Here is a 56,633-nt window from a genome sequence, read left to right on the forward strand (position 1 = left end):
GTGGCCCGTTCGTCTAGCGGTTAGGACGCGGCCCTTTCACGGCTGAAACACGGGTTCGATTCCCGTACGGGTCACCACTTCTTGCATGACAATTTGATCACTGCACTAGCGCGGCACGCGTCGCCTCGCTAAGCGCGTTTGCGCAATGAGCGAGCGCCCCTTCCCCTGGCACGGTTTTGCCCTGGCGATCGCGACGGCCATCGGCCTCATGGTCCTTGGCATGCCGGTATTGCCGATTCTCCTCATGTTGCTGGTCTGGGCGGGCTCCCTGTGGCTCGTCGGCGCTCCACCGCCGCCACCAGCAGAGAAGAACGGCAACGGTGTCATCTCGCGCGACACGATGGGCGACCTGTTCGAGCATTCGGAGGCCCCCGTCATTGTAACCGATGCGGGACGCGTGATCATCGCCAACCTTGCCGCGCGCCGCCTTCTGGGCGCGCATATCCTCGGACAGGACGTCAGGATGGCGCTGCGCCAGCCTGAGGCCGTGCGTCTCCTCGAAAGCGGTGAGGATGGTGTCGCGGTCATCCGCGGAATTGCCCGGCGCCGCGATATCTGGCGGATCGCGCGCAAGAAGATGGACGGCGGGCTCGCCATTATCGAATTCGTCAACCGTACCGCTGAAGCCGACATCAGCCGCGCTCACACCGATTTCGTCGCCAATGCGAGTCACGAGCTGCGAACGCCGCTCGCATCGATCCTCGGCTACGTCGAGACGCTGCGCGAAGACGTGGATGATCTCGATCCCAAGATGGCCGACAAGTTCCTCGGGACGATCCAGAAGGAAGGACAGCGGCTGCAGCAGCTGATCAGCGACCTCATGTCGCTGTCGCGCATCGAGGCCGAGAAGCACGACCTTCCCGACGAGACGATCGACCTCTCCAAGCTGGTCGACCGTGCGGCGCGCGATGCGGCGGGAGACCGCGCGGATCGCCTGGACATCGAATCGCACGGCGATTTCTCGGTCACGGGCGATGCCCAGCAACTGGAGCAGCTGGTTCGCAACCTCGTCGACAACGGCCTCAAATACGGGGCGGCCGACCAGCAGGTGACAATCCGTCTACAGCCGCAGGGAAGCAAGCGTGTCCAGCTGTCGGTGCAGGATCGGGGTGACGGAATTCCGCCCGAACACCTGCCCCACCTGACCCGTCGCTTTTATCGCACCGATCCCGGTCGCAGCCGCGCCTCGGGCGGCACGGGCCTCGGCCTCGCCATCGTGAAACACATCGTCGAGCGCCATCGCGGCAGGCTGGCGATCGAAAGCACGGTGGGCGAAGGAACGAGGGTCAAGGTCACGCTCCCGCTCGCCGACCAGGCTGAGTAATTTTATTATACAGTCGTGAAATCAGCGCGTTGGCAGTGCGCAACGTAATTCCGTCGCAATGCGTCACATAGCTGTAACAGAGCCGTCATATCCGCGTCTCCGGATCGTAACTCTGTAAAGGATTCGACACATGAAATCCGCATTCCGGCTCTCCGTCGTCGCAGCGGCTCTGAGCTGCACCATCGCTACTCCTGTTTTCGCGCAGGATTCTGCTCCTACCGCCGAGGAAGAGCTCGCGGAAATGCGCGCCCAGCTCCAGGCTCTCGTCTCGCGTATCGACCAGCTCGAAGGCGAACTCGCCGCTACCAAGGCTGAGAACGAGGCGCAGGACACAGTCATCGCCGCCAACACCGAAGCGGCTGCAAAGCCCGCACCGGAACCGGCACCTGCGGCCGAGCTCGAGAAAAAGGATGGCTGGAGCTTCAAGCCCCGTGGCCGCTTGATGTTCGATGCAGGCACGATCGGCGCCCCCGAATCGACCGGCGCTGACGACGGTTTCGGCAATGAAGTCCGCCGCGCGCGTCTCGGCGCCTCGGGCGACCTGCCGGGGGGCTTCGGCTACAAGTTCGAACTCGATTTCGCGGGCAATGAAGTCGAGGCGGCCGACGCCATCCTGACTTACGAAACCGGCGACGCGGAAATCGCAGTCGGTCATCACAACAACTTCCAGTCGCTCGAAGAGCTGACCAGCTCGCTGCACACCAGCTTCATCGAACGCGCCGCCTTTACCGATGCCTTCGGTTTCGAGCGCCGGATCGGTGCTTCGGTCAGCTTCAACAGCGGCATCGTCCTCGCGCAGGCGGGCGTCTTCACCGACAATTTCGACGATACCGGCACGGACAACCGCGGTTTCGACGGTCGTCTCGTTGTCATGCCGAAGATGGGCGATACCCAGTTCCACCTCGGTGGCTCGCTGCACTTCAACGAGCTCGGCGAGGACGACGCCACGGTTCGCTATCGCCAGCGTCCCTTCGTCCACTTCACCTCGACCCGCTTCGTGAACACCGGCAACCTCGATGCCGACAGCGAATTCGGTGCAGGCGTCGAAGCAGCCGTGATCTCGGGACCGTTCCACGCAGCAGCTGAAGGCTACTGGCAGAACGTCGACATGCCGCTTGCAATGGAAAACCCGACCTTCTTCGGCGGCTATGTCGAAGCCGGCTACTTCCTCACCAAAGGTGACAGCCGCGGCTACAAGGGCGGCAAGTTCGACCGCGTGAAGCCGGAAAATCCGCTGGGTAACGGCGGCATCGGTTCGGTGCAGTTCAACCTGCGCTACGACCATCTCGACCTGAACGATGCCGGCATTCTCGGCGGCGTGCAGAACGGCTACCAGGCCTCGCTGATCTGGAAGCCTGCATCGAACACCCTGTTCGGCATCAACTACGGCCGGATGGACTACACGGACGCCGTCCTGCCGACGGCTAGCGGCGACACCGATTACGGCGTCGACGCCTTCGGAATTCGCGCACAGGTCGATTTCTGATCACAATGCCGTTATGGGGCCGCCAGAAGATTCGTGCGGCCCCATAGCGAAAGTCACACTCTTGTCGTCAACACGTAACAATTTCGCGCTTCTGCGCGGCTAGTGGACACCTAAGGGGTACTTACTCATGACCAAGACTTTCAAATTCGCAATCGCCACCGCTTCGGCCCTGGCTCTCGCCGCTTGTGGCGGCAACGATGCTGGCGGCGGCGCTGCCCGCGACCAGATCAAGGCCGTCGGCTCGTCGACCGTCTATCCGTTCGCCAAGGCGGTTTCGGAAACCTTCGCCCGCTCGAACCCCGACTTCAAGTCGCCGATCATCGAATCGACCGGCACGGGCGGCGGCATGAAGCTGTTCTGCGCCGGCATCGGCCCCGAAACCCCCGACATCTCGGGCGCGTCGCGCCGCATGAAGGCCAGCGAATTCGCTGACTGCCAGGCAAACGGCGTCACCGACATCATCGAGATCCAGGTCGGCCTCGACGGCATCGCACTCGCTTCGGCGCAGGGCGGCATCACCATGAACCTGACGCCCAAGATGGTCTACGAAGCGCTTGCCGCTTCGCCCTACGGCGGCGAGCAGACCAACGAGACCTGGTCGGACGTCGATCCTTCGCTCCCGAACCAGCCGATCCTCGTCTACGGTCCGCCGAGCACCTCGGGTACGCGCGACGCTCTCAAGGAACTGATCCTCGAAGCCGGTTGCAAGTCCAACGAAGACATGAGCGCGCTCAAGGAAAGCGACGAAGACCGCTACGACCAGATCTGCACCGAAGTGCGCAGCGACGGCCGCTATGTCGACCAGGGCGAGCAGGACAACCTCATCGTCCAGAAGATCGAAGGCAATCCCAATGCTGTGGGTATCTTTGGCTATTCCTATCTTGAGGAAAATGCCGACAAGGTGCAGGGCCTCAACATGAACGGCGTTGCCCCGACCTACGAGAACATCGCCAGCTTCGAATATCCGGGCGCCCGTCCGCTCTTCATCTACGTCAAGAAGGCCCACCTCGATGCCATCCCCGGCCTCAAGGAATTCCTCGGCCAGTGGACGCAGATGTGGGACCGTGACGGCGAGCTCGCCAAGATCGGCCTCGTTGCCAACCCCGAGGACGTAAGGGAGCGCGCACTTTCGGCCGCAACCAACTACGACACCCTCGACGGTTCCGAGCTCTAATAGGGAATACATGCACTCACGATGTCGCTGACCATTCTGCTCCTCCTGGCCCTCGGGCTCGGGCTCGCCGGATGGTTGGCGGCTCGTGCGCGTGCATGGACCTTCCGGCGCGCGAGCCCCGACGGGCGGCTCGCGAGCCTTCCCACCTACCACGCGTGGTATGTCGCGCTGTGGATCGTTCTGCCCGTCCTCATTTTCATCGCGGCCTGGGGCGCAATTGCGCCCGGCCTCGTCACGCAGTCGGTGCTCTCCAGCCCGGCTGCCGACCAGCTTCCCGCCTTCGGCTTCCAGCGTCAGACGATCCTCAACGAGGCCCGCGCTGTCGCAACGGGCGCGGCACAGGGCGTGTTCAACCCGCTCGCGAGGGAGTTCGTCGAACCCTATCGCGAGGCCATCAGCCGCTATAACTGGATCGGCATCATCACGACGCTGCTGATCGCCTTCCTCAGCGGCGTGTATTCCTTCCTGCGATTGAAGCCCGATTTCGCGGCGCGCAACCGCGTGGAAAAGATCGTCATGGCGATCCTGCTGGCTGCCTCGCTGGTCGCGATCCTGACCACGCTGGGCATCTTCGTCAGCCTCGTCTTCGAGACGATCCGCTTCTTCGGCATGGTTTCGCCCATCGACTTCCTGTTCGGCACCCACTGGGGTCCGGACCCGATGGCCAACCCGGACAATCCCGATGCCAGCCGCTACGGCGCGGTGCCGCTGTTCTGGGGCACGCTGTTCATCGGCGCGATCATCGCGATGATCGTTGCGATCCCGCTCGGATTGATGAGTGCGGTGTACCTCACGCAGTACGCAAACCCGCGCGTTCGCGCCTGGGTGAAGCCTGCGCTCGAAATCCTCGCCGGTGTCCCGACCGTGGTTTACGGCTATTTCGCCGCCCTCACGATTGCTCCCGCGATCCGCGATTTCGCCATTTCGATCGGCATCTCGAACGCCTCGAGCGAAAGCGCGCTTGCCGCGGGCCTCATTATGGGCGTGATGATCATCCCGTTCGTCTCCTCGATGGCCGATGACAGCATTGCCGCCGTCCCGCAGGCGATGCGCGACGGCAGCCTCGCCATGGGTGCGACCACCAACGAGACCATCCGCCGCGTCCTCATCCCGGCCGCACTTCCCGGCATCGTCGCGGGCATCATGCTCGCAATCAGCCGCGCAATCGGCGAAACGATGATCGTGGTGATGGCCGCCTCGACTGCGGCAAACCTGAGCGCCAACCCGCTCGACCGAATGACCACGGTGACGGTCCAGATCGTCAAGATGCTGACCGGTGAAGGCAGCTTCGACCATCCCGCAACGCTGAGCGCGTTTGCGCTGGGCTTCGTGCTGTTCCTCGTCACCCTCGGCCTCAACTTCATCGCCCTGCGCGTCGTGAAAAGGTTCCGCGAAGCTTATGAGTGAGCACATCGCCCCCACGCGCACGCCCGCTTTCGAAGCGCGGCTCAAGAAGCGTTACGCAGCCGAGAAGCGGTTCAAGGCTATCGGCCTGAGCGCCATCGTGTTCTCGATCGCCGTGCTCATCTATCTGCTCGGGTCGATGACGCTCAACGGCATCGGCGGCTTCCAGCGCGCCGAAGTCGAAGTCCAGATCGACTTCACGCAGGCCGGTCTCTCCGCCGATCCAGCGCTGATGGGCACGCAAGAAGGCGTTCGCTCGCTCGAATCGCAGGGGCTTCCGGACGTCGTCGACTATTTTGCCACGGAATCGCTCGGTGACGAGGGCGCCGAGGAAATCAGCGGCCAGGCGTGGCGCCAGGTCGCGGCAGAGATCGCGGCAGATCCGGGCATTCTCGAGCGGCAGGCGACATTCTGGCTTCCCGCAAGCGCAGACCTCGCCTCCGGCTATGCTGGCGAGGGATCGCAGGACATGCGCGAACTCGCAGCGCAACTCGCCTCTGAAGGAAAGCTAGAGAAAAATTTCGACGCCGGATTCTTTTCCCGTGCTGACGCTACCAATCCCCAGGAAGTCGGTATCTGGGGTGCGCTCATGGGCTCGATCCTGACGATGATCGTGACGCTGGCACTGGCGTTCCCGATCGGCGTGCTGGCCGCGCTCTACCTCGAAGAGTATGCGCCCAAGAACAAGTGGACCGACCTGATCGAGCTATCGATCAACAACCTTGCGGCCGTGCCTTCGATCATCTTCGGCCTTCTCGGCCTAGCGGTCTTCCTGACGATCTTCCCGAGCTACCGTTCTGCTCCGCTGATCGGCGGTATGACGCTGGCGCTCATGACAATGCCGGTCATCGTCATCGCGGGTCGCAATGCGATCAAGGCCGTTCCCCCCAGCATCCGCGACGGTGCCCTCGCCATCGGCGCGAGCCCTGTGCAGGTGGTCTTCCACCACGTGCTGCCGCTCGCCCTGCCCGGCATCCTGACCGGTACCATCATCGGCATGGCCCGCGCGCTGGGTGAAACCGCTCCGCTGCTCATGATCGGTATGCGCGCCTTCGTCGCCTCGCCGCCCGACAGCTTTACCGCACCGGCTACCGTGCTCCCGATGCAAATCTTTCTCTGGTCGGACGAAATCGACCGCGGCTTCGTCGAACGTACGAGCGCTGCTATCATCGTCCTCCTGCTGTTCCTCCTGCTGATGAACGGCCTCGCCATTTACCTGCGCAACAAGTTCGAGAAAACGTGGTGACTGTAGTTCACGAAAACCTTGAGAACACCGACGCCAAGATGAGCGCACGGGACGTTTCCGTATTCTACGGAGACAAGAAGGCGATCGACAACGTGTCGATCGATATCCCGACCGAATACGTCACGGCATTCATCGGCCCCTCGGGCTGCGGCAAGTCGACCTTCCTGCGTTCGCTGAACCGCATGAACGACACGATCCCCTCGGCCCGCGTCGAAGGCACGATCATGCTCGACGGCGAAGACATTCACAGCCCGAGCCTCGATGTCGTGCAGCTTCGCGCACGCGTCGGCATGGTGTTCCAGAAGCCCAACCCCTTCCCGAAGTCGATCTATGAAAACATCGCCTACGGTCCGAAGATCCACGGCCTCGCAGAGGGTAAGGACGAGCTCGATGCGGTGGTCGAGAAGTCGCTTCGTCGCGCCGGCCTGTGGGAAGAGGTCAAGGATCGCCTCCAGGACAGCGGCACCGCGCTGTCGGGCGGCCAGCAGCAGCGCCTGTGCATCGCACGCGCCATCGCGGTCGATCCGGAAGTGATCCTCATGGACGAGCCGTGCTCGGCTCTCGACCCCATCGCGACCGCGAAGATCGAGGAATTGATCGACGAACTCAACGGTCGCTATGCGATCGTCATCGTCACCCACTCGATGCAGCAGGCTGCACGCGTCAGCCAGCGCACCGCGTTCTTCCACCTCGGAAAGATGGTGGAATATGGTCGCACATCTGACATATTTACCAATCCGATCGAACAGCGGACCCAGGACTACATTACTGGTCGCTACGGATAAGGCTTTGAGAACATGAACGAACATACCGTAAAAGCCTTCGACGAAGACATCACCCGCCTGCGCGGCCTGATCGCGGAAATGGGCGGGCTCGCCGAGGTGGCCATCCAGGAATCGCTCGACGCCCTCGTGAAGGGTGACGACGCGCTCGCCAAGAAAGTGGTCAAGGGCGACAAGAAGATCGATGCGCTCGAAAGCGAGATCGACAAGCTTGCCGTGCGCATCATCGCGCTGCGCGCTCCCATGGCCGACGACCTTCGCGAAGTCATCGCGGCGCTCAAGATCGCAGGCGTGGTCGAGCGTATCGGCGACTATTCGAAGAATATCGCCAAGGCGAGCCGCGAGATCGGCGACAACCGCAAGCAATTCGAACCGCTCACGCTTCTGCCCGCCATGGCCGAAGTTGCCAGCGAGATGGTCCACGACGTGCTGACCGCTTACGCTGCACGCGATCCCGAACTGGCAAAGGAAGTCATCGCGGCCGACGAGAAGGTCGATGCCTTCTACAACTCGATCTTCCGCAACCTCGTCAGCCACATGGTCGAAAGCCCTGCGACGATCTCCAGCGCTGCCCAGCTGCTCTTCGTGGCGCGCAACCTCGAACGCATCGGCGACCATGCGACCAATGTTGCCGAAATGGTGCACTTCGCCGCGACGGGCACATATCCGCCCGACGAGGACGGCTGACACATAACTGTAGCCTGAGGGTCATACTGCCGTGGCGAACACAAAGCAGGAAGGCGCGAAAGTGCAGGCAGGCAAGCTACTTCTGGTGGAGGATGATCCCTCCCTCTCCGAGCTTCTCGAGTACCGTTTCACCAACGAGGGCTATGACGTCCGCGCGACAGCGGATGGCGACGAGGCACTGCTCCTCGCCTCGGAGGAAGTGCCCGATCTCGTCATTCTCGACTGGATGATCGAGGGCACCAGCGGCATCGAAGTCTGTCGCCGCCTCCGCCGCGAAAAGTCGACTGCGCATGTCCCGATCATCATGCTGACCGCCCGCGAGGCGGAGGACGATCGCATTCGCGGTCTCGAGACCGGCGCGGACGATTACCTAACCAAGCCGTTCTCGCCGCGCGAACTGCTCGCACGAGTTGCCGCGGTGATGCGCCGTATCCGCCCGGTTCTCGCCGGTGAAGCGATTGAGGTCGGCGACCTCAAGCTCGACCCCGTCGCGCACAAGGTGACGCGCCGCGGCCAGCCGATGAAGCTGGGGCCGACCGAGTACCGCCTCCTCAAGTTCCTCATGGAAAGCCCCGGCCGCGTCTTCAGCCGCAACCAGCTGCTCGACGGCGTCTGGGGTACCGAGAGCGACATCGAACTGCGCACCGTCGACGTGCACATCCGCCGCCTGCGCAAGGCAATCGAGCTGGAAGGTGCCAAGGATCCCGTACGCACCGTGCGCAGCGCAGGGTATTCACTCGAAGCGGCCTGACCGATGGCCACAAACATAGTAATACTGATAGCAATTCTCGCTGTCTTTCTGGTGGTCATGAATCTGGCCGGGAATGCGTTGAGCAAGCGTGGTCAGGGTCGGCATCAACCGCGAGATGTCGTCCTCGGAGACCGGTTCACTCTCCGCTCGCGTGGGTGGTCCAAGTCGGATTTGACCAAGATATTCGCAGATTTTGCCAAGATGTATGATGTTGCGGAACCACACATCGTCGAAAGATCAGGCCGCATCTTCTCCATCGACTGGCCCGATGGCCTTGAGGAGGCGCATGTCCTCTTCGCGGTGAATTATCTGCATTATCCGCGGGATTTCGATCTCGACAGTCGCTCGGTCGTTGGTGCGGCACGTGTTCGCCCCGGTAACCTCACCGGAATTGCAGATGACCAGTCTGCCTTCGTGTTCGTCCCAGAGAATGACACCCACTACGACCGAGTTCACGCTGTCGACGATAACGGACAGGCCTATCTCGGTGATTTCGGCAGCGCCTCTTTCGTTCCAATCGACGATGCCCGGATGCCTCGCGACGTGGAGAATCTCTTCCGCTGATCAGCGACAGACGCTGGTCCAGCGATCGTCCATATCGAAGTGGAAATGGTCAGCGTGCGCGGCGTTGTAGTTAGGTGAAAGCACGGTTGCGAAGACCGTGCATGCCCCGTCCCTCACTTCGCGCAGGAAGCGCTGCTTCTCGCCCTCGCCCGGCCAGTCGCCCAGCACGGAAATTCTCGTGCCGTCTTCGAGGACGAAGCCGCCGATATCGAGCGCATTGGCAGTCGCATGCTCGCTCCATGGCCCCTCGTCGCGGCCGTACATTCGGCGGCAGGAATAGGCGCCCATATGCTCGATCCGCTCGACACGGCTTCCGAAGACTTCTTCCGCGACCGGGTCGAGGCTGTCGCGCTTCCACAGCTCCATCGCCACTGCGACCGGACAGGTCGTGGCGGGCGTGTCTGGGCTTAGGGGGTAGCCTGCAAGCTGTGTGCGGTCGTCCCGCCTGCATTCGCCCTCGCCGACCGGATCCAAAGCGTTGAAAGCAACATCGCTGCGCTCGAGCACGGCGCGGCACGCAGGGACATCGTTGCGCAGGGCGAGCAACTTACGCTCCGTCGCCCAGCCGCTCGGGTGATCAAGATCCAGTGGCGCCCAGGGATTATGCTCGGGATGATCGGCAAGCCAGCTACGCCCCGCGACCAGCAATCCCAGCAGGACAAGCAGCGCCACCACCCGCCGGTCGAAGACGAACTTGCCGATCCGGCGCGATATGGTGAGGTTCACAGCTGCGTCCCGTAGAGATCGATCGCGATAAACAGGGCGATCAGGATGAATACGAAGCCGATGCCCCGATCGATCCAGCGCCGTGTCGCGGCACGCTCCATGGCCCGCGCCATCTGCTTGCCCGCCCCGATGTAGAGCCAGCCGATCAGCAGGTCGATGACGAGCGCGATGACGGCGAGCAAAGTGATCTGCCACCCTATCGAACCGGCCGGATCGACGAATGGCGGGATGATCGCGACGACGTAGATCAGCGATTTGGGATTACCGATCGCGACGGCAATCCCGTCTCGAAACGCGTTTGTCGAAAGCTTGCGCTGGGGCTCGCCTGTATCGTCCTCGCCCGCATGGAATGAATGCCGGATCGCCTGCACGCCCAGCCATGCAAGATAGAGCACGCCTGCCACTGCGAGCGCCTTGAAGGCTACGGGATAGGCCGAGGCCAGCGTCGCAAGGCCGAGGGCAGCGGCGATCCACCAGACGATGTACCCGATCTGCATGCCCATCAGCGCCGCCCAGCCTGCTCGGGGTCCGCGCCAGATCGCCTGCCCCATGGCGAACATCATGGAGGGGCCCGGCACGATGCTGGTGAGCGCGGTTACCCAGGCAAATGCAATGAGACGTTCCGGATCGAACATGGCCGCGCCCTAACGCGGGTCTCAGTGGAAGTCGCGCGATTTCGGGATGATGCGTACGTCGCGCGGATGGCCCTGATGCCAGCCGCATTCACGATTGCCCGGCGGCGGCTCCTGCCACGGCTCGACGGGCTGGTACGGATCGTCCGTTCCCTCGCGCAAATTGTCGCGCGGATTGAACTTGTCGGGGAGCGGATTGCTGACATGGTCGGCGCGCGCGAGCGGGGCGTTGAGCATGTCGTCGGAGAGCTTGTGCAACTCGCCTGTCGCATCGGTCATGTGCTGCGCGATCACGTGGATCACCTCGTCGTCATATTCGACGCGTCCCCTCACCTCCATCAGTCGCGAACCCATGACCACGCGGCGTTGTTTCTCCTTGAGGTCGGGCCAGACGACGAGGTTGATGACACCGGTCTCGTCCTCCAGCGTGATGAAGCACACGCCCTTGGCGCTGCCCGGCCGCTGGCGGATCAGCACCACGCCCGCGACATGGACCATACTGCGAAATTTCTTCGCGCGCAGGTCGCAGGCGCGCACGAAGCCACGCTCGGCAAGGCTGGCGCGCAGGAAGGCCATCGGATGCGCCTTCAGGCTGAGACGCGTGGTCTGGTAGTCGGCCACCACTTCCTCGGAGAGCGGCATCTGCGGCAGCTGCGTGACCTGCTTCTCCGCCCCCTCGTCACGCGCGGCAGCGGCGGCAAAGAGCGGCAGGTCAGGCCCGCCGACAAGGCTGCGCGCATCCCACAGCGCCTGCCTGCGGGTGAGCCGCATCGACCCGAAAGCATCGGCGCTGGCGAGCCGCTCGACATGCGCGGGCCCGATCCGCGCACGGTCGCGCAGGGCGCGCACGTCCTCGTAAGCGCCGTTTCCCTCTCGCTCGGCGATCAGCTGCGCAGCAACCGCCTCGGGCAGCCCGTCGATCTGGCGCAGGCCGAGCCGCAAGGCGATATGCTTGTCGAGACGCCCGCTTTCGCCATGAGCCGCCCCGCCCTTGCCGATCTCCTCCAGCGTGCAGTCCCATTGCGAGAGGTTCACATCCGCCGGCAGCACGCGCACCCCGTGCTCGGCCGCATCGCGCACGATCTGGGCGGGCGCATAGAAACCCATGGGCTGCGAATTGAGCAGCGCGCAGGCGAAGGCGGCGGGAAAGTGGCACTTGAGCCAGCTCGACACGTAGACGAGATGCGCGAAGCTGGCCGCGTGGCTCTCGGGAAAGCCGTATTCGCCGAAGCCGCGGATCTGGTTGAAACAGCGCTGCGCGAAGTCGCGGTCGTAGCCGCGCGTGACCATGCGCTCCACCATCATGTCCTGAAGCTCATCCACCATGCCGCGACTGCGGAAGGTGGCCATGGCCTTCCTGAGCCGGTTCGCCTCCTTGGACGAGAACTTCGCCGCATCGAGCGCGATCTTCATCGCCTGCTCCTGGAAGATCGGAACGCCCAGCGTGCGCTCGAGAATGCTCGACAGCTCGTCCGGCGGGCCATGCTGCGGCGATGGTGCGGGTATCACCACCGGCTCCGCCCCGCGGCGACGCTTGAGATAGGGATGCACCATGTCGCCCTGGATCGGCCCCGGTCGCACGATGGCGACCTGGATAACGAGATCGTAGAACTCGCGCGGGCGCAGGCGCGGGAGCATGTTCATCTGCGCGCGGCTTTCGACCTGGAAGACACCCAGCGAATCGCCGGCGCGCAGCATGGCATAGGTTTCCGGGTCCTCGCGCGGGACCGATGCGAGGCTCAGCGTGCGGCCGTGATGGTCGTCGAGCAGGTCGAGGCACTTCTTGATGCAGGTCAGCATGCCCAGCGCCAGCACATCGACCTTGAGGATGCCGAGCGCCTCGATATCGTCCTTGTCCCACTCGATGAAACTGCGATCGGGCATGGCGCCATTGCCCACCGGAACCGTCTCGGTCAGTGCGCCTTCGGTGAGGATGAACCCGCCCACATGCTGCGACAAATGGCGCGGCATTCCAATCATTTGTTCGGTCAGCCTGAGAACACGCCTGAGGTGAGGATCGCTCACGTCCATCCCCGTTTCCTGCGCATGCTTCTCGCTGATCTCTCGGCCCCACCCGCCCCACACCGTCTTGGCGAGTGCGGCGGTGACGTCCTCGGTCAGCCCCATCGCCTTGCCCACCTCGCGGATCGCCATGCGCGGGCGATAGTGGATCACCGTGGCGCATAGCCCGGCACGGTGTCGGCCATACTTGCGGTAGAGATACTGGATCACCTCCTCGCGCCGCTCGTGCTCGAAATCGACGTCGATATCAGGCGGCTCCTTGCGGTCTTCGGAGATGAAGCGGTCGAACAGAAGCTGGTGCTGCGCCGGGTCGACGTTTGTGATGCCCAGGCAATAGCAGACGGCCGAGTTGGCCGCGCTGCCGCGCCCCTGGCACAGGATCGGTGGATCGACCTTCTGCCTCGCGAAATCGACGATGTCCTTGATGGTCAGGAAATAACGCGCGAGCTCCATCTTGCCGATCAGCGCCAGTTCCTTGTGCAGCGTCTCGCGCACGCTGTCGGGAATGCCTGCGGGGTAACGCCACTCGGCCCCCTTCCAGGTCTCGCTTTCGAGATAGTCCTGCGGCTCGGCCCCGCCGGGATAGAGTTCTTCCGGGTACTCGTATTTCAGCTCGTCGAGGCTGAAGTCGCAGGCATCGGCCACCTCGCGCGCGGCGGAAATGGCATGCGGCCAGCGTTCGAACAGGCGGCACACGGTCTCGGGCGGCTTCAGATAGCGCTCGGCATTGCCGTGGAGCAGGTGCCCTGCCCGCGCCACGGTGGTCTTGTGGCGGATCGCGGTCATCACATCCTGTAGCGGACGCCTGTCGGGCGTCGCGTAATGGACATCGTTGGTGGCGAGGATCGAGAGACCGTTCGCGCGTGCCAGCGCATCGAGCCGCTCGATCCGCGCGACGTCGCTATCGGTGTAGAGGAAGGCCGCGGCGATATGGCGCAAGGTCGGCAGGCCCGCGGCGAGGTGCGGCACGATATCCTCGAAAGGTGCTGCGACCAGCTCCTGCACCTTCTCGCCGCCGAGCCCCACGACATTACTCGCCCATGCCGGGACCGTGAATTCGCGCGCGAGGTCGCGCGGCGGGAGGAGGATCAGCTGCACGCCCTCGCTATGCCGCGCGAGCATGGGAAGCGAGATGTCGCACTCGCCCTTCTCCTGCCACTCGCCAGACAGCGTGCGCATCCGCCCCGCCGAAATCAGGCGGCAGAGGCGGCCATAGGCCTTGCGGCTCTTGGGATAGGCGAGGAAGGCCAGCCCCTCGACCGTCTCGATCCGGCAGCCGATGCAGGGCTTCAATTTGAGCGTCTTCGCCTCGGTATGCACGCGCACCACGCCCGCCATGGTGTTCGCATCGGCGATCCCGATCGCGTCATAGCCCAGCGCGCGCGCCTGCAGCACGAGGTCCACCGCATCCGACGCACCGCGAAGGAAGCTGAAACAGGAAACGAGGCCGAGTTCGACGAAGGGTGCGCGCGGCGGGGCTTCTATGCCGGCGGGATCGAGCTCGATGGTGCGCTTGGGGATCTGGAGGTCGTTCTCGGGCATGTCACGCGAGGTCCTCCAGCCGCTCCCTCACCGCGGCGAGATCGGCATCGAACAGCCGCGCCTGCTCCTCGCGCGCGGGGCCATCGAGACGGAGGAGATAGGATGGATGCGCGGTGACCCAGAGCTCGCTGCCGTCCTCGAGCGGAATGGGGCTCCCTCGAACCTTGGAAATGCTCACCGTCTTGCCGAGCAGCCCTCGCGCCGCGCTCGCGCCCATGGCGAGCACCAGCTTGGGCTTTACGATCGCGCGCTCGCTCTCGATCCACCAGCGGCAGGTGTCGATCTCCTTCGCGCCCGGGTTCTGGTGGAGCCGCCGCTTGCCCCGCTGGACATATTTGAAATGCTTCACTGCATTGGTGACGTAAGCGGCGCGCCGGTCGATCCCGGCTTTCTCGAGATGCACGTCCAGCAGTTGTCCGGCAGGCCCGACGAATGGACGGCCCGCCTGGTCCTCTTGGTCGCCCGGCTGTTCGCCGACGATCATCAGGGAGGCATCCTGCGGCCCCTCGCCCATCACGGCGTGGTTATCGAGGGCGCCGATCGGGCACTTGCGGCAGGCGTGGATCGCCTTGTCGATCGCCTCGAGCGTATCGGGGCGTTCTTCGAATTCCAGCGCGCCTTTCTCGACCATCTTCGCCTCGCGCCCCTGCGCGCCCGCGACCAGCTCGGGAATGAGCGAAGCCTCTGGCATGTTCTTCCAGTACTTCTTCGGCATCTCCTTGAGCATCGCTCCGATCTTGAGGCGCGCGGGGTTGAAGATGGAGGCGTAGTACTTGCGCCATAGGTCCTCCATCGGATCTCCGCCGGGCGCATCGCTGCGCTCTGCCGGAGGGCCTTCGGACATGGTCTCAGTGTCCCAGTGCAGGCTTCCGCGCGGGGTCAGGATCGACCAGCGCATGTTGGAAAAGCGCCGCATGAAGAAGCCCGCATTGGCGCGCAGGATATGGTGGTCGGGTTCGAACCAGGCGACGTAGTGCTCGCCTACTTCCTCGTCCTCGCTCTCGACCAGCCGGAAGCGGACGAAGGCGTGCATCTTGTGGCTGTCGCGCCGCACGTTCTTGTCGAGCTCTTCCACCCGGCGAACGTCGGGGTCGGCCTTGTCCTCCATGATGCGCGGGTTCGACTGGAGCTTCCACAAGAGCAGGTAGAGCTGTGCGAACCGCTGCGGATCGGAATGGAGGATGGCATTCTTGGCAAGCGCGATGAAACGCCGGTTGGCGCGCACCGGCCCCGCATCGGCGGGCGGCACGGGCATGCGCCGTTCCCCGTGAGCAAACAGGTCGCCGCTGCCGCCCGGTTCTACCCAGGCGATGCGGTCGGGCGGGACATCGCACTGGACGAGCGCACGTGCGCGCTCGCGCCAGAAGTCGAAATCATCCGGCTCCGGCATGTGCACCACGTAATAGGTGCCGAGCTTGACGTGCTGGAGCGCGGTCATGCGGCAAACAGCTCCAGCTGCTCTGCCTTGGGCGCGAGCAGGCTGCGCAAGTCGGCACGGTCGGTCAGCGTGACCGGCCGCCAGTCGACGGCGCAGATGAAGGGTCGCACCTTGGTGATCGACTGGGTGAGCCGAGCCACATCGTCGAGCCGCAGCGCGCGGTGGCGGCGGCTGGCTAAGATCTTGCCCACTGCCTTCACACCGAGGCCGGGCACGCGCAGCAACTGCTCCTTGCTCGCGCGGTTCACATCGACCGGAAAGGCCTCGCGAAACTTCAATGCCCAGGCGAGCTTGGGATCGATATCGAGCGGCAGGTTTCCGTCCGCCTCGGTCGCCTGCATGACGTCGCTGGGCTTGTAGCCATAGAAGCGCATCAACCAGTCGGACTGGTAGAGCCGGTGTTCGCGGATGAGCGGCGGGCGCTTCAGCGGCAGCACCGCGCTGGCATCGGGGATCGGCGAGAAGGCGCTGTAATAGACGCGGCGCAGGCGAAAATTGTCGTAGAGCCGGCTCGCCTTGCCCACGATGTCCGCATCGGTCGCGGCATCGGCGCCGACGATCATCTGCGTCGACTGGCCCGCGGGCGCGAAACGCGGGGCATGCTTGAACCGCTTCCTCGCATCCTTCGCCTCGACGAGGTCGGCCTTCACCTTGCCCATCGCGCCTTCGATCTGGCGCGCGTCCTTGTCGGGCGCGAGGCGTGTGAGGCCGCTATCGGTCGGCAGTTCGACATTGATCGACACGCGGTCGGCATAGAGCCCCGCCTGGTAGACGATTTCGGGATCCGCCTCGGGGATGGTCTTGAGGTGGATGTAGCCGCGAAAGTCGTGCTCCTCGCGCAGGATGCGCGCGACTTCGACGATCTGCTCCATCGTGTGATTCGAGCTCTTCACGATGCCTGAGGACAGGAACAGCCCCTCGATATAATTGCGCCGGTAGAAGGCGAGCGTGAGGTCCACCACCTCCTGCGGCGTGAAGCGCGCCCGCGCCACGTTCGAGCTCTTGCGATTGACGCAGTAATGGCAGTCGAAAATGCAGTGGTTGGTCAGCAGGATCTTGAGCAGCGAGATACATCGGCCATCGGGCGCATAGGCGTGGCAGATACCCATTCCCTCGGTCGAGCCGATGCCCTTCCCGCCTAGACTGTTCTTCTTCGCCGTGCCGGACGACGCGCAGGAAGCATCGTATTTCGCCGCATCGGCGAGGATTTCGAGCTTCTGGAGGACAGTCTGCGCGGCCATTTGTTCACTATACGTTCTCACGTAGGATTCGCCAATATCAAAAGGTATATTCGGGCGGGAACCTTCCCTTTCCTACTGCGTATTCAGCGCACGGACCGGGCCCCTCTGGCGGATGCTCATTTGCATTCGTGATGTCGGACGTATCGTCGCCCCCGGCCCGTCACTCCACAAGACACCGGGGCATAGATCACGCAGCATGCGTGGGCCCGACCCGATGTTCGCGCGCCTGCTGCATGCTCACGGTTGGAGTAGAACATGAAGTCTTTCGCTTATCTCGCCCTTGTCAGCCTCGCGGCCACCCCTGCCATGGCGCAGGACAAGGACTGGAACTTCGGTGACGGCACCGCGCCCGAACGCTGGTCGACCATCAACACCGACTATGCCATTTGCGACGCAGGACTGAACCAGTCGCCGATCGATCTCGGCGCAGCCAACGCACGCGGCGACGTCGAGCTAACTACCAATTTCGGCAACAGCACCGGAACGATCGATCTCGGCACCGAGAAGGTGCAGGTGAACTTCCCCGCCGGCTTGGGAATGAATTCGGGCGGCAAGGAATTCAACCTGATCCAGGTTCACTTCCACACGCCGTCAGAGCACGCAATCTCGGGCAAGCGCTATCCGCTCGTCGCCCACTTCGTCCACGCGACCGATGAAGGCGAACTCGGCGTGCTCGGTGTGATGTACGAAGAAGGAGACGCAAACCCCGCGCTTGCCGAAATCGTCGAAGGTGTCGGCGAAGGCAAAGGCGCGGCCGTTGAATTCGACATCAACGAGATGGTGCCCGACGATCTCGACGTCTTCCGCTACATGGGCTCGCTCACCACGCCGCCCTGCAGCGAAGGCGTGAACTGGCACGTGGCCGACACCGTGCTGACTGCCAGCGCCGAACAGATCGCCGCGATGGAAGCCAATCTCGGCCCGTCCGCACGCTCTCTACAGCCGCTCGGCTCGCGCCTGCTCGTGGCGCCTTCCGACTAATCGTACATTCCCAGGGGGACCGGCGGTATTGGCCGGTCCCCGTGGTTAAAATCCCGCTAAGGCTGCTTGGAAGTCGAGCCTTAACCAAAGCGGGTGAATGTGGGCGCGACAACAACAGGGGTTTGTTCGTGGCGCTTTTCCAGAAACTTCCGAGTTCCCAGCCCGACCGGCGTTCAGCCCAGCGCTACAAGGTCGATTGTCCCGCCAGGCTCAAGATGCTTGGCGGCGACCGCGAGGGTCGCCTGTCGGACCTTTCGGAAGCTGGCGCGCGCTTCGATACCGACAACCCGCCCAGCGAAGGCGTATCGGGCCTTCTTTCCTGGAATGGCTACGAATTCTTTGGGAAGATCGTCTGGGCGAACGAGAACAGCTGCGGCCTCGTTTTCGAACGCAACATCCCCATCAGCGTGGTCGACGACACCGCGCAGGCCATTGAAGTCCAGAACGGCCCGGTCGCGAATTTCGGCAATATCCCTGTCGCGAGGCGCGGACGCCGGGCCTCGCTGGTTTCGGGCTCCGAGTAATCACCGCGTCAGGCGCATAATCCCTGCAGGTACCAATCGGGCGCACCGCCGCGCCCGTCCCCGACAATACCGAGCCGGTAGATCCAGTAGCGTCGGCCGCGCTGGTCCTCGATCCGGTAGTAGTCGCGTAGCCGCGTCGCCCCGCGCTCGCGCCACCACTCGGGTGCGATACGCTCAGGTCCCTCGACCCGCACGACCTCGTGCACCTCGCCACGCCAGCGGAAGCGCTGGGGATAGCCGTCGGGCGTTGCGTAGAGCACCGCGATCCTCTCGGCCTTGTCGAGCAGCTTGAGCGGGCGCTTGTGGAAGGCCAGCTGGCCTTGGCTCGCGGCCTCGGGCTCCAGCGGTTTCTGCCAGCGCTGCGCCCGCTCCGGGATGTGGCTGGCGAAGGGAACGGGGCGACTGACTGCACCCTCCCCCAAACGCACGCTCAGCCGGTCGACCAGTGCCGAAAGCGCGATGCCGTGGTTCTCCGCCGCAGCCTCGATATCGCCCTGGTCGAGCGCGAGCGGTTCGGCCCAGCTGGCGCGCAGCCGCAGCATCTCGATCCCGAAGCCCGCGTCGATATCGTCGAGCTTGGCCGCGAAGAGCCGCACGATATGCCCTGCCTCGCGCGTGGCGGCAGCCAGTTCGAGGCGGCGCACCGCAACCTCGCCATCGACGCGCCACAACCCCAGTTCGAGCCTGCGAGCCCCCTCCCCCCTGCTTTCGAGTTCGCGGGCCATGTCATCGGCAAGATCCTCCACAACCTGGTCGAGCAATTGCCGGTGGCGGATGGGCTCCAGCAGGCGGCGCTGGACGAGCGGCATTTGCTGCGGGACCACGGGAAGCAAAGGTTCGGGCACGCGGCCGAGCAGCTGGTCGAGGCGGATCAGCGGATTGGCTGCGGGCGACTTGCGATTGCGGAAACGCCGCTGGATCGCGTCGCGGCCAATCGTGGTGAGTTCGCCCAGCTTCTTGAGGCCGAGGCGGCGCAGCACGGTGATGACATCCTGGTCGAGCCTCAGCGCAGCGACGGGAAGCTCGCCCAGCCGTGCTTCGGCATCTTCGTCGCCGCCAAGGATCGTACCCGGGGCCGCATAGTGCGACAGCGCCCATGCTGCGCCTGCCGTCGGCGCGATGGCACAGCGCACATTGAGCTCGCGCCGTGCAAAGGCAGCGGCGACATCGGCGACCAGCCCCTGCTCGCCGCCGAAGAGGTGCGGCACGGCCGTGACATCGACCAGTAAGCCGTCGGGCGCATCCATCGCCGACCACGGCCCCCAGCGCTGCGCCCAGACGGCAAGCTTTTCGAGAAAGGCCAGGTCGCCGGCGGGATCGTATGGCGCGGTCGCGATCTCGGGGCACAGCGTGCGCGCATCGGCCAGCATCATGCCCTTGCGCGCGCCTGCCGTAGCGCCTGCGCGATTGGTCGCCTCGATCCGCGGCCCATGCGCGGTGTCGGCGATCAGGACGAGCGGCATCTCGTCGAGCTTGCGACGTTCAGGTGCGCCCTGTCGCCAGCGGTCCATCGCCATGGCGGGCAGCCAGATCGAGAGGATACGGCGGAACTGAGACGGCGGCGGCCGGGAAAGGTCCGCCGCATGCGCGGTCACGCGCGGCGGGGCGTGCGGCGATGCTGCAGCCCCGCTGTCCAATTCGCCACTGCCCGGTCCGCATCCCCGCGCGCCTTGCTCGCGGCAAGCTCTCCGCCTTTCTCCGACAAGAGCCATTCTCCCGGGGCGTGGCTGCGTGCACGGAAGAGCTCTGCCTTCCACACCGGATTGCCCGGTGCCTGCGCATTCCATTCGGGAGCGGCGGAAGGCGCCGAGGTGACATCCCAGCGCATCCGCGCCGAGGACAGGTCGCGCGCGGCATCCACCCGCACCATGAACAGCGGCACGCCATGCTTCTGCGCGGTGAGCGTCAGCCGTCGCGAGGCGGTAAAGTCGAGCGCCTTGGCGTTGCCTGCCACTTCACCGATGACGAATGCCAGTTCGCGGCAGCGCAGCCCCTCCTCGAGCGCGAAGAGCGCATCTTCCACCTTCTCTGCCAGCACATGGATCACGCGCGCCTGCAGCTCTGCAGGAAGTCCGGCGCGATAGGGCCTGCCCGTGAGCCTTGCCGCATCGCGTGTCTGCACCCACAGGATGCTGCGCCGGTCCTCGCTCTCCTGCCCTTCTCCGCGCGGGGTGTTACGCCAGTCGTCGAGCGCCAGGGCAAGCGCAGCACCCGCACCTGCCGCCTCGCGCGAGGCCGCGAAAACCTCGCTATGGAGCGCCTTGCCCTGCACCTTCGCCAGCCCCGGGTGCCAGCGCGCACTGCGCCGCGCGGACAGCGTGGCGACATCTTCGAAGGCCGTGGTCGGCAGGGTGGAGAGATCGGTGTGGGACATGCAGGAACGACTCGCTTGTTCCTATTATGTTCCAATCTGCAGGGATTCGCAATTCATCCTTTCGCAGCCTCGCTCCGGCGCAAGGAGCGGAACGCGTGCGCCCTCCAAGCCGTTGAACGGGCAAACGCAATTCGAAAGAGGCACCCTCATGAAATATGCCGATGGCAACCCCGACGCGCTCAAGAAGAAGTTCTGGCTGGCGCTTTCCGATTCGCCCTATCTCTTCCTCGAACTGAAGGGCCAGTCGGACACCGCCGTGCCGATGACCGCTCAGCTCGACAAGGACGCGGACAGCTCGATCTGGTTCTTCACGCACAAGAAATCGACCTTCGCCAAGCTCGGCGAAGTCACGGCGAGCTTCGCCGGCAAGGACCATGACATGTTCGCCCGTTTCAACGGCCGGTTGTCAGTCGAAAACAGCAAGGAGCGTTTCGACCAGTTCTGGAACAACTTCGTCGAGGCGTGGTACGATGGCGGAAAGGACGATCCCGACATCCTCTTCCTGCGCATGGACCTCGGCGATGCAGAAATCTGGAGCGGCGATCTTGGCGTGCTGAACACTGCCAAGATGGCGCTCGGAATGAATGTCCACGACGAAGCGGAAGAACGCCACGTGGAATCGGTCGATCTCTAAGACGACCCCATAACGACAATAAGAGTCGCGAAGGGCCGCTCCTCACAGGAGCGGCCCTTTTACGTTCAGTCCTTCGGAGGATGGATCGGGATCATCGTTTCCTCACCCGCGACATCGTCGACCACTTCGACCACGCCGCGACCAAGGTGACTGTTGCGTCGGCTGTAGCCGAAATAAAGCACCAGCCCGATCGCCGACCATGCCGGTAGGACGAGCATCGCCTCGAGCGGCAGGTTCAGGAAGAGGAAGGCACAGCCCGCCACGGTCGCCGGCCCCACGAACCACAGCATTGGCGTGCGGAAATCGCGCTTGCGGTCAGGATCGCTCTTGCGCAGCAGCATGACCGCGAGCGCGACCATCAGGAAAGCGTAGAGCGTGCCCGCGTTAGCGATATCGGCCAGCTGCCCCACGGGGAAGAAGGCTGCCCCGACGGCCACGATCAGGCCGGTGATCGCGGTCACCACGTAAGGCGTCTTCCACTTGGGATGCACTTTCGACAGGCCTTCGGGCAGCAGGCCGTCGCGGCTCATCACGAAGAAGATGCGGGTCTGTGCGAAGAGCAGCACGAGGATGACCGAGGGCAAGGCAAGGAATGCCGCGACGCCGAGCAGATTGCCGATTCCCGAGAATCCGATCTGGCGCAGGACGTGGGCCAGTGCCTCATTCGAACACACCAGTGCATCCGAATATGCGGGCAAGGCGCACTGCCGCGCGAGTTCTTCCGATCCGGCCGGGAAGGGGATGCCGTTAGGACCCATGATCGGTTGCCCGCCGATGGTGCCGATCGCACCGGCAGCAACGAGGATGTAGAAGACCGTGCAGAAGACCAGCGAGCCGACGAGGCCGATCGGTACGTTGCGCTGCGGGTTCTTCGTCTCCTCTGCTGCGGTCGAAACCGCATCGAAGCCGACATAGGCGAAGAAAATCGTGGCCGCCGCGCCTACCGCACCCACGCCGGTTCCGAAGCCTCCGAAGATGCCTGCTGGCAGGAAGGGATTGAACTGGTCGGGATCGAAATAGGCACTCGTCAGGGTCAAGCCGATGAAGGCCGTCAGCGCCGACACCTTGATCGCAACGAGCACGGCGTTGACCTTGGCGCTCTCGCTGGTGCCGATCATGAGTAGCCAGGTCACCAGAAGTGCGATGACGAGAGCCGGCAGGTTGATCAGGCCACCAGGCTCGCCGCCGAGGGCCAAGGGGCCAGCAGAGAGCCATTGCGGCAAGTGGATTCCGAGAAACTCGTTGAGAATGGTACCGGTGAAATAGCCGGACCAGCCTACAGAAACGGCCGATGCCGCAATCGCATATTCCAGGATCAACGCCCAGCCGACTGTCCAGGCCAGCAGCTCGCCCATAGTCGCATAGCTGTATGTATAGGCAGAGCCCGCAACCGGGATCATCGCCGCAATTTCAGCATAGCAGAGCGCAGCCACCACGCAGACCGCGCCGGCGATAATGAAAGCGAGCATCAGTCCCGGCCCGGCCTTCTGGGCACCGGCGGCAGTAAGAACGAAAATGCCGGTTCCGATAATGCAGCCTATGCCGAACAGCATGAGTTGCAGGGCACCTAGTGAACGGTGCAGCGACTTCTTCTCCGCCGCCGCCAGTATGGCGTCGAGCGGCTTCACTCTGTCGAGGATCATTTCAAGCAGCAAGCTCCTCCGGCCCGCCGCGGGACTCTCCCGCTCCGCCAGCCGGACCCGCGCTGATTACGCGGTAATTTCCGGCCGACAAAGCGGAATTGGCATCAGGCAGGCAAGATGCTCGGGAATAGTCCGGTCACGAGTATAATCGCCACAGCGATCGGGCACAGCCACGCGATCAGGAAACGCCAGAGGCTGAACGCCCAAGGCGAAAGACCGGTAGTCGTGCGCAGCAGGTTGGCGTCGGCCTTCCACCCGACGAAGATCGAGGTCAGCAGCGCACCGACCGGCAGCATCACCTTGCCGGTGAAGCCGTCGATCGTGTCGAGAATATCCGTATTCTCGAAGAGCGACCAGAAGCCGAGCGGGCGGACATCCGCAAGGACGTTGTAGCCGAGCAGGCACAGGATGCCGATCGCGAAGGCTCCGACACCGAAGATCAGCGCCGACTTGTGACGGCTCCAGCCGCGCTCGCCGATGCCCCATGCGGTCGGCACCTCGAGCAGCGAGATCGAACTGGTAATCGCCGCGACAAGGATCAGTACGAAGAACAGGAAGCCGAACAGCGCGCCAGCCGGCATCGTCTGGAATGCGAACGGCAGCGTCTGGAAGACCAGTGTCGGGCCAGCAGCCGGATCGAGGCCGACGGCCAGCACGATCGGGAAGATCATCAGGCCGGCAAGCAGCGCAACGCTGGTGTCGGCCACGGCGATCATCGCCGCGGTGCCGCCGAGGTTGCTCTTTTCCTTGATGTAGGAACCGTAGGTGATGAGGCCAGCCACACCGAGCGAAAGCGAGAACAGCGCCTGTCCGAGCGCCGAGTTCATTACCTGAGGGGTCAGCTTCGACCAGTCGGGCGTGAAGAGGAATGCGACGGCATCGCCGATATCGCCCTCAATCGCGCCATAGACGACGAGGCCCACAAGCAGCACGAAGAAGGCAGGCATGAGATAGGTTGCCGCCTTCTCGATGCCCGAGCTCACGCCGCGTGCGACGATGTAGAGCGTCAGGCCCATGAAGGCGAAGTGCATGGCGAGCAGCAGGCGCGGATTGGCGAACATGTCGCCAAGGCGCTGCTGGATCTGCGCCTGGTCCTCACCGACAAGCGCGCCGCGGAACGGGTCGCCAGCCATGATGGCCTGCAACAGGTCCCAGCCCATGACGCCCGCATAGTAGAGCACCCAGCCGGCAACGACCGAGTAGAATGAGACAATGAGGAATGCGGCAATCGCGCCGATTCCGCCGAAGATCGACCAGCTGGGCGACGCATTGGAATCCTGCGCAACCTTGCGGATCGAACCGACCGCGTCGGTCTGACCGACCCGGCCGATGAAGATTTCGGAAAGGACCAGCGGGAGGCCGAGAAGGAACACGCAACCGATGTAGAAAATGACGAAGGCACCACCCCCGCTTTCACCCGCAAGCGTCGGAAAACGCCAGATATTTCCGAGGCCCACAGCAGCGCCGACCGCCGCGAGAATGAATGCAGTGCGCGAGGACCAGCCCTCGCCCGTGGTTTGTCCGGCAGCGACCATTGTCGTGTATTTCCTCTCCGTCCGCGACACGCCCTCTCGCATCGCACCTGTGGGCGGGGCTTAAAGCACGGAATTCCGCGACTGTCCAAGCCTTGCTTCCAACTGTCGACAGCACTTGCTAGGGCGCTGCGCATGTCGACTACATTCAAGCTCGATACGAGCACCAGCCGGGCAAACCCAACACCCCAGCCGATGAAACGGCTCACGGTGCCCAAAATCCGCGCACACAAGGCGGATGGCGAGACGAAAGACCCGTTGGTGATGCTCACGGCATACACGGCGCGACAGGCGCAGTTGCTCGACGCGCATTGCGACATGCTGCTGGTCGGGGATTCGCTGGGGCAGGTGATCTACGGCCTGCCCTCCACCATTCCCGTCACGCTCGACATGATGGCCAACCACGCCGCCGCGGTCGTGCGCGGCAGCTATCACTCGGTCGTCATCGTCGACATGCCCTTCGGATCGTACGAGGGATCGAAGGAACAGGCCTTCGAAAGCGCCTCGCGCCTGCTCAAGGAGAGCGGCGCGGCCGCAGTGAAGCTCGAGGGCGGCGAACAGATGGCCGAGACCGTCTCCTTCCTCAACCAGCGCGGAATTCCGGTGATGGGCCATGTCGGCCTTACCCCGCAGGCGGTGAACGTCCTTGGCGGCTACATGGCGCGCGGGCGCGATGATGCTGAGGCGGAAAAGATCGTCGGCGATGCGAAGGCACTCGATGAAGCGGGAGCCTTTGCCATCGTGCTCGAAGGCGTGCTCGAACCCATCGCGATCGAGGCGACCAAAGCTGTTTCCTGCCCCACGATCGGTATCGGCGCCTCCGCCCAATGCGACGGGCAGGTGCTCGTTACCGAGGACATGCTCGGCATGTTCGAACGCGTGCCCCGCTTCGTGAAGAAGTACGAGAATATCGCCGAGGTCATCGAAAAGACCGTCGCCCAATATGCAGAGGAAGTGCGCGCGCGCAGCTTCCCGACCGCAGACCAGACATACCAGCCCAAGGGCTGACCACAGGACAATTCGAAACCATGCAAACGCTTTGGCGCTTTTACGGCTTCTCGCTGATTTTCACCCTGTTCTGCCTCGGCCTTGCCTTCTGGTACGGTTGGGAGAGCACCGGCACGGTTACAGGCACGGCTTCCCTGCTGTGGATCGTGGTGGTGCTTTCGGTGCTCGAAATATCGCTTAGCTTCGACAATGCCGTGGTCAATGCCTCGGTGCTGAAAGAAATGGACGAGGTCTGGCAACGCCGCTTCCTCACCTGGGGCATCGCCTTTGCAGTCTTCGGCATGCGCATCGTGTTTCCGCTCGCCATCGTTGCGATTGCAGCGGGGCTGGGACCGGTCGAAACGGTCAACCTCTCGCTCAACGACCCGGCCGAATACGAGCGTATCGTCTCGAGCGCGCATGTCGGCATTGCGGGGTTCGGCGGAGCCTTCCTTGCAATGGTTGGTCTCAAGTTCTTTTTCGACCTCGACAAGGACATTCACTGGATTGACGTTGTCGAGAAGAACCTGACCAAGTTCGCCGCGCTTCCTGCCGCCGAAATCGCGATCCTGCTGCTGGTGCTCTGGGGCATCTCCTCCTTGCTGGAGCCGGCCGAGGCACTCACTTTCATCATCGCAGGTATCCTCGGCCTCGTGACTTTCATCGCGGTGGAGGGCATAAACACCATTCTCGAGATCCACGAGGAGAAGCAGAAGCTGGCCGGCGCAGCAGTGCGCAGCGGCCTTGGCGGGTTCCTCTACCTCAACGTGCTAGACGCCAGCTTCAGCTTCGACGGCGTCATCGGGGCCTTCGCGCTGTCGAACAATATGATCGTCATCGCGCTTGGCCTGTCGATCGGTGCGATGTTCGTGCGTTCGATGACCATCCACCTCGTGCGCAAGGGCACGCTGGCTGCTTACCGTTTCCTCGAACACGGCGCGTTCTGGGCGATTATCGTGCTGGGCGCGATCATGCTGATGTCGGCCAAATTCCACATCCCCGAGACCATAACCGGCCTCATCGGGGCCATTCTCATCGGTCTCAGCTTCTGGTGGTCGGTCCGGTATAACAAGCGTCATCCCGAAGATGCGGAGACGCCAGCCGACTAGCCAGCGGTGCCGCAAGCACGAGCTGGAAGAAATGGTAGAGCAGCAGCGGCAGGACGATGAATCCTGCCGCCTCGCGCGCGAACAGGATCGTGGCGAGCGGCACGCCAACGGCGGCACTCTTCTGCGCACCGGCGAAGAGGAACGCGATCCGGTCACGCCTCGGCAAGCGTAGCGCTCCCGAGACCAGCCATGCACCGGCGTTGCCGACTGCAAGGAATAGCGCGATGCCGACAGCGATCAGCCCCCATGCTGCGGGATCGAGCTTGCCCCAAATCCCCTGCTCGACCGCGCCCGAGAATGCGACGTAGACTGCCAGGGCAATGACCAGCCGGTCGAGCCAGACCACCCGCGACTTGTGCCGGGCCACCCAGCCGCCGGTCCATTCCTGCACCAATTGCCCAGTCACGAATGGCAGGAGCAGGATCAGGGCGATCCGCTCGATCGTTTCCATTCCCACTGCACCCTCGCCCGTACCGCCGAGCAGGAGGAAGATCGGCACCGACACGAAGACCCCGAGGATGTTGAGCAGCGCTGCCGAGATGACCGACAGGCCGACATTGCCGTCCGCCAGCGTCGTGTATGATGTCGCCGACTGGACCGTGGACGGCAGCACTCCGAGATAGAGGAAGCCGACCGCGACCAAGGGTGGCAGGCCGATCGCCAGCAGCTTGCTCAGGCCAAGCCCTGCAAGTGCCATGGCGCCGAAGACCCACAGCACCATCGGCAGGATGAAGCGCCAGTTAAGCAGGCCGCGCCCGATCTCCGAGCGCGAAACCCTCATGCCGTTGAGAAGGAAGAGCACGAAGATGCCGACATTGGCGATCGTCTGCGCGCTGGCCGATTGCGCGGATGGAATAGGCAGGACAGCGGCAAGCACGACCGCCGCCGCAAGCAGGCGCAGCATCGGGTCGGCGAGGATCGTGCGAAACGCCATGGCCTAGCCCTAACGGGCAGAACTGCGCTTGTCGCGCCCTAGGTGGCCTGCAGGTCGTACTGCTTGAGCAGGTCGTAAAGCGTCGGACGGCTGATCCCGAGCAGCTTTGCAGTCATCGAGATGTTGCCCTGGCTGCGCGCCATTGCCTGGCGGATCATCCGGCGATCGGCCGCCTCGCGCGCCTGCTTGAGGTTGAGCGCCTTCGCATCCTCCTCTTCGCCATCGCCAAGGTCGAGATCCTCCGCACCGACGAGTTTGCCGTCGGCCATGATGACGGCCCGCTTCACCCGGTTTTCGAGCTCGCGCACGTTGCCCGGCCAGTTCCAACTGTCGATTGCTGCCAGCGCATCGGGCGCAAACCCCTTCACCTGCGGGTTCATTTCCTTCGCGAAACGGGCGAGGAAATGCTTTGCCAGGAGCACGCTGTCTCCCGGCCGTTCGGACAGGCTGGGTATCTTCACGACCACTTCGGCGAGGCGGTAGAAGAGGTCCTCGCGGAATGTGCCCTCGCCAATCATGCCTTCGAGGTCCTGGTGCGTCGCGCAAACGATACGCGTATCGACCGGGATCGCTTTGCGTCCGCCGATCCGCTCGATCACGCGCTCTTGCAGGAAGCGCAGCAGCTTCACTTGAAGCGGCAGCGGGATATCACCCACCTCGTCGAGGAAGAGCGTGCCGCCTTTGGCCATCTCGATCTTGCCCTCGGTGGTCTTCACAGCGCCCGTGAAGGCGCCCTTCTCGTGACCGAAGAGCTCGCTTTCGAGCAGGTTCTCGGGGATCGCCGCACAGTTGATGGCAACGAACGCCCCGTGCCGGCGATCGCTGGAATCGTGGAGGCCCTTGGCGAGCAGTTCCTTGCCGGTTCCGCTCGCGCCGAGAAGCATGACCGAGACATTGGTCGGCGCCACGCGCTCGATCGTGCGGGCGACCTTCGCCATTTCGGGCGCTGCCGTGATCATCGTGCCGAGCACGGTCTGGTCTTCGCCGACCTTCTCCGAGAGCGACCGGTTCTCGCTCTCGATCTTGCTCAGCTTGAATGCGCGTTCGACGATCAGGCCGAGTTGCTCGATATCGACCGGCTTCTGGTAGAAATCATAGGCGCCGCGTTCGATCGCCTTGAGCGCGCTCTCGCGGGCTCCATGGCCCGAAGCCACGACGACCTTGGTGTCGGGCTTCATCTCCATGATCGCATCGAGCACGGCGAAACCTTCGCTCGTCCCGTCGGGATCGGGCGGGAGGCCGAGGTCGAGCGTCACCACAGCGGGCTCGTCGGCCCGCAGCGCGGCAAGCGCCTGGTCGCGGTTGCCCGCGATCACGACCTCGTAATCGTCATAGGCCCATTTGAGCTGGGCCTGCAGGCCTTCGTCGTCCTCGACGATCAGCAGCTTGGGTTTTGCATCTGCCATCAGGCGCCCTTCCTTATCTTGTCGGTTTGCTGCGCTCCGGAGAGGAACTGCTGCGCGGATTTGAGCGGCAGCTTGATCAGGAATCGCGTTCCAAGGCCTTCACGCGACTCCACGTCGAGCCTGCCGCCCATAGCGCGGATCATTTCGCGCGCTTCGAAGGCACCGATGCCGAATCCGCCCTCCTTCGAGGAGACGAATGGCTTGAACAGGCTGTTGCGCACGAAACTGGGGCTCATGCCCCTGCCGCTGTCGACGACCTGGATCGTGCCCGAAAGTCCGTCCGAGGAAATCTCGACCATGATCGGCGAGTCCTTCTCGCTCGCCTCGATGGCATTCTGCACGAGATGCGTGAGCGCCTGCTCAAGAGCCTCCGACTGGCCCGAGACCATCACCGGTTCGTGCCGCAGCAGATCGACACGGTGATTGCGCGAGGTCCGCTCGACGACCGTGCGCGCGACCACGCCGAGGTCGAAATCCTGCGCCTTTTCGCTCGAATTCGATCCGTAGCGACCGAGCCTTGCGAGCATCATGTTGAGCTTGTCCGCGCTGTTCCTCAGCGTGACCAGCATGTCCTTGCGGAAATCTGGCTTGTCGGCGTGCTTCTCTGCATTGCGCAACAGCAGCGACATCTGGCTCGACAGATTCTTGATGTCGTGCATGACGAAGGCCATCCGCCGGTTGAATTCGTCGAAGCGGGACGCTTCCGAAAGCGCTTCCTGCCCGGCCTGCTCGGCAAGGTAGCTGGCGAGCTGCTGGCCGACGATACCGAGGAGGTCGAAATCCTCCCAGTCGAGCTTGCGCGGGTGCAGCGGGCGGGCGAGCACGATGATACCGACAAGCCGCTCGAAATGGAGCAGCGGCACGGCAGCCCAGGCCCGCGGTTCCTCGCGCAACCATTCGGGCACGAGTGCGATCTCGCCATGATATTCGGTGCCCTCTCGCACCTCGTCGAAATCGAGGATGAGATGCTCGCGCTCCATGATGGCGCTGAGTTCCGCCGGGATCGCATCGTTCGGCACGGGCAGCTGCGGCCAGCGCCAGTGCGCGGCGAGTTGCAGGACACCGTCCTCGTCACCGGTCAGCAGCAGGCCGGAGGGACTATCGGTGATATCGGCCATCGCCTTGATGGCGCGCTGCTGCAGGCTTGAATCCTCCATGCCGCCCCGGCCGATCGTGTGAGTGAAGCGGATCCACTCGTTGCGGTAGTCATAGCGGTGCTTGAAGAGGTGCTTGATCGCAGTCACCCGGAGCCAGCCGCGAAGCTTCTCCGAAGGCAGCCAGATCAGCGCGAGCGCGCCGGCCGCGATCACCAGCCCGACCTGCGTCAGGCGGGCGGCATTGCCGGCAAGGACATCGAGCCAGCTGGCGATGGCCAGCATGAGCAGCATGTATGCGCCGATCACCAGCAGCGACAGGAAGCGGAAAGTGACGGCGCGCGAGGGGCTGAAGCTGAGGCCCGCAGCCTTGGTCGCAAAGCCGGTGGCGAAGGGCACGGCAATCACTGCAGCAGCCAGGCCGCGCAGGGCGAAGATCTCGAGCGGATAGGACTCGGCGAGGAACGCGATGAAGTGGTAGTTGAGGCTGAATGCCCAGAGGCCGGCAAGCGCAGCGCAGTTCCAGCGCAGCATGCGGCGCGAGGAAGGCGATGCGCCGACGTAGAGGTTGTGCAGCAGCACCAGCGCGCCGATCGCAACGAGTACCCGGAAAATGGCGGAAGTGCTGATGACCAGCTGGGCCAGCTCGGGCGTCAGCGAGAAGCGCAGCTGGATGACGATCAGCGCGACTTGCAGGCACTCGACGAAGCCCAGCGAGAATACCGCCGGACGGATGATTTTCAGATCCTCATCCCGTCCGTCGTTCGCGAAGAGACGGAATAGGACGAATATCCAGCCGAGATTTGCAGCGATCTCGGTGAACTGGACGATGATGTGCTGCGGCGGGAAGCTTGCTGCTGCGAAGCACCAGTTGGCGGTCAATGCGAGGGCAGCAGCCCCTGCCCAGCGATCGGTCCGGTCCTCCGCACCCGCGCGTGCAATCCACGCAGCGGCAAGCACGCAGACAATCGCGCCGAGCGAGTAAAATACGTAGGCGAGCGTGCCTGCCCAGTCCATTTACGACAATCCTTCCTGATCGCAGTGAACATGACCTACGCAGAAAGGGTGAACTGTCGGTAAATTTTACAGCATTCCGGCATAGAAAAGGCGACGCGTTCCTAGGGAAGCGTCGCCTTTCCTGACACTCTGCTCTTTTTGGATTGGATCAGTTCTCGACCGCGTCCTGCACCGCTTCGCCGGCACTTTCGGCAGCGTCACCCACCTGGCCGGCCGCTTCGCCGACTTCATTGGCGGCGTCGGCGACGGCATTGTCCTTGGCAACTTCCGCATCGCTCATCTGCGAAAAGATAACGAAAGCACCGATTGCGAGGACGATCAGGATGATGATCAGGCCCCAAGGGGTGCTGTTGCTCTTCGTGCCACCGCCGTCGGTCACGACGGTGTGGGTCGTGTGGGTGTTACCCGCACTGTCGGTCGTTTCGGTAATGCGTTCTTCGGTCATCGCTAATTCCTTTGCTGGACCCTGGAATGTGGCGAAAACGCGGCGATAGCGATGCGGGTTCCCCGGAAAGAGGGTTAACGGGCTAGCCCTGGCGTTCGCCGAACTCGAACGGCGACGTGCCCCTGCGCATGCGGTCGAAGTGCAGCTTGCGCCCCCTTGGCGGTAGCGAGCGCTGCGGACAGCCCTCCCGATAGCAGCGCATACAGCCCGGTCCGATGCGCTGCGCATCTGCCGGCCTCAGCGAAAGGCCTCGTGCCTGTGCAAGCTCGGTCGCGAGAACGGCTTCCACGCCTACGGCCACGACGAAACGGGCATCACCCGGCGCACCGCTGCCCTCGACGCTTCGCATCATCGTAAGCCAGCCGCCCTGCCCCTCCCCGGCATCGTCGAGGCTGACATACTGGACAACCAGTTCGCCGGCACGCTCGAATGCGCGGTGCGCGTCCCAGAGCGGGCACGAAACCTCTTCCCCGGCAAAGCGCGCGGTGCTTGCGCCCATGAAGCTCTTGGAAAATTGCCCTGCGCGGTCGAGCCGCACCATGAAGAACGGCAGTCCGCGCTGTCCGACCCGCTGGAGAGTGGTGAGGCGATGGGCCAGCTGTTCGAAACTGACGGAAAAGCGGCGTTCGAGTACCGGCAGGTCGTAGCCGGTGGCATCGCAGGCGCGCAGAAACCTGCTGTAGGGCATCAAGAGAGCCGCAGCGAAATAGCCGTCGAGATGGCGCTTGAAGAGCGCACGCGCCGCCTCGTCATCGAACTTGGCGCCCTGGGCGATCGACATGATCTCGTCCACCTTTTCGAGCTGCGCGATCTTGAGAGCGAGCTGGAAATTGCGCGACGCCGGTCCGAGCATTTCGGACAGCTGCACCTGGCGCGCATGCAGGTCGAGACGGCTGAGGCTATCGGGCAGAACCTCGCGAGGGAGGATGCGGACGGAGAGCTGGTGGCGTTCGCGTAGCCGCTCAGTCAGGGCCAGCCCGATGTCCCCGCGCGAGAGGCGCATTTCGTCGGCAAGTTCCTCGGCCTCCCGGTCGAGATCCGCGAAATGGTTGCGCCAGCGCTCGATCTCGCGGCGCGAGGCATCGAGCGGATCCTGATAGGTCTCCCCCGCAGGACCGGCATTGTCGTAGAGACGCGCAAAGGCGGCAGCGGCCTGGGGCGAGGTCGAAAGGAATTCGTCCAGTTCCTCGCGGTCGATGGCGAGATCGGCAAAACGTTCGTCGGCAAAGCGGCGTGCGAGCCCGTCCAGCCCGCCAATCGCCTCGTCCTCCCGCATGCTGCGCGGATCGAAATCGAACTGCTCGACCAGCGCCATCACGACGCGCGCGCTCACCGGGCGCTGGTTCCGCTCGATCAGGTTGAGGTAGCTCGGCGAAATCGAAAGGCGCGATGCCATGGCCGCCTGGGTCAGGTTTTCGCGTTTGCGCAGCCTTCTGATGGCTGGTCCGGCGCGCAATGCATCGTCGGCCATTTGTAAATTCCTTTACATGTTTACAAGCCAACTATGCCGATAACGCGTGTTTAGACAAGATATTTTGTCAAATTTCATACCCGAATCGCCGCTTCATGCGCATTACTCTTCGTGAGGCACACGCCAATCACGGACAGGAGAATACCCATGACCTACCAGAGCCACATCGCGAAGATGGGCGAAACCATCGCCGAGAACGGTGCACCCTGGGGCGCGATCGACGCTGCCAGCGCCGCTCGCATGGCTGTCCAGAACCGCTTCCCCACCGGGCTCGACATCGCGCGCTACACTGCGAAGATCATGCGCGAGGACATGGAAGCCTACGACAAGGACCCTGCGAACTACACGCAGTCGCTCGGTTGCTGGCACGGGTTCATCGCTCAGCAGAAGATGATCTCGATCAAGAAGCATTTCGGCAGCACCAAGCGCCGTTACCTCTACCTCTCGGGCTGGATGGTTGCCGCGCTGCGCAGCGAATTCGGCCCCCTGCCCGACCAGTCGATGCACGAGAAGACGAGCGTCCCGGCACTGATCGAGGAGCTCTACACCTTCCTCAAGCAGGCCGACGCACGTGAACTGGGCGGACTGTTCCGCGAGCTCGACGAAGCCAAGGCCAATGGCGACGCGGTCAACACGCACCGCCTGCTGAAGGAAATCGACGAGCATCAGACGCATGTCGTGCCGATCATCGCCGATATCGATGCAGGCTTCGGCAATGCCGAGGCGACCTACCTGCTCGCCAAGAAGATGATCGAGGCCGGCGCATGCGCGCTGCAGATCGAGAACCAGGTGTCGGACGAAAAGCAGTGCGGTCACCAGGACGGCAAGGTTACCGTTCCGCACGAGGACTTCCTCCAGAAGATCCGCGCGATCCGCTATGCTTTCCTCGAACTGGGCGTTCCCGACGGCATCATCGTCGCCCGCACCGACAGCCTCGGCGCAGGCCTGACCAAGCAGATCGCCTTTTCGAAGGAGCCGGGTGACCTCGGCGACCAGTACAACAGCTTCCTCGATTGCGACGAAGTCGATCCGGCCGACATCACCAATGGCCAGGTCTTCATCAGCCGCGACGGCAAGCTGATGGCGCCCAAGCGCCTGCCCAGCAATCTCTACCAGTTCCGCGCCGGAACGGGTGAAGACCGCTGCGTGCTGGACTGCATCACCGCGCTCCAGAACGGCGCCGACCTGCTGTGGATCGAGACCGAGAAGCCGCATGTCGAACAGATCGCCGGCATGGTCGACCGTGTCCGCGAGGTGATCCCGAACGCGAAGCTGGTCTACAACAACTCGCCCAGCTTCAACTGGACGCTCAACTTCCGCCAGCAGATTTTCGATGCGTGGGAGAAGGAAGGCAAGGACCTGTCGGGTTACGACCGCGCCAAGCTGATGAGCATCGACTACGACGGCACCGAACTCGCCGCCGAAGCCGACGAGAAGATCCGCACCTTCCAGGCCGATGCCGCGAAGCGTGCCGGTATCTTCCACCACCTCATCACGCTGCCGACCTATCACACGGCTGCGCTGAGCACCGACAACCTCGCCAAGGAATACTTCGGCGACCAGGCGATGCTCGGTTACGTCAAGAACGTGCAGCGCGAGGAAATCCGCCAGGGTATCGCCTGCGTGAAGCACCAGAACATGGCCGGTTCGGACATCGGTGACGATCACAAGGAATACTTTGCCGGTGAAGCGGCCCTCAAGGCCGGCGGCAAGGACAACACCATGAACCAGTTCGCAGCGGCGTAAGGAGAGGAAGGATGACTACGATGACCGAAGACAATCCGAAGACCGAGCCGGGACGCGCCCGTGCGCTGTTCTCGACTGCAGATTTCCGCCTCTTGCGCACGGCCCTGACGAGCTACGCGCGCCAGACGGAAGACCGTGAGGAGCTGGCGAAGATCAACGCCCTTCACCACCGCCTTGGCACCTATGTGCCCTCGGACGGCTAAACGATACCACCCGATCAACAGTTCTCCTGGGGAGGAGAAACGGCCGTCGCAGCACCCCCAATGCTGCGGCGGCCGTCAATTTATCCGCCCTTGGCAGGCATCAGGTCGAGCGCTGAGCTCGCAAGCGCCTCGGCGCCGGTCCTGACCACCGCCTCGGCATCGGGCGCCCAGAATGGCGAGTGGAGCGAGGGTAGCGGTTTGCCCTCTTCCTGAAGCGCGGTGAGCATTTCGGCGGGCGTGCCGCTGATCCAGAAGATCATGCTCTTCACGCCTTCAGGGTCTGCACGGCGGAACTGGCTGAAGTCTTCGCCCCCCATCACGGCAGGCCATTGCATCACACGGCCATCGCCGAAGCGGCTGCGGAAGGCGGCGGCGCGTTCCTCGCTGAAATCGGGATCATTGTAGGTCGAGGGCGTATAGGGATCCTCGACCGTCACCACCGGCAGCATGTCCTCTGGCAGACCCGCCGTGATCGCCTCGCCGCGCGCCACGCGGCGAATGCCGTCGAGAAGCTGCTTGCGGCTCTCGTCGGAGTAGCTGCGCACCGTCAGCTGCAGCTTGGCCTCGTCCGAGATGATGTTGTGCTTTGCGCCCGCGTGGAAGCTGCCCACCGTGATCACCGCCGGATCGAGCGGCGAGGAATTACGGCTCACAACCGTCTGAAGCTTCATCACGATACCGCTCGCGAGCACCACCGGATCGATCGTGGTGTGCGGGTAGGCGCCGTGGCCGCCGATGCCCTTCACCGTGATGTCGACGCTGTCGACATTGGCGAGCGCATAGCCCGGCGTATAGCCGATGGTGCCAGCAGGAGCGGGCGCGGCGGCATCATGGAAGGCGAGCACGTATTCGGGCTTCGGGAAGCGCTCGTAGAGACCGTCCTCGATCATGGCGATCGCGCCCAGCCCCAGTTCCTCCGCCGGCTGCAGGATCATCACCAGCGTGCCCGACCACTCGTCCTTGCGCTCGGCAAGGAGCTGCGCGGCACCGATGAAGCCTGCCATGTGCGTATCGTGGCCGCAGGCATGCATCACGCCCGTCGTCACTCCGCTCGCTGGCGTTGCGGTGACCTTGCTCGCATAGGGAAGCCCCGTCTGCTCGATGACGGGAAGCCCGTCCATGTCGGCGCGCAGCATCACCACCGGCCCGTCGCCGTTCTTCATCACCGAGACGACACCGGTCTGGCCGACACCCTCGGTCACCTCGAAGCCGAGGTCGCGCATACGCTTGGCGAGCTTGGCAGCGGTCTGGTGTTCCTCGAAGCTCAGCTCCGGATTTGCGTGGAGATCGCGGTAGAGCTCCATCAGGCCGGGCATGTCCTCTTCGAGGCTCGCGCGCAGGTCGTTTGCCTGTGCGGGCGTGGCGAAAGTCAGCGCGGCCGCGGCGGCTGCGAGCAGTGTTGGACGCAAGTTGGACATTGTCTGGGCTACCCCCTCAGCTTGGAACACATGGAACACGGTCCTGGAGCAAAATTCCCTGGCCGTGCCCGAACATCTCGATCTGGCGCGAAGACTGGCAGAGCCTGCGCGATTAGGAAAGTCAGAGGCCGTAGGTGAGCACGAGGCCCACCGATAGCGCCGTGACCATGATCAGGACCAATGGCACGCCGGTCTTCACATAGTCACCGAACTGGTAGTCGCCCTCGGCCATGATCAGCATATTCGTCTGGTAGGCGATCGGCGTTGCATAGGAGAGGTTGCAGCCGAACAGCACCGCCAGCACCAGCGGCTCGGGCGGGAGGCCGAGCTGCGCTGCAACAGCAAAGGCGATCGGCGTACCGACAGTTGCGGCGGTCGCGTTGGAAGCAAAGTTGGTGAGGATGGTCACGAAGACCATGATCGCCGCGAGCACGAGCGCGGGCGAGAGGAACTGAAGGCCGTAGGATAGCAGCTCGCCGAGCCAGGCCGCTGCACCGCTTTCATCGATGATGCGGCCTATCGCGATACTGGCCGCCACCAGCACGATGACTTGCGCGGACAGGGCCCTTCCCACCCGGTCGAACTTCACGCAGCCGGTGACGAACATCAGGATCGCACCGCCAAGCGCGGCGATGGCGATGGGCAGGACGCCGATCGATGCGAGCAGGACCGAAACGCCCATGATCGCGGCTGCAAGCAGCGCCTTGGAACGACGCGGCAGCTCGCGGCGGCCTTCGAGCTGTAGCAGGCTGTCGGCGGTGGCGAATGCCTCGAGATCCTTCTGGATACCCATGACCAGCAGCACGTCGCCTTCACGCATGCGGATGTCGCCGACGTCGCTGTACTGGTCCTTCTGGCCGATCAGCGTATCGGGGCGATGGATGCCTACCACGGCCACGCCGTAGAGGTCGGCGATGCCCGAAGTCGGCAGCGTCCGGTTGATCAGGCGGCTGTCGGCGGTGACAGTCATTTCGACCACCTCGATGTCATCGCCCGTCTCGTTGTGCGCGCGCTTGATACGCTCGAGCACCCAGCTGGGCGCAGCCTCGCCGCGCATGACCTGGATCGCTTCCTCGATGGCCTCGTGGGTGCCGGAGACCTTGATCCGCTGACCGGGCCGGAACAGCCCGGGCTTCACATCGTGGAACTCGATGCCCGAGGGAAGGCGCGGCGCGATCTGGGACAGCTCGCGGCCGTTCATCAGGCTGTTTTCGGTCACGCGCAGGCGGGTGAAGAAACGGCGCTGGTTGTGCTGCAGCTCGACGCGGTTGTCGGCGAGCATCTTGGGCATCACCAGCCAGATATAGGGCAGCGCGATCAGCGCAGCGCCGAGCACGATGGGCGTGAAGTGGAACACGCTCATCATCGGCATGCCGAGGTCGACCGCGATCGAGACGACGAGGATATTGGTCGAGGTGCCGATAGTGGTCGCCAACCCGCCGATCAGCGAGGCGGCATTGAGCGGCATCAGCGTCTTCGAGGCCGGCAGCGCACCGCGCGCCGCCAGCGTGACGAAGATCGGGATCAGCAGCACCAGCACGGGCGTGTTGTTGACGAACATCGACAGCGCAAAGGCGATGAAGAGCGAGAACAACAGGCCGAGCTGGAGATTGAACTTGAACATCCGCTCGAGGAAGCGGGCCGCCGGATCGAGCGCCCCGGTCACGATCAGGCCGCGACCGAGGATCATCAGCGCGCATATCGTGATGAGCGCGTAGTGGCCGAAACCGCCGAATGCGATTGCGAGACCATCGGTCGGCGACTGGCCTTCGAGCGGGAAAAAGTAGAGCCCCACCGCGATGACCGCGATGGTGAGCAGCGAAATGATTTCGATGGACATTCGCCCGCGCGCGAAGGCGACGAACATTGCGACTGTCACGGCCATGGCCGCCATCGCGTGATAGGACGGGATCCCGATCATCCTGGGGGCTAGATCACACCCCTACCGCGGAATTACAAGCGGTTTTCAGGCCGCCCGCGTCACCTCTGGCTGCGGCCTGACCAGCAGGACCAGCGCCAGGAGAGCCGTCACGGCAGTACCCGCGGCGCCTGCCGGGAAGGTCCAGCTTTCCGAATCCACCATCGCTGCGAGCGACAGGCCGATCGCGGCCAGCCCCGCCAGAGCGGCCAGTCCGCCGGCGCCCTTTGCGAGCGCACCCTCGGCAGAGAGAGCCGAGAATCCGAGCACCAGGGCAGCGCCGCCGAGCAGGAGCTTGGCGAGGAAATAGAAGAAGAACGCACCTGAAAGGATCGCCGCGAACAGCTGCGGCACCGCCTCGCGCGCTTCCATTGCGGGAGCGAACATCGACAGGCCCATGCCGACCTGGATCACGTTCAGCACACCGGCGAGCGCAATCGTGGACCACAGCGCCGCCTCGACAGGGCGGCGCACGGCCAGAGCGTGGGCGAAGATTGCCGAAATCGAGAAGGCGAAGAGCTCGGTGAACCAGGTCAGCGGGCGAAGCATCTCGTTCTCGGAGCCCGAAACGACAGCGATGTAGAATATCTGACTCGCCACCGTCACAAGAAGCACGGCAGCAAGGCCCTTGGTAAGGCCGCGATCGGTCATGGTCAGTCCCCTGTAAATCGTGAAGCGCAGCATGCGCTTTTGCGACCCAATTCGAAAGGGCGCGCGAAAGGTTACACGGGACTGGAAGAAAGAGTGGTACCCCCGGCCGGACTCGAACCGGCACTTCGTAAGAAACTCGATTTTGAGTCGAGCGCGTCTACCAATTCCGCCACGGAGGCACGTGTTGGAGCGCGGGAACTAGCCGCGCTCCTGTTACGCATCAAGCTTTCAGCGCATTCGCGAGCAATTTGTGCAGCTTGGAATGCAGCGCGTCGTTCGCTGCGAGCACCTGCTTGGAGTGGATCGGCTGCGAACGTCCGCGGTAGTCGGAGACGAAACCGCCCGCTTCGCGCACGATCAGGCAGCCGGCAGCCGTGTCCCAGTCGTTGAGGCCGCTTTCCCAGAATCCGTCGAAGCGGCCGGCTGCGAGCCATGCGAGGTCGAGCGAGGCCGCGCCGAAGCGGCGGATGCCTGCGACATTGGGGCCGATGGCGCCGTAGATCTTCGACCATTCGGCGAAGTCGCCATGGCCGGCAAACGGAATGCCCGTTGCGATCAGCGCTTCGGAGGGATTGCGGCGCGAGGAGACGCGCAGGCGGCCGTCATGCAGCCATGCGCCGCGGCTCTTTTCCGCCCAGAAGGTCTCGTCGGTTACGGGATTGTAGACGACGGCAGCGGTCACATCGCCCCAGTCGTCGCTGCCGAGCTTGCGCTCTTGGACCGCGATGCTGATCGCGAAGTGCGGGATGCCGTGGAGGAAGTTGCTGGTGCCGTCGAGCGGGTCGACGATCCAGCGCGGCGCGCCGTCGGCGCCGTCGATCGTGCCGGCTTCTTCCATTTCGAAGCCCCAGTCGGGGCGCGCGGCAAGCAGCTCGTCATAGATCGTGCGCTCGGCGCGCATGTCGGCCTTCGACACGAAGTCGGCAGGGCCCTTGCGGCTCACCTGCAGGTGTTCGATTTCGCCGAAGTCGCGGCGCAGGCGGCCACCCGCCTTGCGCGCGGCTTTCTCCATCACGCGGATCAGTCCGGAAATTGCGGCCATTTCAGTCTCTTACTCGGTGAGGACGCGGATCGAACGGGCTGCAAGGTGGATGTCGCCCCACTCGCATTCCATGTCGAACTTCGTGCCCTCGATGTTGAATTTCTCGATGGCGAAGCGACGTTGCATCGCTTCGCCCTGCTCGACCTCGCGGCGGTCGAGCTGGAGCTTGGTGATCCCGGCGAACTTCAGGAGGCCCGGGTGCCAGCAGCACTCCTCGTCGGCGCCCGGCGCCTCGTAGTCGGAGTGGTCGGGCTCGAGGCAGAAATCCATCTCCAGCGTCAGCTCGTCATCGTTGATGATGACGGCACGCAGGGTGCTCTTCGCGATATCGATATTGTCGAAACGGCTGGCGATGGACTTGCCCATGGATGCGACTCCTAAACGGCCCGGTTAGCTGGCTTTGCCGACGTAGGTCTGCTCGTAGACGTCGACCACGATCCGCGTGCCGCTTTCGATGTGCGGCGGGACCATGATGCGAACGCCGTTGTCGAGCACGGCGGGCTTGTAGCTGGACGAAGCGGTCTGGCCCTTCACCACGGCGTCGGCTTCGACGATCTCGGCTTCGACCTGCTGCGGGAGCTCGACCGAAATCGGCTTTTCTTCCCACAGTTCGAGCTTCACCTGCATGCCGTCCTGCAGGAACGGGCGTGCATCGCCGAGCAGGTCGGCGGGCAGGTTGATCTGCTCGTAGGTGTTCTGGTCCATGAAGACGAGCATGTCGCCGTCTTCGTAAAGGAACTGGTAGTCCTGCGTATCGAGGCGCACCTTTTCGACCGTGTCGGCGCTGCGGAAGCGGACGTTGGTCTTGCGGCCGTCCTGCAGGTTCTTCATCTCGACCTGCATGTAGGCACCGCCCTTGCCGGGCTGCGTATGCTGGATCTTGGCGACCTTCCAGATGCCGCCTTCGTATTCGATGATGTTGCCCGGACGAATGTCCACGCCGCTGATCTTCATGGGAAATGCCTCGATGTGAAAGAGCGCTGGCGCGAGAGTGCCCAGCCGTGTGGGGCGCGCCTTACAGCCATGCGGTGAGAACGGCAAGGTTATGGAAATTTTGCCCTCCCTACCCTATGTCCAAGGCAAGAGGGAAAGACATGAGATACGCAGCTCCCATAGCAATCGCGATCGCCGCACTGGCGGCCAGCCCTGCTTTGTCGCAGGGCAGCCTCGGCGTTTTACCGCAGGGCGAATATGTCTGCGCTCTGCCGGGTGTTGCGACTGGATCGGCATGGAACGAGGTCGAGGGCCACGGCTTCTCGATTACCGGCGCTTCCAGCTACAAGACCGACAAGGGCTCGGGCACCTACCTTCTCGAGGGGCGCCGTGTGACCTTCACCCGCGGACCCCTGAAGGGCCACAAGATGATGCGCGTGTCTTCCGGACTGCTTCAGGAACTCGGCAAGGACGACAAGCTCGGTCGCCTGCGCTGCCATCGCGCAGGCCCCGTCGCCGACTAGCGCTGCGTCAGCAGCGGATAGGGATTGACCGCGTTCGCGGGCTCCCACCACTCCGCATCCTCGGTCGTTTGCAGGATCGCAAAATGCAGGTGCGGCGCCTCGTCTGAGGCATTGCCCGAGGATCCGACCGCGCCCAGCCGCTGGCCGCGGCGCACGCGCTGGCCCTCCTTGAGGCCCTCGGCATATTTATCGAGATGGGCGTAATAGTGGATCGTCTCGCGGTCTTGCGAGCGCACGTAGATCGTCAGCCCGCCCGCATCCGAGCGGAACAGCTTCTCGACCGTGCCAGGCGCAGCCGAGACGACAGCCGTGCCCTTGGGCGCCATGATGTCGATCGCTTCATGCAGGCGCTGGCCGCCGGCACGCGAATCGCTGAATGTGTCGGTGAGGTCGGACGCGCGGATGTTGCGCACGGGGATGAGGAGCTGGCGCGTGTCGCTCTCGCTCGGCGCCGATGCGCTCCGCGTATCGAGCGCACCTGCAACCGGCGCGTCGGTGGCCGCATCGGCAACCCCGCTGGCCGTCTCGCTCGGCAAGGGACTGGGCGCAGCCTCGGCAGGGCGCGTTGCGTCACGCTGGCCCGCGCTGGTGGCATTCTCGATCAGTGAGCCTCCGGCCACGATCCAGATGGCACTGGTGATCGTGGCCGTGATGATGATGGTCAGCAGTCGGTCGATGAACTTCATGATCCCTCCCTGCCCTCTCAGGCCTCGAATATCACGCGCGTCGATTGCGAGACCATACCCGCAAGCCGCGCCGCATCCCAATTGGTCAGGCGCACGCAGCCGCTCGACTGCGCGCGGCCGATCGTTTCGGGATCGGGCGTGCCGTGAATACCGTAATGCTCCTTCGACAGGTCGATCCAGATCACGCCCACCGGCGAGTTCGGTCCCGGCGGCAGCATCTGGACATTGTCCTTGGCATCGTCATTGCCGAGAACCTCGGGATCGTAGCGATAGGGCGGATTGTAGGCTTCGCCCACGATGTCCCATTCGCCCAGCGGCAGCGGGAACTCGCTCGAACCCGAGCTGACCGTGAACAGCGCGACCAGCTTGTCGCCCTGGTAGGCCTTCAGCGTCTTGCCTGCCTTGCTGACGACAATCCGATCGACCTCGGTTTGTTCGCTGCCCACACCGAGGCTCGCAAGTGTACGCTGCCAGTCGCGGTCCTCGATCTTGCCCTTTTCGATGCGGTCACCGCCAATATTGGGCACGCGGATCTGCTGCCCGGCCTGGAAGAAGCCCGGCTTTTCGCCATCGGGCCGCTCGATATCCGGGGTTGGGGTCGGCTGCGGGTTGGGCCCTTCGCCCTCGCCCACACCGGCAGGCTGGCCGCCGGGATTGAGCTGCTTGAGCACCTCGACAGTCGTATGGAAACGCTCCGCCAGTCGCTCGTCGAGCGACTTGTAGCCGAGGCGCTCCAGTGCGGCCTTGCCCTCGGGGTCTTCGGGAATGTCGGTATATTCCGTTTCGCCCCAGCTGGCAGGGATGGTGACGACGCGCGTGGCGGGGATCGAATCCCAATCGGACAGCGCGGTCTTGGTCGCTTCGTCGAGCTTGCCGGTGGTCTCCAGGTCGTTGGCTTCCTGGAAGCCCAGGATCGCATTCTCGGTGCTCATGCCCATCTTGCCGTCGATCACGCCCGGGCCGAAGCCCACGCGGTCGAGCACGACCTGCGCCTGCATGATCGGCCGCTCCTCGCTATCGGGGATGTCCTGGTCCTCGTTGGCGACGCTATCGCCCATGCCGGTAGCATCGTCGTTCGAGGCCATGCTGTCGGCGAGATTGTCCTCGTCGTAGGTCTCGTAGCCGTAGTCTTCGGCGGGTTCGGCCTGGGCGGTCGTGGGTTCGCCCTCCTCTTCCGCACCATTGAGGCCGCAAGCGGCCAGCGCGAGGGAAGAAACGGCGACGATCAGCAGGTTACGCATTGAGGGACCTCTCCTGAATTCGGCGGGACGCGACCCGGCCCGTTCAGGTGAGACAACTCACGCGGCTGCGATTTGCTCCGCGAAAGCTTCGATGGCGGCAACTTCGTCACCGCCCCAAACCGCGCCCGACACCGCAAGGAAGTCGGCGCCAGCCTCGATCAGCGGCCGGCAATTTTCCGGCGTGATCCCGCCGATGGCGACCGAGGGGATCTCGACCATCTCGTGCCACCATTCGAGCAGGTCGGTTTCGGCCTGGTGCTCGGTCTCCTTGGTGCTGCTCGGGAAGAACGCTCCAAAGGCGACATAGTCGGCGCCCGCCTCACCGGCTTCCAAGGCAAGGTGGCGCGAGGCATGGCAGGTGACACCGATCTGCGCTTCGCGGCCAAGTTCCTCGCGTGCTTCGCGTACATCGCCATCGCCCTGCCCGAGGTGCACGCCATCGGCGCCGAGGCGCTTTGCGAGCGCGATGGAATCGTTGACGATGAAAGCCACCTCGTGGCGCGCGCAGATTTCCTGCAGCGGCTCTGCAAGCGCGGCAGCATCGTGCTGGTCGAGGCCCTTCACGCGGAACTGGAAAGCGGTCACCACGCCCTTGCCCGCCTCGAGCGCGCGTTCGAGCCTCTCGGGAAAATCACCCGACACATCGAGCGGTGAAATCAGGTAGAGCTGGGTGGGAATTTCTTCGGCCATATTCGCGCCTTATCGCCTCGTCGCGTCTTCGTCACCCGTTCAGCGATACGAAAGCGCGACAAGCGTTTAGCGGGAACATGAAAACGCTCCTCGCCCCGCTCGCCCTCCTCTCGCTCAGTGCCTGCGCGATTATCCCCGACACGCCGCGAGTCGGGCAGGAAGCAGCCTCGCAGGGGACGGCGATCGGCCTGGGCAAGGCGGTCTGGGCAGGCGATGTCATCCTGACCCCGCAGGCCGTGACGGAAGACAGCCGATGCCCTGTCGACGCGACCTGCGTCTGGGCGGGCGAGCTGACAGTGACGACACGCATAACCGCAACGCACTGGGCGCAGACCGCCCAGCTGACACTGGGCGAACCCTATGAAGTCATGGGGCGCACGTTCGTGCTCGCCTCCGCCACGCCCGATAAGCGCAGCGAAGGGGCGATCGCTTCCGGAGATTATCGCTTCGTCTACGAGCGGCGCTAGACCGCTCGCAGTAAGGGATCAGGTGACGCTGGCGGCGTGGATCTGGTCGATCGCGCCCGAGAGCGTGCCGTCGAATTCGCCATCGTCCTGCTGCTTGCGCAGGTCCTGCAGCAGGCCGCGGCTGAAGCTGGCGATCATGCCCGGGTTCTTGGCGAGCTCGCTGCATGCCTCGTCGGTCGAATAGCCGCCCGACAGCGCAACCACGCGCAGCACCTTGGGGTGCTTGATGAGATCGGAGTAGAGACCCGCTTCCTTGGGGATCGAAAGCTTGAAGATGACCTGCTGGTCGTCGTGCAGAGTGTCGAGGCCCGCGATGAGCTCGTCGAGCAGGATCTTCTCGCCTTCCGCACGGTCGGCGGCGGTGATGTCGTACTCGGGCTCGAGAATCGGGACGAGACCGCTGGTGAGGATACGCACGCCGTCTGCAAACTGCTGGCGGACGTTCTCGCGGATGCCCTTGGGATTGGCCGACTTGATGACGCTGCGCATCTTGGTGCCGAAGACGCCGAGTTCCTTGGCGCGGGCGCACATGGCTTCGAGGCCCGGATTGGGCTTCATCAGCTGGACGCCGTCACGCTCTTCCTCGAGACCCTTGTCGACCTTGAGGAACGGCACGATGCCGCGTTCGGCGAGGCGTGCCGGCACGCTCTTGCCGCCGCTTTCGCCTTCCATGGTCTTCTCGAACAGGATCGCGCCGATGACCTTGCCGTTACCGAAACAGGGTGCTTCGATGATGCGCTGACGCATTTCGTGGATCATGCCGAACATCTCGTCGTCGCCATTCCACTCATTGTCTTCCACGCCGTAACCACGCAGCGCCTTGGGGGTGGAGCCACCCGACTGGTCGAGTGCGGCAATAAAGCCCTGTCCGTTGGCGATGCGATCGCGCATTTCTTCGAAGGTCATCTGAAAATCCTTATGGGGTGCATTCGTATGCGCGGCCCATACAAAAGCCCCTTCGCAGCCGCAACACCGCCAATGTAACTAATCCCGAAGCGATGTCGGCAATACGGGAGCGATCAGGCCGGTGATTTCAGCACGGCGACGAGGTTGATAGCGATCGAGATGCGCGTGCCGCTGCCGTGGAACGGCCGCACCGCGTGCTGCAGCCAGCTCGGGAACATCACGATCATGCCTGTCTTCGGTCGCAGCGAGACCTCGCTGTGCATCGGCTGGCCGTCGGGCAGCTTGAGCCGGAGATCGGGCGCGCCCATGCGGATCATCGGCATGCGCGGGTCCTGCAATTGCAGTTCGCCGCCAAGGTCGGGGTCCGGATCGCCCTCGTAGCCATCGTCGATATAGGCAACCGCCGACCAGAAGCTTCCGGGATGGAAATGGTACTGGTTGGCAGCACCCTTGCCGCTGACATTGGCCCACATCTCGGGGTGCCAGGTGAAGCGGCTGTCCCGCGGGCTCTTGTTGTCGATGGTCTGCTCGTCGGCTAGCGTCATCGCCTTGTGGGCAAGCGCCCGCGCGGGCTCACCGCCCCATTCGAGCATCTGCGTGTTCGAATGCCAGCCGCCGATGTTGGAGATATCGACCCCCGCCGCATCGCGCGCCTTCTCTGCCTCGATCGCCTCGCGCAGGAGGCTCAGCCCCTCTGCGCTCTGCAGCATGTCGGCGACGAAGGGGGTGGAGAAGAGGTGGCGCGTGGTGGCCATCGGCTCAGGCCGTCAGCGCCGCCACGCCGGGAAGCGCCTTGCCTTCCATCCATTCGAGGAAAGCGCCGCCTGCGGTCGAAACGAAGGTGAAATCGTCCTTCACGCCTGCATGGGCGAGCGCGGCAACGGTGTCGCCGCCGCCTGCAACCGAGGTGAGCGAGCCGCCTTCGGTAAGCGCGGCCGCCGTCTTCGCGAGCGCGACAGTTGCCGTGTCGAAAGGTTCGGTCTCAAAAGCGCCCATCGGGCCGTTCCACACCAGCGTGCGGCAGGTCTTGAGCACGTCGCCCAGCGCCTCGACCGCCTGCGGGCCGACATCGAGGATCATCTCGTCCGAGGCGACCTCGTGAACGTTGCAAATGCGCATGCTCGGCGGGTTCGCGGCGAATTCCTTCGCCACCACGACGTCATACGGAAGGTGGACGGTGCAACCGGCGTGGTCGGCCTGGTCCATGATACGGTTGGCGGTGTCGGTGAGGTCGTGTTCGCACAGCGACTTGCCGACATCGACCCCGCGCGCGGCGAGGAAGGTGTTGGCCATGCCGCCGCCGATGATGAGGTGCTGGACCTTGCCGACGAGGTTTTCGAGCACGTCGAGCTTGGTCGAGACCTTCGCTCCGCCAACGACAGCCGCGACGGGCTGTTCGGGATTGCCGAGTGCCGCGTCGAGCGCCTTGAGTTCCGCCTCCATCGCGCGTCCCGCATAGGCGGGCAGGTGGTGCGCCAGCCCCTCGGTCGAAGCATGCGCGCGGTGCGCGGCGGAGAACGCGTCGTTAACGTAGAAATCGCCGTGCGCGGCCATTCCCTTCGCGAATTCGGGATCGTTCGCCTCTTCGCCCGGCCAGAAGCGGACGTTGTCGAGCAGGCCGATATCACCATTCCTCAGGATGCCGATCGACTGTTCGACCACGGGGCCCATGACCTCGGGAATGAACATGATCTCCTTGCCGAGCACTTCCTCGACATCGCCCTGCACGAAGCTGGTCGACATGGTCGAATAGCGCTTGCCCTTGGGGCGGCCGAAATGGGCGAGCAGCAGGACCTTGGCGCCCTTGTCCGCAAGTTCGAGCACGGTGGGTTTCACCGCCTCGACACGGGTGACGTCGGTGGCCGAACCGTCCTTCATCGGAAGGTTCAGATCGACGCGCACCAGCGCGACCTTGCCGGTCACATCGCCAAGGTCGTCCAGGGTCCTGAAACTGCTCATCGTGTCGTCCTTTAGAGGAACTTCGCCATCACGCCGGCGGTGTCGATCATGCGGTTCGAGAAGCCCCACTCGTTGTCGTACCAGCTGACGACGCGGCAGAGCTTGCCTTCCATCACGCTGGTTTCGAGGCTGTCGATGGTCGAGCTGGCCGGATAGTGGTTGAAGTCACTGCTGACGAGCGGCTGGTCGGTGTAGTCGAGCACGCCCTTCATCTTGCCTTCTGCCGCTGCCTTGAGTGCAGCGTTCAGTTCCTCGGCGCTGGTGTCGCGGCCGGGGGTGAAAACGAGGTCGACGAGGCTGACGTTCGGGGTCGGCACGCGGACCGAGCTGCCGTCGAGCTTGCCGGCGAGTTCGGGCAGGACGAGGCCGACCGCACGGGCTGCGCCGGTGGTGGTCGGGATCATGTTCTGCGCGCCGCCGCGGGCACGGCGCATGTCGCCATGCATCTGGTCGAGCATGCGCTGGTCGTTGGTGTAGCTGTGAATCGTGGTCATGAAGCCACGCTCGATGCCCACCGTGTCGTGCAGCACCTTCGCCATCGGCGAGAGGCAGTTGGTGGTGCAGCTGGCGTTCGAGACGATCACGTCGTCTGCAGTCAGCGTCTCGTGGTTCACGCCATAGACGATGGTGGCCGAGACGTTCTTGGCCGGAGCCGAGATCAGCACGCGCTTTGCGCCAGCCTTGAGGTGCGGTTCGGCAGCTTCATGGCTCTGGAAGAAGCCGGTGCATTCGAGAACGATGTCGATGCCCTGGTCGGCATGTGGCAGGTTGCCCGGGTCACGCTCGCTGGTCACCGCGATCGACTTGCCGTTCACGATGATCGCGTTGTCGCCGACTTCGACGGTGCCGGGGAAACGGCCATGCGTGCTGTCGTACTGGAACAGCAGCGCGTTCGACTTGGTGTCCGCGAGATCGTTGATCGAGACGAGGTCGAGATCGTGGTCGTCACGCTCCAGGATCGCACGCGCCACGAGGCGTCCGATGCGTCCGAAACCGTTGATTGCAACCTTGGTAGCCATGCGAGAAGCTCCTGCTTAAGTCCTGAATTACTTGGGCAATTTGTTCATGATTTGCGGAACGATAGAGTCCGCCGTGAAACCGAATTTCTTGAAGAGATCGCCTGCCGGCGCCGATGCGCCGAAGCTGTCGATCCCGATGTTGAGGCCGCCCTCTCCGGTGTAGCGTTCCCAGCCGAAGGTGGTGCCCGCCTCGATGCTGACACGCAGCGTATCGGCGGGGATCATGTCGGCGCGGTAGGCGTCGTCCTGCGCGTCGAACAGCTGGGTGCAGACCATCGAGACGACAGCGGCGCCCACGCCCTGCTTTTCCAGCTCCTCGGCACAGGCGAGAGCGAGGTGCACTTCGCTACCCGAAGCGATCAGCGTGACCTTGCGCGCATTGCCGGCCTTCTTGAGGCGATAAGCGCCCTTAGAGCACATGTCGGTCTCTTCGGGATGGTTGCGCACCTGCGGCAGGCCCTGGCGGGTCAGCGCGAGGACGGTCGGACGGTCCTTTTCGCGCAATGCGATTTCCCAGCACTCGGCGGTCTCGACCGCGTCTGCGGGACGCATGACGAGGAGGTTCGGGATCATGCGCAGGCTCTGCACATGCTCGACCGGCTGGTGGGTCGGGCCGTCTTCGCCAAGACCGATGCTGTCATGCGTCATGACATAGATCGCACGGACCTGCTGGAGGGCCGAAAGGCGGATTGCTGCGCGGCAATAGTCAGTAAACACGAGGAAGGTGCCGCCGTAGGGGATGACGCCCCCGTGCAGCGCCATGCCATTCATCGCCGCAGCCATGCCGAATTCGCGGATGCCGTAGTAGATGTAGCGGCCCGAATAATCGTCCGCCGTGAACGGCCCGATGCCGCCTGCCTTGGTGTTGTTCGAACCGGTGAGGTCGGCACTGCCGCCCATCGTGTCGGGCAGCATGGCGTTGATCTGCTCCAGCGCCATTTCGCTGGCCTTGCGGGTAGCGACCTTGACCGGCTCCTTCATCAGCGACTGGATGTAATTGTCGAGGCTGAACTTCTCGGGCAGGTCGCCCGACATCCGGCGCTCGAAGTCGGCGCGCTGGGCATGGCCCGAAAGGCGGTCATTCCATTCGCCATGCGCCTTCGCGCCGGCGTCAGCGGTGCCGCGCCAGTCCGACAGGACCTGTTCGGGAATTTCGAAGGGCTTGTAGTCCCAGCCGAGCACGTCGCGCGCGGCCGAGATTTCCTCGTCACCCAGCGGCGCGCCGTGGGTGGCGCTGGTGCCCTGCTTGTTGGGCGCCCCCTTGCCGATGACTGTGCGGCAGGCGACCAGCGACGGGCGCTCGTCTGCCTGCGCTTCATCGAGCGCGCGGCGGATATCGTCGAAGTCATGGCCGTCGCAGCTGACGACATGCCAGCCGGTCGCCGCGTAGCGCGCCTTGATGTCTTCGCTGGTCGACAGGTCGGTGCCGCCGTCGATGGTGATCTGGTTATCGTCCCACAGCACGTTCATGCGGCCGAGCTTCAGGTGACCTGCAAGGCCGATCGCCTCGTGGTTGATACCTTCCATCAGGCAGCCGTCGCCGGCAATGACCCAGGTCTTGTGGTCGACGATATCGTCGCCGAAGTCCGCGTTCAGCTTGCGCTCGGCGATGGCCATGCCGACCGCCATGGCGAGACCCTGACCCAGCGGGCCGGTGGTCGATTCCACGCCTTCGAGGAGGAAGTTCTCCGGGTGTCCGGCGCACGGGCTACCGAGCTGGCGGAAGTTGCGGATGTCATCCATCGTCGGGCGCGCGTATCCCGACAGGTGCAGCAGCGAATAGATCAGCATCGAGCCGTGGCCTGCCGACAGCACGAAGCGGTCGCGGTCGGCCCAGTCGGGCGCTGACGGATCGTGCTTGAGGTATTCGCTCCACAGGACGGTCGCTACATCTGCCATGCCCATCGGCATGCCGGGATGCCCCGAATTCGCCTCCTGCACCGCATCCATCGAAAGCGCCCTGATGGCATTGGCCATCTGGACCATGCGAGCGGTGTCGAGACTCATGGGGATTCTTCTCCGAAATATGTGGCGATTCGACGCGGGGAGACCCTTCGCGGATGGGCTAGGCAAGGTCAAGCCGAGCGCGGCGGCGATCCGCGCCTCGCTATCCTTGGCGCGATTTATCAACAGGCGCGCCCAAGCCTTTGCCCGCACGCGCCAATCTTGATATTTGCTCAGCTGTCATGAGCGAAACACGTATCCACGGCGCATTGGAGAGGATCGAAAAGGCCCTCTCCCGCATCGAGACGCAGGCCACTTTGCCGCGCGGCGGCGCAGGTGCCGATGGTGAACTCGCGGCCCGTCACGAAGCGCTCAAATCTCGCGTGGCGGCCAATCTCGGCGAACTCGACAAGCTGATCGGGAGGCTCGAGCAGTGAGCGACGTCAAACTCCAGGTCGGTGGGCGCGTCTACACGGTCTCGACTGCCGACGGGCAGGAAGAAAAGGTGCGCGGCCTTGCGCGCATGGTCGATGACAAGCTCACCGGCATGGGGGCCAATGTCACCGGCAACGAGGCGAAGAACCTCTTGTTCGCCGCCATCCTGCTCGCCGACGAGCTCAATGACGTAAAAGCCACTGCCGCCTCGCATCCGCCCGACCCCGGTCTGGACACCGATGCCATGGCCGCACGGCTCGAGCGCGTGGCAAATGCACTGGAAGGTGCTGCATCGGCCCTTGAGAGCGGCGCCGAGGCATCCTAGATAGGCGCTCGGCGGGGCTGCCCGGCACGAGCCGCACGAATATCCCTGAGGCTATAAGCAATCCATGGGAGCTGTCCCTGCCTGGGCTTGCGGGTTTGTCCTGGAGGCTCGGGTATACGGCGCCCACCTGACGTTACTTGGCGTCAGAGGATTTCAATGGCACCGACCCATGGTGGTCCCGCTACTTACTTTTCGCGCCACCGCATTGCTGCTTGAGCGCGGTGGCCGGGCATCGGCAATTGCTGCGGGAGCAGGCAAGGCGTGACCAAGGACCAACTCCGTAAAATTCTCCGGAGCATGCGTCGCGACCATGTCGCGGAATTGCCCGACAGCATGCGCGGACTGGTCTTCCACCGTCCTCCGGCGCCCCTCCTCGACCTCGTGCCGGAAGGCGCAACCATCGGCCTCTATCGTGCCGATCCCTTCGAGGCACCGGCAGCATCCTATGCGAAATTCTTCCTCGAACGCGGGCACGAGATCGCTCTCCCGCGCTTCGCAACGCGCAATTCGCCGATGGAATTCGCCGCACATTCCGACCCCTTCGACGAAGAGGACCTCGAGGTAGGCCCTTTCGGGCTTCTACAGCCGTCCGCCGAAGCGCCTGTTCACGAGCCCAATGTGCTGTTCGTCCCGCTGGTGGGCTTTACCGATAGTGGCGACCGGCTCGGACAGGGCGGAGGGCATTACGACCGCTGGCTGGAAGGGCGCGACAACGTAACCGCGATCGGGCTTGCCTGGGATTGCCAGCTGGCCGAAGATCTGCCTGTCGAACCGCATGATCGCAGCCTCTCGGCGGTGGTCACCCCTACCCGCCTCTACGGACCGTTTTGATGAGAGAAGAACCGACCTGGCGCATTCCCGTAGGCCTTCTCGGCCTGCTTGTCGGCCTGCTGGTCTATGGCATCGTCATCGCGCGCTACCTGCCCGGATTGATCGGCGACTGGCCGACCCTCGCGCAGACGGTGGTCTACGTGTTCCTCGGCCTTGTCTGGCTCCTGCCGCTGGGCCGCTTCCTGAAATGGATGGAAACCGGCAACTGGCGCTGATTGCCAAGCCGCAAACCCTGCACTAGCCTCCCTTCCCCAAGGGAGAGGATATGGCGACCACAGCCGCAGTGGCCGACAAACCGTCGGTCGGTCTCAAGCTTGCGCACGGTTTCGGTGCAGCCGCTTTCGGGATCAAGAACAACGGGTTCGATTACTTCCTGTTGCTGTTCTACGGGACGGTGATCGGGCTCGAACCGGGTCTCGTCGGCCTCGCCATCATGATCGCGCTGGTCTTCGACGCCGTCTCCGATCCGCTGGTCGGCTACTGGTCAGACAATTTCCGCAGCAAGTGGGGGCGCCGCCACCCCTTCATGTATGCAGCCGCCCTGCCCGTCGCGCTCAGCTATTTCCTGCTGTGGAACCCGCCCGAACTCTCGCAATTCGGTCTCTTCCTGTACCTCACGGGGCTGGCGGTGCTGATCCGCACCTTCATTACCTTCTACGAAACACCCAGCTCGGCGCTGATCCCCGAGCTGTCGAAGGATTACGAAGAGCGCACGAGCATCCAGGCCTATCGCCTTTTCTTCGGCTGGTCGGGCGGCAACATGATGAGCATCGTCATGTTCGGCGTGCTGCTGACCGGTCCGCTCGGCATGATGGACCGCGATGCCTATGCGACCTACGGCATTGTCGCATCGCTGCTGATCCTCGCGGCGATCCTCGTCTCCGCAATGGGAACGCACCACCGCATTCCCTATCTGCACCGGCCAGTCGAGACGGGTGAGCGTTTCACGATCAAGCGCATCTTCCGCGAGATGTTCGAGACATTGAGCGAGAAGAGCTTCCTCGCGCTGTTCTTCGCCACGGTCCTGTTTTCGGTGGCGACAGGCCTGTCGGCTGCCCTCGCGTTCCTGATGCTCAACTACTTCTGGGGTTTCAGCGAATTCCAGATCTTCATCTGGACATGCACCGTCTTCTTCTCGGCTCTGATGGGTTTCCTGATCGCGCCCTGGGCCACCAAGCGCCTCGGCAAGAAGCGCGCGACGATCGTACTCGGCCTGCTGGCCTTCACCATCCAGCCCGCGCCGGTGCTCCTGCGGCTGGCCGGGCTGATGCCCGAGAACGGAGACCCTCTGCTTTTCCCCCTGGTGCTCGGCATCAACGTGGTCGACCTTGCGCTGATCATCGCGGTGCAGGCGGTCGCCTATTCGATGATTGCCGATCTCGTGGAATCGAACCAGCTGCGCACCGGGCGGCGAAGCGAAGGCGTCTACTATGCCGCCATGACCTTCACGCGAAAGGTGACGCAGGGTCTCGGGGTCGCAGCGGCAGGCATCATCCTGTCCGCTATCGCCTTCCCGCAAGGGGCCGCCCCAGAAAGCGTGTCCACCGAGACACTATGGAACCTCGGTGCCTTCTATGCACCCTCACTGCTCGCCATGTGGCTGACTGCGCTGTTCTGCGTGTCGCGTTACCGGATCGACAAGGCGGGGCACGAGGAGAACCTGCGCAAGCTCGCTGAAAGCGACGGCCAGCAGGCATGAAAAAAGCCGCCCGAAAGGCGGCTTTTCGAAGAATAATCCCAAGGTGGCGCGAGTGACGGGACTCGAACCCGCGACCCTCGGCGTGACAGGCCGATACTCTAACCAACTGAGCTACACCCGCGCATTGCGCTGTAGCGCCCCCTTGGGAGCCGCGCATCTAGTGGAGGCTCCGATTCCTGTCAACGCAAATTGAGCCGCTTTTTTCGCACTTTTTTGCAAGCCCCGCGAAGAGGGTGATTTTTACCGAAAAGTAACCCTGTGCGCGCATCCTCACCCTCGAATTTCTACGTGGGGGACGGGAGGTTCGTATGTTGCAGACGGCTTTTCTGGCGTTTTCACTGGCCATGCTTGGCGGGGGCGCGTTCGCCGCGCAATCCGCCATCGATATCCAGGATTCGGTCAACCAGACCGCGGGCGCAGGCCGCTGATCTCGCCGCAAGAAAAAAGCCCCGCCGGATCGTCCGACGGGGCTCTTTGCTGATCAATCCACCAGGATAAGCGCTGGCGTTTCCAGCAGCTTCTTCAACGCCTGGATGAAACTCGCCGCATCCCAGCCGTCGACCACGCGGTGATCGCAGCTGATCGAGATGTTCATCAGCTTGCGCTTCTCGATCCGCTCCACACCATCGCTGCCGGTGACGTACATCGGGCGCTCGATAATGCGGTTCGGGCCGATGATCGCGACTTCGGGGCGGTTGATGACCGGCGTGGTAGCCACGCCGCCAAGCGGGCCGAGGGAGGTGACGGTCAGCGTGCCGCCTTCCATCTCTTCCTTCTTCGCCGTGCCGTTGCGTGCAGCATCGGCCAGGCGCGAGATCTCGTTGGCGAGCTGCCACAGGTTCTTGGCCTGAGCGTTCTTGATGACCGGGACCATCAGGCCGGCATCGGTCTGCGCCGCCATGCCCATGTTGACCGCGCCGTGGCGCGTCACCACGCCCGCTTCATCGTCGTAGCGCGCGTTGATCATGGGATAGTCGGGCAGCGTCTTGCAGATCGCGGTGATCAGCAGCGGCAGGATCGTAAGCTTGGGCTTGTCGCCGCGGCTGGCGTTGAGCTGTGCGCGCAGGACCTCGAGGTCGGTGACGTCGCATTCCTCGACATAGGAGAAGTGCGGGATGTTGCGCTTCGAGGCGGCCATGTTCTCGGCAATGCGACGGCGCATGCCGATGACCTTCTTCTCCTCGTCCTCGCGGGTCTTGGCAGCGTGGCCATAGCCCGAGTTGTAGGAGAGGAACTGGTCGAGGTCGCCGTGACGGATGCGGCCTTCCTCGGACGGCTTCACCTGGCTGAGGTCGACACCCAGTTCCTTGGCGCGCTTGCGCACTGCGGGGGTCGCGAGGACCTTTGCCTGTTGCTTCGGCTCGGGCGCCGGGGTCGGCGCGGGCAGCGGTTCGGGCTTAGGATCGGCGGCCAGCGCATCGTCGGCATCGCTGGCGTCAGAGGTTTCGACCTCGATACGCTCTTCGACTTCCGCAGCCTTCGGCGCGGGTGCGGGCGCGGGAGCTTCCTCGGCAACGTCTTCGGGCACTTCACCCTCGACCTCGATCACGACCAGCATCGAGCCGATCGAGACCATGTCGCCTTCTTCGCCGGCGATCTCGAGGATCTTACCGTCGACCGGGCTTTCCATCGGCACGGTGGCCTTGTCGGTCATCATGTCGACGAATTCCTCGTCTTCCTTGACCGTGTCGCCGACCTTCTTGTGCCACTGGACGATTTCCGCCTCGGCAATGCCTTCGCCGATGTCGGGCATGTTGAATACAAATTTCGCCATGTCGATTACTCGCTCAGGATCTTGTCGAGGGCCTCGCCGATACGGATTGGGCCGGGGAAATAGGCCCATTCGAGGCTGTGGGGATAGGGTGTGTCGAAGCCGGTCACGCGTTCGACCGGGGCTTCGAGGTGGTAGAAGCAGCGCTCGGTCACCAGCGCGCTGAGTTCGGCGCCGAAACCGGCAGTACGGGTCGCTTCGTGGACGATCAGGCAGCGGCCGGTCTTCTTGACCGATTCCTCGATCGTTTCGATGTCGACCGGAACGATGGTGCGCAGGTCGACGATGTCGGCCTCGACGCCCTTCTCACGGCAGACCGCCTCCACCACGTGGACCATGGTGCCATAGGCAAGGATGGTCAGCTCCTCGCCTTCGGTCGCGTAGCGCGCCTTGCCGAGCGGGATCTTGTAATGCCCCTCGGGCACCACGCTCGCATCGAAGCGCTTCCACGGTTCGACCGGCTTGTCGTAATAGCCCGAGAACGGGCCGTTGTAGATGCGCTTGGGCTCGAAGAAGATGACCGGGTCATTGTCTTCGATGGCGCTGATCAGAAGGCCCTTCGCGTCATAGGGCGTCGCAGGAATGACCGTCTTCAGGCCGGAGACATGGGCGAAGATCGCCTCGGGGCTCTGGCTGTGCGTCTGGCCACCGAAGATGCCGCCGCCAAAGGGGCTGCGCACGGTGATCGGCGCGATGTATTCGGCCGCCGAACGATAGCGCAGGCGCGCCGCTTCGGAGATCAGCTGGTCAAGGCCGGGGTAAATGTAGTCGGCAAACTGGATTTCCGGCACCGGACGAAGGCCGTATGCCCCCATCCCGACTGCCGCGGCGATGATGCCGCATTCGGAAATCGGCGTGTCGAACACGCGGGTCTTGCCGTATTTCTGCTGGAGGCCGGCGGTGCAGCGGAACACGCCGCCGAAATAGCCGACGTCCTCGCCCATGATGACGATGTTCTCGTCGCGGCCCATCGACACGTCGAGCGCGTCGTTGATCGCCTCGATCATGTTTAGGCGGCGTTCGGTGCCCTGCTCTGCTGCGGGCGCGTCCTTGGT

At 63.7% G+C, this 56,633-nt stretch carries 53 protein-coding genes, 3 tRNA genes and 1 other RNA gene (1 of these 57 running past the window's edge); 25 read left to right on the plus strand and 32 right to left on the minus strand.

Features of this window, described 5'->3' with window-relative positions; translation table 11 throughout:
* The first annotated feature begins 2 nt into the window (after positions 1-2).
* The 10 genes from K3163_RS09275 to K3163_RS09320 all read left to right on the plus strand — a co-directional run bounded on the left by K3163_RS09275 (position 3) and on the right by K3163_RS09320 (position 9,418).
* A tRNA-Glu gene (locus K3163_RS09275) sits at positions 3-77 on the plus strand.
* 68 nt (positions 78-145) lie between these two features.
* The gene (locus K3163_RS09280) at positions 146-1,324 is read left to right on the plus strand and encodes a sensor histidine kinase (protein ID WP_221554022.1); all 1,179 of its coding nucleotides are present in this window, start codon (positions 146-148) and stop codon (positions 1,322-1,324) included.
* Positions 1,325-1,454: 130 nt separating this feature from the next.
* Positions 1,455-2,810, plus strand: coding sequence for a porin (locus K3163_RS09285; RefSeq protein ID WP_221554023.1), 1,356 nt, complete (start codon positions 1,455-1,457; stop codon positions 2,808-2,810).
* 127 nt (positions 2,811-2,937) lie between these two features.
* Positions 2,938-3,984 carry a substrate-binding domain-containing protein gene (locus K3163_RS09290; RefSeq protein WP_221428174.1) on the plus strand — a complete coding sequence of 349 codons (1,047 nt, stop codon included), beginning with the start codon at positions 2,938-2,940 and terminating at the stop codon, positions 3,982-3,984.
* Between the two features lie 21 nt (positions 3,985-4,005).
* On the plus strand, positions 4,006-5,391 hold the full coding sequence (pstC, locus tag K3163_RS09295) for a phosphate ABC transporter permease subunit PstC (protein WP_221554024.1): 1,386 nt from the start codon (positions 4,006-4,008) through the stop codon (positions 5,389-5,391).
* Entirely contained in the window at positions 5,384-6,634 is a 1,251-nt protein-coding gene (pstA, locus tag K3163_RS09300; protein ID WP_221554025.1) for a phosphate ABC transporter permease PstA, read from the plus strand. The genes pstC and pstA overlap by 8 nt, the downstream gene beginning before the upstream one ends.
* 38 nt (positions 6,635-6,672) lie before the next feature.
* On the plus strand, positions 6,673-7,419 hold the full coding sequence (pstB, locus tag K3163_RS09305) for a phosphate ABC transporter ATP-binding protein PstB (protein ID WP_247712680.1): 747 nt from the start codon (positions 6,673-6,675) through the stop codon (positions 7,417-7,419).
* A gap of 12 nt (positions 7,420-7,431) precedes the next feature.
* Positions 7,432-8,103 (plus strand): phosphate signaling complex protein PhoU, encoded by a 672-nt coding sequence (phoU, locus tag K3163_RS09310; RefSeq protein ID WP_221428170.1) that lies wholly within the window; start codon positions 7,432-7,434, stop codon positions 8,101-8,103.
* A gap of 61 nt (positions 8,104-8,164) precedes the next feature.
* On the plus strand, positions 8,165-8,854 hold the full coding sequence (phoB, locus tag K3163_RS09315; protein ID WP_221429563.1) for a phosphate regulon transcriptional regulator PhoB: 690 nt from the start codon (positions 8,165-8,167) through the stop codon (positions 8,852-8,854).
* Between the two features lie 171 nt (positions 8,855-9,025).
* Positions 9,026-9,418 (plus strand): hypothetical protein, encoded by a 393-nt coding sequence (locus K3163_RS09320; protein WP_221554026.1) that lies wholly within the window; start codon positions 9,026-9,028, stop codon positions 9,416-9,418.
* Here the strand turns inward: K3163_RS09320 and K3163_RS09325 are convergent, their stop codons facing one another.
* From K3163_RS09325 to K3163_RS09345, 5 genes are read right to left on the minus strand one after another with little or no spacing between them, the layout of a single operon-like run.
* Positions 9,419-10,144, minus strand: coding sequence for an extensin-like domain-containing protein (locus K3163_RS09325; protein ID WP_221554027.1), 726 nt, complete (start codon positions 10,142-10,144; stop codon positions 9,419-9,421).
* Positions 10,141-10,779 (minus strand): LysE family translocator, encoded by a 639-nt coding sequence (locus tag K3163_RS09330; protein WP_221554028.1) that lies wholly within the window; start codon positions 10,777-10,779, stop codon positions 10,141-10,143. The genes K3163_RS09325 and K3163_RS09330 overlap by 4 nt, the downstream gene beginning before the upstream one ends.
* Before the next feature lie 21 nt (positions 10,780-10,800).
* A complete protein-coding gene (locus K3163_RS09335; RefSeq protein WP_221554029.1) occupies positions 10,801-14,340 on the minus strand; it encodes an error-prone DNA polymerase in 3,540 nt (1,179 codons plus the stop codon).
* A 1-nt stretch (position 14,341) separates the two neighbouring features.
* Positions 14,342-15,778, minus strand: coding sequence for a UdgX family uracil-DNA binding protein (locus tag K3163_RS09340; RefSeq protein ID WP_221554030.1), 1,437 nt, complete (start codon positions 15,776-15,778; stop codon positions 14,342-14,344).
* The gene (locus tag K3163_RS09345) at positions 15,775-17,019 is read right to left on the minus strand and encodes a putative DNA modification/repair radical SAM protein (RefSeq protein ID WP_221554031.1); all 1,245 of its coding nucleotides are present in this window, start codon (positions 17,017-17,019) and stop codon (positions 15,775-15,777) included. The genes K3163_RS09340 and K3163_RS09345 overlap by 4 nt, the downstream gene beginning before the upstream one ends.
* A 255-nt stretch (positions 17,020-17,274) precedes the next feature.
* Here K3163_RS09345 and K3163_RS09350 point away from each other — a divergent pair, with 255 nt between their 5' ends.
* Together K3163_RS09350 and K3163_RS09355 are read left to right on the plus strand one after the other, a co-directional pair.
* Positions 17,275-18,000: a carbonic anhydrase gene (locus K3163_RS09350; RefSeq protein ID WP_221554032.1), complete on the plus strand. Its 726-nt coding sequence runs from the start codon at positions 17,275-17,277 to the stop codon at positions 17,998-18,000.
* 128 nt (positions 18,001-18,128) lie between these two features.
* Positions 18,129-18,524: a PilZ domain-containing protein gene (locus K3163_RS09355; RefSeq protein ID WP_221428162.1), complete on the plus strand. Its 396-nt coding sequence runs from the start codon at positions 18,129-18,131 to the stop codon at positions 18,522-18,524.
* 8 nt (positions 18,525-18,532) lie between these two features.
* Here the strand turns inward: K3163_RS09355 and K3163_RS09360 are convergent, their stop codons facing one another.
* Positions 18,533-20,041 carry a DNA polymerase Y family protein gene (locus K3163_RS09360; RefSeq protein WP_247712684.1) on the minus strand — a complete coding sequence of 503 codons (1,509 nt, stop codon included), beginning with the start codon at positions 20,039-20,041 and terminating at the stop codon, positions 18,533-18,535.
* A 74-nt stretch (positions 20,042-20,115) separates the two neighbouring features.
* Entirely contained in the window at positions 20,116-20,898 is a 783-nt protein-coding gene (locus tag K3163_RS09365) for a hypothetical protein (RefSeq protein ID WP_221554034.1), read from the minus strand.
* A gap of 148 nt (positions 20,899-21,046) precedes the next feature.
* On the opposite strand from K3163_RS09365, the gene K3163_RS09370 reads away from it, so the two are divergent.
* Positions 21,047-21,532, plus strand: coding sequence for a pyridoxamine 5'-phosphate oxidase family protein (locus tag K3163_RS09370; protein WP_221554035.1), 486 nt, complete (start codon positions 21,047-21,049; stop codon positions 21,530-21,532).
* A gap of 65 nt (positions 21,533-21,597) precedes the next feature.
* On the opposite strand, the gene K3163_RS09375 is transcribed toward K3163_RS09370, so the two are convergent.
* Positions 21,598-23,175: an amino acid permease gene (locus tag K3163_RS09375; RefSeq protein ID WP_221428158.1), complete on the minus strand. Its 1,578-nt coding sequence runs from the start codon at positions 23,173-23,175 to the stop codon at positions 21,598-21,600.
* Between the two features lie 104 nt (positions 23,176-23,279).
* The gene (locus K3163_RS09380) at positions 23,280-24,740 is read right to left on the minus strand and encodes a sodium-dependent transporter (protein WP_345719723.1); all 1,461 of its coding nucleotides are present in this window, start codon (positions 24,738-24,740) and stop codon (positions 23,280-23,282) included.
* A gap of 102 nt (positions 24,741-24,842) precedes the next feature.
* On the opposite strand from K3163_RS09380, the gene panB reads away from it, so the two are divergent.
* Positions 24,843-25,715, plus strand: a complete 873-nt coding sequence (panB, locus tag K3163_RS09385) for a 3-methyl-2-oxobutanoate hydroxymethyltransferase (protein ID WP_221428156.1) — start codon at positions 24,843-24,845, stop codon at positions 25,713-25,715.
* Between the two features lie 20 nt (positions 25,716-25,735).
* Positions 25,736-26,803, plus strand: coding sequence for a DUF475 domain-containing protein (locus K3163_RS09390; protein ID WP_221428155.1), 1,068 nt, complete (start codon positions 25,736-25,738; stop codon positions 26,801-26,803).
* Here K3163_RS09390 and K3163_RS09395 read toward each other — a convergent pair.
* From K3163_RS09395 to K3163_RS09415, 5 genes are all read right to left on the minus strand, one after another.
* Positions 26,736-27,737 carry a bile acid:sodium symporter family protein gene (locus K3163_RS09395; RefSeq protein WP_221554036.1) on the minus strand — a complete coding sequence of 334 codons (1,002 nt, stop codon included), beginning with the start codon at positions 27,735-27,737 and terminating at the stop codon, positions 26,736-26,738. The two genes, K3163_RS09390 and K3163_RS09395, sit on opposite strands and share 68 nt — an antisense overlap.
* Before the next feature lie 38 nt (positions 27,738-27,775).
* Positions 27,776-29,143 (minus strand): PEP-CTERM-box response regulator transcription factor, encoded by a 1,368-nt coding sequence (prsR, locus tag K3163_RS09400; protein WP_221554037.1) that lies wholly within the window; start codon positions 29,141-29,143, stop codon positions 27,776-27,778.
* Positions 29,143-31,254 carry an XrtA/PEP-CTERM system histidine kinase PrsK gene (gene prsK / locus K3163_RS09405; RefSeq protein ID WP_221554038.1) on the minus strand — a complete coding sequence of 704 codons (2,112 nt, stop codon included), beginning with the start codon at positions 31,252-31,254 and terminating at the stop codon, positions 29,143-29,145. Before prsK ends, prsR begins: the two co-directional genes overlap by 1 nt.
* A 148-nt stretch (positions 31,255-31,402) precedes the next feature.
* Positions 31,403-31,699, minus strand: a complete 297-nt coding sequence (locus tag K3163_RS09410; protein WP_221554039.1) for a hypothetical protein — start codon at positions 31,697-31,699, stop codon at positions 31,403-31,405.
* Positions 31,700-31,781: 82 nt separating this feature from the next.
* On the minus strand, positions 31,782-33,170 hold the full coding sequence (locus tag K3163_RS09415) for a helix-turn-helix domain-containing protein (protein WP_221554040.1): 1,389 nt from the start codon (positions 33,168-33,170) through the stop codon (positions 31,782-31,784).
* A 147-nt stretch (positions 33,171-33,317) separates the two neighbouring features.
* Here K3163_RS09415 and K3163_RS09420 point away from each other — a divergent pair, with 147 nt between their 5' ends.
* Positions 33,318-34,916 carry an isocitrate lyase gene (locus K3163_RS09420; RefSeq protein ID WP_221428149.1) on the plus strand — a complete coding sequence of 533 codons (1,599 nt, stop codon included), beginning with the start codon at positions 33,318-33,320 and terminating at the stop codon, positions 34,914-34,916.
* 20 nt (positions 34,917-34,936) lie between these two features.
* Positions 34,937-35,119, plus strand: coding sequence for a hypothetical protein (locus K3163_RS09425; RefSeq protein WP_221429562.1), 183 nt, complete (start codon positions 34,937-34,939; stop codon positions 35,117-35,119).
* An 80-nt stretch (positions 35,120-35,199) separates the two neighbouring features.
* Here the strand turns inward: K3163_RS09425 and K3163_RS09430 are convergent, their stop codons facing one another.
* The 7 genes from K3163_RS09430 to efp form a co-directional block, all read right to left on the minus strand.
* Complete coding sequence (locus tag K3163_RS09430; RefSeq protein ID WP_221554041.1) at positions 35,200-36,537, minus strand: amidohydrolase; 1,338 nt, start codon at positions 36,535-36,537, stop codon at positions 35,200-35,202.
* Between the two features lie 121 nt (positions 36,538-36,658).
* Entirely contained in the window at positions 36,659-38,458 is a 1,800-nt protein-coding gene (locus tag K3163_RS09435) for an SLC13 family permease (protein ID WP_221554042.1), read from the minus strand.
* Positions 38,459-38,503: 45 nt separating this feature from the next.
* Positions 38,504-39,139, minus strand: coding sequence for a thiamine biosynthesis protein ThiC (locus tag K3163_RS09440; RefSeq protein ID WP_221554043.1), 636 nt, complete (start codon positions 39,137-39,139; stop codon positions 38,504-38,506).
* A 61-nt stretch (positions 39,140-39,200) separates the two neighbouring features.
* A tRNA-Leu gene (locus K3163_RS09445) sits at positions 39,201-39,285 on the minus strand.
* A 41-nt stretch (positions 39,286-39,326) separates the two neighbouring features.
* Positions 39,327-40,148, minus strand: coding sequence for an inositol monophosphatase family protein (locus K3163_RS09450; RefSeq protein ID WP_221428145.1), 822 nt, complete (start codon positions 40,146-40,148; stop codon positions 39,327-39,329).
* 9 nt (positions 40,149-40,157) lie between these two features.
* Positions 40,158-40,514: a hypothetical protein gene (locus K3163_RS09455; protein ID WP_221554044.1), complete on the minus strand. Its 357-nt coding sequence runs from the start codon at positions 40,512-40,514 to the stop codon at positions 40,158-40,160.
* A gap of 24 nt (positions 40,515-40,538) precedes the next feature.
* The gene (gene efp, locus K3163_RS09460) at positions 40,539-41,102 is read right to left on the minus strand and encodes an elongation factor P (protein WP_221428143.1); all 564 of its coding nucleotides are present in this window, start codon (positions 41,100-41,102) and stop codon (positions 40,539-40,541) included.
* A 140-nt stretch (positions 41,103-41,242) separates the two neighbouring features.
* Here efp and K3163_RS09465 point away from each other — a divergent pair, with 140 nt between their 5' ends.
* Positions 41,243-41,605, plus strand: coding sequence for an elongation factor P (locus K3163_RS09465; RefSeq protein ID WP_221428142.1), 363 nt, complete (start codon positions 41,243-41,245; stop codon positions 41,603-41,605).
* Here K3163_RS09465 and K3163_RS09470 read toward each other — a convergent pair.
* From K3163_RS09470 to thiE, 3 genes are read right to left on the minus strand one after another with little or no spacing between them, the layout of a single operon-like run.
* Positions 41,602-42,291, minus strand: coding sequence for a M23 family metallopeptidase (locus K3163_RS09470; protein ID WP_221554045.1), 690 nt, complete (start codon positions 42,289-42,291; stop codon positions 41,602-41,604). The two genes, K3163_RS09465 and K3163_RS09470, sit on opposite strands and share 4 nt — an antisense overlap.
* Before the next feature lie 17 nt (positions 42,292-42,308).
* Positions 42,309-43,532, minus strand: a complete 1,224-nt coding sequence (locus K3163_RS09475; RefSeq protein WP_221554046.1) for a L,D-transpeptidase family protein — start codon at positions 43,530-43,532, stop codon at positions 42,309-42,311.
* Positions 43,533-43,589: 57 nt separating this feature from the next.
* Positions 43,590-44,222, minus strand: coding sequence for a thiamine phosphate synthase (gene thiE / locus K3163_RS09480; protein WP_221554047.1), 633 nt, complete (start codon positions 44,220-44,222; stop codon positions 43,590-43,592).
* A gap of 77 nt (positions 44,223-44,299) precedes the next feature.
* On the opposite strand from thiE, the gene K3163_RS09485 reads away from it, so the two are divergent.
* Positions 44,300-44,689 (plus strand): hypothetical protein, encoded by a 390-nt coding sequence (locus tag K3163_RS09485; RefSeq protein ID WP_221554048.1) that lies wholly within the window; start codon positions 44,300-44,302, stop codon positions 44,687-44,689.
* Between the two features lie 18 nt (positions 44,690-44,707).
* On the opposite strand, the gene K3163_RS09490 is transcribed toward K3163_RS09485, so the two are convergent.
* The 5 genes from K3163_RS09490 to tkt form a co-directional block, all read right to left on the minus strand.
* Positions 44,708-45,595 carry a fructose bisphosphate aldolase gene (locus K3163_RS09490; RefSeq protein WP_221554049.1) on the minus strand — a complete coding sequence of 296 codons (888 nt, stop codon included), beginning with the start codon at positions 45,593-45,595 and terminating at the stop codon, positions 44,708-44,710.
* 113 nt (positions 45,596-45,708) lie between these two features.
* Entirely contained in the window at positions 45,709-46,350 is a 642-nt protein-coding gene (locus K3163_RS09495) for a 2OG-Fe(II) oxygenase family protein (protein ID WP_221554050.1), read from the minus strand.
* 4 nt (positions 46,351-46,354) lie between these two features.
* Entirely contained in the window at positions 46,355-47,554 is a 1,200-nt protein-coding gene (locus K3163_RS09500; RefSeq protein ID WP_221554051.1) for a phosphoglycerate kinase, read from the minus strand.
* An 11-nt stretch (positions 47,555-47,565) separates the two neighbouring features.
* A complete protein-coding gene (gap, locus tag K3163_RS09505; protein WP_221428133.1) occupies positions 47,566-48,573 on the minus strand; it encodes a type I glyceraldehyde-3-phosphate dehydrogenase in 1,008 nt (335 codons plus the stop codon).
* Between the two features lie 27 nt (positions 48,574-48,600).
* Positions 48,601-50,580 carry a transketolase gene (tkt, locus tag K3163_RS09510; RefSeq protein WP_221554052.1) on the minus strand — a complete coding sequence of 660 codons (1,980 nt, stop codon included), beginning with the start codon at positions 50,578-50,580 and terminating at the stop codon, positions 48,601-48,603.
* Between the two features lie 179 nt (positions 50,581-50,759).
* Between tkt and K3163_RS09515 the strand changes: the two genes are divergently transcribed.
* From K3163_RS09515 to K3163_RS09540, 6 genes are all read left to right on the plus strand, one after another.
* Complete coding sequence (locus tag K3163_RS09515) at positions 50,760-50,954, plus strand: hypothetical protein (RefSeq protein WP_221554053.1); 195 nt, start codon at positions 50,760-50,762, stop codon at positions 50,952-50,954.
* Positions 50,951-51,277: a cell division protein ZapA gene (locus K3163_RS09520; protein ID WP_221428130.1), complete on the plus strand. Its 327-nt coding sequence runs from the start codon at positions 50,951-50,953 to the stop codon at positions 51,275-51,277. The genes K3163_RS09515 and K3163_RS09520 overlap by 4 nt, the downstream gene beginning before the upstream one ends.
* An 11-nt stretch (positions 51,278-51,288) precedes the next feature.
* A non-coding RNA gene (gene ssrS, locus K3163_RS09525) (6S RNA) lies at positions 51,289-51,460 on the plus strand.
* Between the two features lie 78 nt (positions 51,461-51,538).
* Entirely contained in the window at positions 51,539-52,108 is a 570-nt protein-coding gene (locus K3163_RS09530; RefSeq protein ID WP_221428129.1) for a 5-formyltetrahydrofolate cyclo-ligase, read from the plus strand.
* Entirely contained in the window at positions 52,108-52,323 is a 216-nt protein-coding gene (locus K3163_RS09535; RefSeq protein WP_221428128.1) for a DUF2842 domain-containing protein, read from the plus strand. Before K3163_RS09530 ends, K3163_RS09535 begins: the two co-directional genes overlap by 1 nt.
* A 50-nt stretch (positions 52,324-52,373) precedes the next feature.
* Positions 52,374-53,807 carry an MFS transporter gene (locus tag K3163_RS09540; protein ID WP_221554054.1) on the plus strand — a complete coding sequence of 478 codons (1,434 nt, stop codon included), beginning with the start codon at positions 52,374-52,376 and terminating at the stop codon, positions 53,805-53,807.
* Positions 53,808-53,851: 44 nt separating this feature from the next.
* Here the strand turns inward: K3163_RS09540 and K3163_RS09545 are convergent.
* The 3 genes from K3163_RS09545 to K3163_RS09555 all read right to left on the minus strand — a co-directional run.
* Positions 53,852-53,928: transfer RNA gene (locus K3163_RS09545), tRNA-Asp, on the minus strand.
* 360 nt (positions 53,929-54,288) lie between these two features.
* Entirely contained in the window at positions 54,289-55,581 is a 1,293-nt protein-coding gene (locus K3163_RS09550; protein ID WP_221554055.1) for a dihydrolipoamide acetyltransferase family protein, read from the minus strand.
* Between the two features lie 5 nt (positions 55,582-55,586).
* Positions 55,587-56,633, minus strand: partial view of an alpha-ketoacid dehydrogenase subunit beta gene (locus tag K3163_RS09555; RefSeq protein WP_221554056.1) — the 3' portion only. Its footprint extends 15 nt past the window's final position; the window shows 1,047 of its 1,062 coding nt (coding positions 16-1,062); its start codon lies off the right edge, out of view; the stop codon is at positions 55,587-55,589.

Origin of the sequence: Qipengyuania xiapuensis (genome assembly GCF_019711395.1) — a bacterium.
GTDB classification, from domain to species: Bacteria; Pseudomonadota; Alphaproteobacteria; order Sphingomonadales; family Sphingomonadaceae; genus Qipengyuania; species Qipengyuania xiapuensis.

Coding starts and splice junctions, on each gene's coding strand:
- K3163_RS09280 (WP_221554022.1), top strand. CDS start 146: ATGAGCGAGCGCCCCTTCCCCTGGCACGGTTTTGCCCTGGCGATCGCG.
- K3163_RS09285 (WP_221554023.1), top strand. CDS start 1,455: ATGAAATCCGCATTCCGGCTCTCCGTCGTCGCAGCGGCTCTGAGCTGC.
- K3163_RS09290 (WP_221428174.1), top strand. CDS start 2,938: ATGACCAAGACTTTCAAATTCGCAATCGCCACCGCTTCGGCCCTGGCT.
- pstC (WP_221554024.1), top strand. CDS start 4,006: ATGTCGCTGACCATTCTGCTCCTCCTGGCCCTCGGGCTCGGGCTCGCC.
- pstA (WP_221554025.1), top strand. CDS start 5,384: ATGAGTGAGCACATCGCCCCCACGCGCACGCCCGCTTTCGAAGCGCGG.
- pstB (WP_247712680.1), top strand. CDS start 6,673: ATGAGCGCACGGGACGTTTCCGTATTCTACGGAGACAAGAAGGCGATC.
- phoU (WP_221428170.1), top strand. CDS start 7,432: ATGAACGAACATACCGTAAAAGCCTTCGACGAAGACATCACCCGCCTG.
- K3163_RS09330 (WP_221554028.1), bottom strand. CDS start 10,779: ATGTTCGATCCGGAACGTCTCATTGCATTTGCCTGGGTAACCGCGCTC.
- K3163_RS09335 (WP_221554029.1), bottom strand. CDS start 14,340: ATGCCCGAGAACGACCTCCAGATCCCCAAGCGCACCATCGAGCTCGAT.
- K3163_RS09340 (WP_221554030.1), bottom strand. CDS start 15,778: ATGACCGCGCTCCAGCACGTCAAGCTCGGCACCTATTACGTGGTGCAC.
- K3163_RS09345 (WP_221554031.1), bottom strand. CDS start 17,019: ATGGCCGCGCAGACTGTCCTCCAGAAGCTCGAAATCCTCGCCGATGCG.
- K3163_RS09350 (WP_221554032.1), top strand. CDS start 17,275: ATGAAGTCTTTCGCTTATCTCGCCCTTGTCAGCCTCGCGGCCACCCCT.
- K3163_RS09360 (WP_247712684.1), bottom strand. CDS start 20,041: ATGGCGATGGACCGCTGGCGACAGGGCGCACCTGAACGTCGCAAGCTC.
- K3163_RS09365 (WP_221554034.1), bottom strand. CDS start 20,898: ATGTCCCACACCGATCTCTCCACCCTGCCGACCACGGCCTTCGAAGAT.
- K3163_RS09370 (WP_221554035.1), top strand. CDS start 21,047: ATGAAATATGCCGATGGCAACCCCGACGCGCTCAAGAAGAAGTTCTGG.
- K3163_RS09375 (WP_221428158.1), bottom strand. CDS start 23,175: ATGATCCTCGACAGAGTGAAGCCGCTCGACGCCATACTGGCGGCGGCG.
- panB (WP_221428156.1), top strand. CDS start 24,843: ATGTCGACTACATTCAAGCTCGATACGAGCACCAGCCGGGCAAACCCA.
- K3163_RS09390 (WP_221428155.1), top strand. CDS start 25,736: ATGCAAACGCTTTGGCGCTTTTACGGCTTCTCGCTGATTTTCACCCTG.
- K3163_RS09395 (WP_221554036.1), bottom strand. CDS start 27,737: ATGGCGTTTCGCACGATCCTCGCCGACCCGATGCTGCGCCTGCTTGCG.
- prsR (WP_221554037.1), bottom strand. CDS start 29,143: ATGGCAGATGCAAAACCCAAGCTGCTGATCGTCGAGGACGACGAAGGC.
- prsK (WP_221554038.1), bottom strand. CDS start 31,254: ATGGACTGGGCAGGCACGCTCGCCTACGTATTTTACTCGCTCGGCGCG.
- K3163_RS09410 (WP_221554039.1), bottom strand. CDS start 31,699: ATGACCGAAGAACGCATTACCGAAACGACCGACAGTGCGGGTAACACC.
- K3163_RS09415 (WP_221554040.1), bottom strand. CDS start 33,170: ATGGCCGACGATGCATTGCGCGCCGGACCAGCCATCAGAAGGCTGCGC.
- K3163_RS09420 (WP_221428149.1), top strand. CDS start 33,318: ATGACCTACCAGAGCCACATCGCGAAGATGGGCGAAACCATCGCCGAG.
- K3163_RS09425 (WP_221429562.1), top strand. CDS start 34,937: ATGACCGAAGACAATCCGAAGACCGAGCCGGGACGCGCCCGTGCGCTG.
- K3163_RS09430 (WP_221554041.1), bottom strand. CDS start 36,537: ATGTCCAACTTGCGTCCAACACTGCTCGCAGCCGCCGCGGCCGCGCTG.
- K3163_RS09435 (WP_221554042.1), bottom strand. CDS start 38,458: ATGATCGGGATCCCGTCCTATCACGCGATGGCGGCCATGGCCGTGACA.
- K3163_RS09440 (WP_221554043.1), bottom strand. CDS start 39,139: ATGCTGCGCTTCACGATTTACAGGGGACTGACCATGACCGATCGCGGC.
- K3163_RS09450 (WP_221428145.1), bottom strand. CDS start 40,148: ATGGCCGCAATTTCCGGACTGATCCGCGTGATGGAGAAAGCCGCGCGC.
- K3163_RS09455 (WP_221554044.1), bottom strand. CDS start 40,514: ATGGGCAAGTCCATCGCCAGCCGTTTCGACAATATCGATATCGCGAAG.
- efp (WP_221428143.1), bottom strand. CDS start 41,102: ATGAAGATCAGCGGCGTGGACATTCGTCCGGGCAACATCATCGAATAC.
- K3163_RS09465 (WP_221428142.1), top strand. CDS start 41,243: ATGAGATACGCAGCTCCCATAGCAATCGCGATCGCCGCACTGGCGGCC.
- K3163_RS09470 (WP_221554045.1), bottom strand. CDS start 42,291: ATGAAGTTCATCGACCGACTGCTGACCATCATCATCACGGCCACGATC.
- K3163_RS09475 (WP_221554046.1), bottom strand. CDS start 43,532: ATGCGTAACCTGCTGATCGTCGCCGTTTCTTCCCTCGCGCTGGCCGCT.
- thiE (WP_221554047.1), bottom strand. CDS start 44,222: ATGGCCGAAGAAATTCCCACCCAGCTCTACCTGATTTCACCGCTCGAT.
- K3163_RS09485 (WP_221554048.1), top strand. CDS start 44,300: ATGAAAACGCTCCTCGCCCCGCTCGCCCTCCTCTCGCTCAGTGCCTGC.
- K3163_RS09490 (WP_221554049.1), bottom strand. CDS start 45,595: ATGACCTTCGAAGAAATGCGCGATCGCATCGCCAACGGACAGGGCTTT.
- K3163_RS09495 (WP_221554050.1), bottom strand. CDS start 46,350: ATGGCCACCACGCGCCACCTCTTCTCCACCCCCTTCGTCGCCGACATG.
- K3163_RS09500 (WP_221554051.1), bottom strand. CDS start 47,554: ATGAGCAGTTTCAGGACCCTGGACGACCTTGGCGATGTGACCGGCAAG.
- gap (WP_221428133.1), bottom strand. CDS start 48,573: ATGGCTACCAAGGTTGCAATCAACGGTTTCGGACGCATCGGACGCCTC.
- tkt (WP_221554052.1), bottom strand. CDS start 50,580: ATGAGTCTCGACACCGCTCGCATGGTCCAGATGGCCAATGCCATCAGG.
- K3163_RS09515 (WP_221554053.1), top strand. CDS start 50,760: ATGAGCGAAACACGTATCCACGGCGCATTGGAGAGGATCGAAAAGGCC.
- K3163_RS09535 (WP_221428128.1), top strand. CDS start 52,108: ATGAGAGAAGAACCGACCTGGCGCATTCCCGTAGGCCTTCTCGGCCTG.
- K3163_RS09540 (WP_221554054.1), top strand. CDS start 52,374: ATGGCGACCACAGCCGCAGTGGCCGACAAACCGTCGGTCGGTCTCAAG.
- K3163_RS09550 (WP_221554055.1), bottom strand. CDS start 55,581: ATGGCGAAATTTGTATTCAACATGCCCGACATCGGCGAAGGCATTGCC.